Below are 57,671 nucleotides of genomic sequence, written 5' to 3' on the forward strand. Positions count from 1 at the left end.
TCTCAGTCCCAGTGTGGCCGATCACCCTCTCAGGTCGGCTACGCATCGTCGCCTTGGTGAGCCGTTACCTCACCAACTAGCTAATGCGCCGCGGGCCCATCTGTAAGTGATAGCCGAAGCCATCTTTTAGCTTTCCCTCATGAGAAGAAAAGAATTATCCGGTATTAGCTCCGGTTTCCCGAAGTTATCCCAGTCTTACAGGCAGGTTGCCCACGTGTTACTCACCCGTCCGCCGCTAATCTTTGGGAGCAAGCTCCCTCAGATTCGCTCGACTTGCATGTATTAGGCACGCCGCCAGCGTTCGTCCTGAGCCAGGATCAAACTCTCCAATAAAGAGTTGATTAGCTCATAAATAAAAATTTAAAACGTTGACGTTTTTGCTTTGTTTAGTTTTCAAAGAACTAATTTGTGACAGAATGTAAGTCTAACACTTAAAAATTCAACTGTCAAATGTTTTTTTCGAAACTCTTTGTCGCCGAAGCAACAAAATTTATTCTATCAAACTCGTAATCTCTTGTCAATTGTTTTGTGAATACTTGCTGAGTAATTACTCGAAGCAATTGATCCCCTTAACAACATTTACTAGAATAATATAACATCTGAAGGAAGTCAATCTTTATTTATCAAAAGTACGTATTTAATGTTGATAAACAAACTTTGATATTGCCGTTCATTTTGTTTTATTTAAACGAATAACCTAGTAAACGTCTAGCAAACATTAAGATTAAAAGAAGCAGGATCCATTCATTTACGAATTTCCTGCTTCTTTTTAATCTTATTTAAATTCAAGCATTCTACGGAATTCTAAAAAGCAGGACAGACTAACCAGTCCTTAATCTTCCTATCTAGCTACCCCTAGTGCCTGCTTCGCCATTTCTTCATATTCAGCCAAGCCAGATTTCATTGCAAATTCCGCAATCCCAATTGGATATGCTGAAAACAGTTCTAAAATATGATCAAACATTAATGGCCATACATACCCACCTGCTTTTTTGTATTCATCAATCAATTTCTTCAATGCTTCCTCTCCAAAAGCCGCTAAATGAGAAACAAAGTCATTAGCAGGATCATCAATCCGAGCCTCTGTCCAATCTATAAAACCTGTTACACATGCATCCTTATCAATTAAAATATGGCCGGCATGAAGATCTCCATGAATAAGTGCTGTTTGCTTCGGCCAAAGTGCGTCGTTTGCTAACCAATTCTGCCATCGGTTCCAGAGCTCTTCTCCCACACCATATTCTAATTTAACTTTATCCATTCGTCTTTTCATCGTACCCTTTAATTCAGCAGATGTTACCATGGTAAAACCCGCTGAATCCGCTTCATCAAGAGGAATGGAATGCAAAGCCGCCATCGCTTCGCCTAGGGTTTCATGAAAAAGATCTGGCACATTTTTTTCATCAATCTCCCATATATATGCCTTTGCCTCCATATCAATTGTTCCAGCAGGTACACCCTTTAGAAGTTTATAGGCAATTAATTCATCTGAAAAGATCGTCCACTCTGGCGATTGTATAGATAGCTTTCTTCCCACAAAATCAAGAATCCCCTTTTCCTTCCTTGCCGTTTGAATGACATCCTGCCGTCTTGGAAAACGAAGAACCCACTTTTCTTCATCTTTATCTGTTGCGATAACAACTTGGAAATCAAGACCTGATTCATTTCGTTTTAAAGAATCCTCTTTGATCATTAAACCATGCTTTCTTGCTATATCTATTACTTGTTCATTTGATAATGTCATATTTAAACACCCCTGTTTTCTTATTCGTTCGGTTCGCTCATACTTGCATAAAGCGAAACTTCCATTAGTTGAGGTTTTCCTGCCCCTTAATCTGTGATCAATCTTATATATTGTTTGTATTTTTCTGCTTCAGCCTTTTGACATTTCACAATAAGTTTTGTTCCATTTTCCTCATATTCACTAAATAATATCTGACTCTTTTCATTAAAGTACGCAACAACCTCTCCTTCAGTAAAAGGAATAAATAATTCACACTGTATATAGTCATTAAAAACTTCTTGACTGATCAGCTCGATTAATTCATCTAGCCCTATTCCTTTTCTCGCAGATAAATACACTCGATTATGCTGGGTTGCCGGGAGTATCCCCTCCACCCTATCTACTTTGTTATATGCATAAATTGCGGGTATACCTTCAACCCCCATTTTAGTTAAAATCTCATTTGTAAGTTTTTTCTGCTCTTCATGGTTAGGATTAGTATAGTCCAGAACATGAATGAGTAAATTAGCTTCAGCAGCTTCTTCCAGTGTTGAACGAAAAGCCTTTACTAAGTGATGTGGCAGTTTATTAATAAATCCCACTGTATCAGTTAGTAAAAATGTTTGATTGTTCGTTAGCTTTATCTTTCTTACTGACGTTTCTAAAGTAGCAAAAAGCATATCTTTTTCAAAAACCCGTTTCTCAGCATCTTCATTATACCGCGCCAGCATAGCATTCATAATCGTGGATTTCCCCGCATTTGTGTATCCTACTAATGAAACAACAGGTAATTCATTTTTCCGCCGTAGCTTTCTTTGTGTTTTCCTCTGGTCAATCAACTTTTCTAATTCTTTATTGAGTGCTGTTATTTTTATTTCTATTTTTCGACGGTCTAGCTCTAACTTCGTTTCTCCAGCACCCCTATTTTTCAATCCCGCTCCCCCGCCTTGACGCCCTAAAGATTCTCTCATCCCAATTAAACGTGGAAGCATATACTTCAACCTCGCCACTTCAACTTGAAGCTGAGACTCTCTTGTTTTTGCCCGGTTAGCGAAGATTTCCAATATAAGCATCGTGCGGTCTATCACCTCACATTCTAGTTGAGATTCTAAATTACGTATTTGTGTTGGGGATAGTTCATCATCAAAAATAACCACATTTGCCCCTTGTTCATTTATGATTGCAATTAATTCTTGAATCTTCCCTGACCCAATATAATAAGATTTATTCAGTTGGTTTAAATTCTGCACGATTTCACCAAGCACCTCTACATCGCATGCCGCAGCTAAGTTACCAAGCTCCTGCATCGTATATTCAAAATCCTCTTGGTTATTATTGAGGTTAACACCAACTAATATGGCTTTTCTCTCCATAATCAATTCCCTCCTATTAATAAAAGCACAGGCATGCTGCCTGTGCTTTAAGTAAACGGAAATAGAAAGATGGTTAAATACAAACTAGCTTTTCATTAATGAAAGGCCTTCATATTAAGAAACGAGTATAACCCCCCCTTATAAATGGAGGAAATGTCCAACTTCCGTTTCCAGGTTGAAACATTTTCTCTTCAAAGAGGATAAGCTTCACAACCTAATATGAATTTTTTTATATTGAAGACAACAAAAAGAGAGTGAGTTCATCCCCACCCTCTTCTTACATTTGTCGTAAAATAAGGTTCCCTTAATAAAGGCAGATCAATCCCGTTTACTCTGCACAACAGGCAGAGCCTTGAACTATTCAATTACTTGTTCAAAGTTTGGAAACGCGATCTAATAGTTGCCACAAGGAAACCCTCCGTTCTTTTATAATTATCAACATCTTACCATATCGTTAATAAATTTACAATGATTAACAATCGGGCATATTGTCATCGATCATTGTGCGAACTCCAATATGCCCGTTTTTTTAATATGCCTTACATTTCCGAAAGCTTTATCTGCGAGCTCTTTTTTAGTGCTCGTTTTTGCCAGACAATCGTTGTTAAAAGTGTGACCACTAATAGAATAAGACCTAAAACAAACGGATAAATGATTTTAACATCATAAAGCATTCCTGCTAGCGTAGGTCCCAACACATTCCCTATACTCATATAGGCGTTATTCATCCCCATTGCAAATCCTTGTTCATTACCTGCTAATTTAGAGATCAATGTGTTTAATACAGGACGTAAGATGGAAGTGGCTAGAAAAATAAGAAGGGTAATCCCAAAGAAAAGCGCATAGCTAGAGGCGAACAATGAAAAAAGAAAACCAATAGCAGCTACTCCTATAAAGATATTCAAAACCATTCCCTCGCCAAAACGAGTGACGATTCGGTCTACAACAAAGAGTTGGACAATAACACTGATAATTCCTGTTGATGTTACCATTAGAGCAATTTCCTGTGGCGTTGCTCCAAACTGGTTATCAACAAAAAGACCAAGTACTGACTCATATGCCATTAAACCAAAGCTCAGCACAAGGGTAATAATAAGTGGAATAAAATAAGGCATTTTAACGGATCGCACCATTTTCTTACCCATGGACTCCTCATCAGGTATATCCATCGCTCCTGCAGGTAAATCTGGTTTACTTTCTTTAAGTACAATAATTGAAAATATAACCGCTACAAGCGAGACGATTGCTGAAATTAAAAAAGGCATCTTGAGACCAAAGTCAGCTAAAAAGCCACCAACACCTGGCCCTATAACAATCCCCAACGACATAGCCGCAGAAACGAGACTATTGCCCTTTGCTCGTTGAGCCATCGTTGTAATATCTGCTACATATGCAAAAATAGCTGGTACAAGAAGTGCTGCTCCTATCCCGCCAATCACACGCGAAGCATAAAGCCACCAAATAGAATCAGAAGCATAAAAGACAAACATTGAAATCGTTAAGCCAACTAGGCCAAAAATAATCATCTTTCTACGACCATATTGATCCGTCCATTTTCCCGCAATAGGGGAGAAAATAAGCTGAGCCCCTGCAAAAATGGCAATCATTAAGCCCGCGGCAGTTCCACCTTGATTAATTGACTCTAGATACGCTGGTAAAATAGGAATGATAATTCCAAAGCTTCCAATAGCAATAAACATATTAATCATTAAGATGGTCAGCTTTTTTCTTTGCTCAGTAGTCATATAGAGAGCACCTCTTTCCTTATTATATATTTGAAAAACTGTGTTTTTATCTGATTATCCGTACCTCGTACACCACAATAAAATATACTCCATTACTTTTCAACAGATAAAGAGGATAATTCTATCACGGTTAAAAGCAAGTGTCAATCTTAAAAATCCAGCAAAAAAAGAGGCAGACTTATTCGTCTCCCTCTACTTTTAAATAGGCTCTTTTCGCAAACTTTGTTGCTTTAACATGATTTGGTAGAAGTTGATTTGCGCTTCAGGATGCTCGCTTTCCGCGGGGCGGGCGCTGAGCCTCCTCGTCGCTACCGCTCCTGCGGGGTCTCACCTGTCCCACTCCTCCCGCAGGACGTTGAATAGGCTTCTTGAATTGACACCGCACGAGGAAATGCGGATGCATTTTCGAGGAGTCTCGCACCTTCCGCTCCAATCAACTAGTCTTTTTGGTTAACAGAAAGTTTTTCTAAAAACAACAATCTTTTAAAAAACAGCCTTTAAATAAGAACTTAACTTTATTCTGACTTTTGAACAATAATCGCACTTTGAACTTGGCTAACTGCCGTTTGGGCTTGTGCAATTTCTTCAGCAGCCTGCTTTAGCGCTTGTTCCGCTAAAGTAGGATCGGAAGAGGATTTTTCAATTGCTTGGCTTAATAAGGTTTGCGTCAGCGTGACATTAGCTTTAGCCTGGTTCAGTTGATTTACATCAATTGGTTGACTTGGACACATTCGAATCACTCCTATTCAATTGCAATGAAAATTACCTCTATATCTTTACCCTGATAAGTATTTTTATTATCGGGAAAAAACACCAGTTATTTTATCAGTATTATTTATTCACAATATTATTATATGTTTTAACCGTTAGCACATAATAGCCCAGATAAATAATGACATACGCCGCCATAGAGGTAAGCATTGGCACGGTTAAATCATAATACGAGGCACCATATAATTTTTTAACTGCTTCTAATATCATCATACTATGCACAAGTCCAACTACTAAAGGGAGAGCTAATACAAAAAACGACTGCTTCATAATCGTTGAATACACTTCTCTTTTGCTGACACCAATCTTCCGCAAAACACGATAGCGTTCGATATCTGAATGGGCCTCTGTCAGCTGTTTAAAATAAATCATACTTCCTGTAGCCGCAAGAAACACTAAACCCAAAAAACCTAATAAAAATAAATTCACTCCCGACATTTCTAGTCCTTCTTTATATTCCTTGTAGTACGTATACATCTGTTCTGTTTCAAGGCTTAGCAATTGTTTGGCAGTCATTTCAGTTGTCTTATGATCTTCCACCTTATAAGCATGATAAACAATCGGAGCTTTTAATTGTGCAATCTCATCAAATACTTCATCATTAACAATCAAATAAAAATCTGGATAACTCCAAGGCAGAATACTTCCTACCTTCATGTCTACAAACGAAAATGTTCGTTTTTCTTCAGCAAATTTTAGTGTAATTTCATGCCCTTTATAGTTTGCCATTGTCTGTTCTGTAAGTCTTGGCTTGATTACTGCTGTTTCGTTCCTCGAGAGTTTTACTTCATCCTTCCAATTTAAGATATTAACTGCCTTATTAAAGGTTGTTTCAGCAATCAATCGAACCGGATTCGTTAAGTAATCATCACCAGGTATTTGAAAATTTGTCTCTATTTCTATAATCGGAACCTCCAGCCGTCCTTCAACAGGATGAGCTTTATCCCCTTCAATGATGCTTTCTATCATCTGATTAGATTCTTCATCTTGCGAGAGGTGTACATAACTAAAAGGAAGAAACTCGTTTACTCGCTGCTCATTAAAATAATACATACTATACGCTGTACTAATCACACTAAGCGTAACAGCACTAAGCAAGGAAATCATCGTCAATGTCCGCGCATTCCCTTTTATGCGATAGAGCAGCTGGGATGTTCCAATCAAATTCATTCCTTTAAAATAATGCGTTTTATTCTTCTGTACTGCCCTCAATAAGAAGACAGTGACCGAACGAAATAATAAGTAAGTTCCAATGACAAGTCCAATTGTAATAAGAGTTAAATTAATTAAATACTGAGTGTCAGAAATAATTGGCTGTAATAGAAGCCAATAGCTCACACCGAGTATCCCTATTGCACATGAAGCTGCAATCACTGATGCTTTCGGAATTTGCTCCCCTTCCTTCTCAGCCTGGAACAATTCAATTAATTTAAATCGATAGATCAAGCGATAGCCACGAATCGACGTAATCAAAAAGATCAAACCAAATACAATAATGGTGCTTACGATTGATTCGATCGAAACAGTCATCCCCACATCAATCGTCGATCCCATTAACTTTAGTAAGATCATTGAAAACAGCTTAGAAAGAAAGGTTCCTGCAATAATCCCGATAACAATGGATACAGCTCCCATTATTAAGTTTTCATAAAACAGCATGATGCCAATTGTTTTTTTTCGTAAACCAAGAAGCGAATAAAGCCCAATTTCCCTTTTTCTTTTTCTTGTAAAAAATGAATTGGAATATAATATAAAAACTGCAACAAACAATATTAATATAATTGATGCCTGCAAGAAGATACTGCTTAAATTCTGTGATGATTCTAATCCAATTTGAATCTCCGTACTATATTGCAACGATACAAATGTATAATAAATAACAACACTGAAAATCATTGAAAGAAAATAGAGCAAATAGCTTTTGAAATTCCCTCTAATATTGCTCTTTGCCAAGCTAAATAAGGTCACTTGCCCCACCCCCTAGTGCTGATAATACATCCAACACCTTATTAAAGAATTCTTTGCGGGACAAGCGGCCTTTCACTAGTTCCGTAAAAAGCTTTCCATCCTTAATAAATAAGATTCGTTGACAATAGCTTGCTGCGAAGGCATCATGTGTGACCATTAGGATCGTTGCTTTGTCCTGTTCACTTAGCTGCTTTAAACTTTCCAATAAATCTGTTGCTGATTTGGAATCAAGAGCACCTGTCGGCTCATCAGCAAGGATTAAGCTCGGCTTCGCTACAATTGCACGTGACGCAGCCGTCCGTTGCTTTTGGCCGCCAGAAATTTGATAAGGATATTTTTCTAAAATAGGAAGGATACCAAATTTATCTGCCACCTCATCTACTCTTCGTTCCAATTCCTTCACATTCATTTTGGCCAATGCTAAAGGCAGTAAAATATTTTCTTTCACAGTTAATGTGTCGAGTAAATTATAATCCTGAAAAATAAACCCTAGTTTATCACGGCGGAAAGCTGATAATTGCCTCTCATTCATTTGAAGAATACTTGTTCCATCAATAATAATCTCACCTGATGTCGGCTCATCAATTGTAGCTAATACGTTTAACAGCGTGGATTTCCCAGCACCCGAAGGACCCATAATTCCGACAAATTCACCTTCTTGTACGTTCAAATCGATTTCATCCAATGCGGTAAACACATTTCCTTTTGACCCATATATTTTTTTCACATGTTTTGCTTCTACGATCATTTTCATCTATTATTATTCCTCCAATTAAGAATGGACTTTTCTCTCATGGATTTATTGTATCGAAATTAAACCATATTCAAGCTTACAGTTTCAGCAAGGAACCTTACAATTTTGTCACTACGAATGCATTTAAGGTTTATTTTCGTTAGTATTAGTTTTAGATAGAACACTTATCACCACGTGCCGGAGGGTTACAAATGAAAATAATGATTATAGAAGACGAAGCGACTATAAGGGACATGCTCGGAGAAACGATTGAAAAATGGGGATTTAATGATGTGAAGGTAGAAAACTTTGATGATGTATTGCAAGTATTCCTTGCAGAGAATCCTCATCTTATTCTGCTGGATATTAATTTGCCTTCTTACGATGGTTTTTACTGGTGCAATAAAATTCGCGAGGTTTCAAAAGTGCCTATCATCTTTATCTCCTCCCGCAACACACCAATGGATATGATTATGGCAATGAATATGGGCGGAGATGACTTTATCCAAAAGCCATTTGATACGAATGTACTGATGGCAAAAATTAATGCCCTCTTACGCCGATCTTATTCTTATATCGAGGCAAAATCAAATGTCCTTGAACACGATGGCGTCATCTTAAACCTAAAGGACTGGGACGTATCTTGCGGGGACAAAAAAGCTCATCTAACAAAAACAGAATTTATCATCTTTAGCCTCCTTATGCAGCAGAAAGGATCCATTGTTAGCAGAAATAAAATCATGCGCAGCCTTTGGAAGGATGAAAGCTTTGTCGATGACAATACATTAACCGTTAATATTAATCGTCTGCGCAAGAAGCTCACAGAGCTCGGCAAGGAAAACTTTATTACAACTAAAAAAGGAGAGGGCTATATTATCCAATGAATTTATTAGACTATATAAAGGATAAACGTTATTTCATTGCTTTTTACTTCATTATTATGTCTTTCATCACTTTATTCATAGTCGTTAGTAATGATCAAATTGTACTTAGTAATATTCTCTACATCCATATGAGCTGCCTATTACTCACAAGCCTTTATATAATGATTGGCTATTATTATCGAAGGAAATTGTACTTCGAGTTAAGTGAGTTAGCTAGTTGTGGACAAGAAGAAATATCTGCTTTATTGCCTGAAGCACAAAATAATGAACAAAAGCTATTCCTCACACTTCTAAGAAAAATACTTGATGACCAATTAAACCAATTACAAAAACAAAATGAAGAAAAACGTGATCAGCAGGAATTCATTATGTCATGGATTCATGAAGTAAAACTGCCCATTGCAGCAAGCCGACTGCTTATGGAAAACAGCGAAGGAAAATCTGTGGATATCCTTGTTGATAAGTTCGAGGATGAATTAGGAAAAATTGATGATTATGTCGAGCAGGCACTTTATTATTCTCGCATTGATTCATTTGCAAAGGATTACTTTATTACAGAAGTACATATCAACAAAATTATTAAAAACAGCGTAAAAAAGTATGCCAAACTATTTATTAACAAAGGGATTCGTTTTCAAATGGAGGAAAAGGACTTATTTGTCCAAAGTGATAGCAAGTGGCTCGGATTTGTCATTGATCAACTGATTGCCAACTCCTTAAAGTACACCAACACCCGTGGTGAGGTTACGATACAGTTTGAAGAAGATCAGACAGAAAAACGTGTGCTCATTCAAGATAATGGGATTGGAATTAAACAAGAAGATATTCATAGGGTCTTCGAAAAGGGATTCACTGGATCAACCGGAAGAAGCTATGCTAAATCGACTGGTATGGGACTCTACCTCGCTAAGCAATTGGCAAACAAATTGGGGCATGAGCTAACAATCCAATCAGAAGAAGGAACATTTACAACAGTTTCGATTCATTTCCCTAAAATAAGAAATTACTATCATTTATAAATAGAAAAAAGTCGCAGGAGCATGTTTTGAACAGTTCCTGCGACTTTTCCAGTTGAAATCATTTATTTTTTTGCGACTCTTTTTTTAATAAATAAAACGATGAATAGAATTAACGCTAGTGCTAAGAATGCATAAACAAAGTTGGAGTAAATGTCCATATATTTTACTATCGTTTCCCATGAATCCCCAACAGCTGCACCAACATTGACAAGAATCACATTCCATATTAACGTTCCAAGCGTTGTAAACAAAAGAAACATACCAAAATTCATATGTGACATTCCCGCTGGAATAGAAATCAAGCTTCTAATCAATGGAATCAAGCGACAGAAAAATACCGTCCACACTCCATATTTGTCAAACCACTGATCTGCCTTTCGAATATCCTTTTTCGTCAGGCGCAGAATATGTCCCCATCTATCAATAATCTTTTCCATTCTTTCTACATCTATTAGTCGACCAATCCCATATAGAATGACTGCTCCCGCAACAGAACCAATCGTTGAATAAGCCACAACCCCTACTACCGTTAATTCTGACGTCGTTGTCATAAAGCCGCCAAATGTTAGAATAACCTCTGATGGAATGGGCGGGAAAACATTTTCTAAAGCGATTAATAGAAAAATTCCCCAATATCCAAACTCGTTCATTATTTCTGTAATCCAATTTTCCATTCATTCTACTCCTTATAATTTGATTTTAATCAGAAAAGTCATGATAATTGGTCTTTAAATATTCGATAGATCATTGTATCCAACACTTTGTAAATCAAGAACAATCCAACAAATCCTATGCCATAGGCAAATAGCATTGATTCGATAATCAGCACCATCATCGAAGAAGGCAATAAAGTAACCCAGAAGATCCCTACTAGGATAAATACAAGGAAACCAAGGATTGTCCACCCAAGTAAGTAATAATGTGCATGTAAATTAAATAGTAATGTATTTTTGGATAATGATAAAATCTCTTGAACTTTGAACTCATTAATTGCCTCTCTTGATGCTTCTTCCTTCGTTCTTCCCCGCTTCATCAAGTCCTCAGCAAAGTCCTCTAAATAGGCTTGCAATTCTATTTTATCCTCTTGATTCATCGCAAGCTGAGCAACATAGGCATGGATATCATTTTGCTTGTGATACATCACATTTATTCGAATATGCCCAACATAGTTAAGAGCACCCCAAATGACTGCGACAGTAAATGAAAGGAGGTAGCCAATCGTTAGCCAAGCTGAATCAGCCAAATAATCAGAACGATCCACATAAAATATGAAAAAGCATAAAGCCATTGATAGCAATAAGATCCAGCTGTACTTTATATCATGCAAACTAAACATTTTCTTCGTAAAAGGCCCCATATTTATCCCTCCTTTATAAAAAACGATCGACCATTTCCACTGTTTGTTTCCATTCATATACGGACTTCTGCAATAGATTTAACCCATCCTCTGTTACAGCATAGTATTTGCGCCTGCCGCCATGGCTCTCATTTCCCCAGTAGGAAGAGATCGCTTGCTGCTTCTCTAAGCGTTTCAAAGATAAATACAGGGTTGCTTCCTGTATTTCAAAAGTTCCTTCCGTTCTTTCCTTTATTGCCCTTGATATCTCATAGCCATAATTTTCTTTTTCCTTAAGAACAGAAAGAATTAGAAGGTCAATCGTTCCTTTTAGCATCTCTTTATTCAAGATCAAGACCTCCAGAAAAATTACTTAAAATCATTAAGTACTTAATAATCATAAGTTATATTACTTAAAATAACAAGGTAATATAAAAAAATCCACTGTTCTATTTTTGAAAGAACAGTGGATTTTTTATGCTTACTGTTTAATATTGGGGGCAATTACATCAATACGATTGGTCCATATAACACCTGAATAGTTTTTTGGAAGACGTTCTAAATCTTCTATATTATCAAAGCCCTCTGACCAGCCTCCGTCTCCCGCAACTGTAATAACCCTTGTATTAGAAGCATCCATTCGTTTAATCAATTTTTCAGACCAGCCCCATAACCATGGGCCAATTTTTTCAGGAATATGCAGCTGTGTGTTTTCACAGGAAGATGGAACATATCCCGTCCAGCCGACTGCGATATAGGGCAACAAACAACTTTTCATCGTTGCTTTTGACATGACCCGTAATTCTGGCAGCTTTTCTTTTAAAGTGGCGATCGGTCTATCTCCACCATAAACTGTGAACTTTTCCAATTCACTTTCTGTATAATTTGATAGATATTTGGCGAGCTCCTCACCTTCATTCGGGTCATCACTCTTTACATGAATTAAAAAGGAGTGATTAGGGAAGTGAGCAAGCACCTCATCAATGGTAGGTATAAGCCCTACACCTTTCCCGCGAAAAGGATAAGTTTTTCCGCCATCAGCCGTATAGCCATAACCTATATCTAATTTTTTAAGTTCTTCCATGGTGTACTCTCTTGTCACTCCATTGCCATTCGTTCGACATTCAAGCGTCCAATCATGGAATACAGCAAATTGTCCGTCTGCTGTTGGCTGGACATCAAATTCTACAATGTCCGCTCCAGCTTGGAAAGCAGCCTCCATTGATGGAATTGTATTTTCAATAAACGGATGTTCCGGTTCATTAATTCTTTCAGCTGTACATGTATCGTTTTCGATTCCTTCCATATCGAACGTCTGAGCCACTCCCCGATGGGCCAATAATAATGGGGTATCCGTGCTGCTTTTTGTAAACAAAGATGTATTATTTATAAACATGAAGATAAATAGAATTAGGAAGAACAAAGCAAACCTTTTTGCATTTCTTTTAAACCTTTTCATACTGCCTCCGATTGTGTGGTTTAATCCTGTGAACCAAGCACCTCTTGCTTTTGTTCTGTTTTCAGATTATAAATAGGCAAAATGAATAACAAGCCGATCATAAATATGATGGCTGCCGCTTCAAAAATAGCAACCAGTGAAAATTGTGACTTCAGAATACCCGCTGCACTCATTGTTAATACCATAGAACCCGTGAACAAAGGACTTAATATCCCATTGACCCTGCCAATAAATTCAGAATCTGTTCGTTGCAAGATTAATGTATTAATCCCGATTTGTATACATGGGAGCATTAGCCCGTTTAAAAATTCAGCACCTAATGTCAACCAAAGATTTGTTGATAATCCCATGATGGCCAAACCGATGCCATTTGCAAGCATCCCAAATGTTAAAAGTTTCTGTGGAGGAACGGTTTTGGCGAAGATCATGACACCCGCTCCACCAATAATCATTCCGATGCCATTCGCAGTAAATAACCATTGGAGGTTCTCCTTTGGTAAGCCCAATTGTTCTGTAACAAGAAAAATGGAAAGCGGCTGAACGAAACCAAGTCCAAGTCCTGCTGCTAAAAAGCATAAACCTAACAAACTCAATTCCCTCTTATTCAACACATATTTAATTCCACTCTTCATTTCCTGCCATAAGGAAGTTGTACGGCTCTCCTCTTCTAAAACGCGGTCTTTTGGAAGGAAAGCTAAGGCTGCTGCTGAAAGCAAGAAGGCTGTACCTGTAATCGCAATCGAGATATTTATTCCAAAGGCTTGGAAAGCAAATGTTCCAAGTATTGGACCTAACACCATAAACACAGCAAATACCGTTTGATAGACGGACATTCCCGCCTGAATTTGTTCTTCTGGCAAATGCATCTTAAACAGTTTCATCCCAGATGGCTGAGAGAATTGCGACAGAATGGCAGATATTAATGTTGCGAAAAACACAATTTGCCAAGTTCCGAACATAAGTGTAATTAACACAGCAAATACAGATAAAGCACTTAATATATCACACCATACCATCGTTCTTTTCGGACGCCAGCGGTCAGCAAACGTTCCACCAATAAATGAAAAAATAAAAATGGGGGCAAACTCAGCAACAGAGATCATTGAAACTGCAAAAGGATCCCCCTTTGTCTGCTCCATCACAAATAACAGAACAGCAAAGTTCCTCACCCAAATACCGATCTGCAAAAACAAGCCAGACATAATAATTGCTTGGAACATACGATTGCCAAACAAACTTTGTGAATTACCAGCTAATTGATTTGTTTCCAAAATAAAACCTCCTGTCAATATTCTAGACAGGAGGAGAAGGTACAATACAACACCAAAATGGCCTAATACCCCTAATGAAAGGGACACAATGAACAGATCGTTTGTATATATTTGTACAGACTAATCCTATCTAGAAAAAAGAATCGTATTATAAACGAGTTTTTTCTTAACAAATAGGATTAATTGTTCATTGTTTCATGGACACCCTTCCATTTTTTGATATTATTATCTTAATTGATCATTTATGGGAAATCAAGAATTTTCGAAGCTGAAGTTTTGACAATCATTCATCGTAAGTTAATTCTTCCATTCACACTTCATGTACAGCTGATTATCTTTCAGCTCAGCCGTTAGCTTCCCATTCATCTTCAGCATTAGGCTTTTCGCAATGGATAGGCCTAATCCAGTGCTCTTTTCAGTTCTTGTTTGGTCTGCTTTATAGAACCGATCGAAAAGCAGAAGTAAATCTTCTTCTTTTAAATGTGGTGCAGGATTACAGATAATTAGTTGAATACCAGATTGAAGCTGTTCAAGCCGAATGAGCACATTGCCGCTTGAATGCTTAATACTGTTCAGAATTAAATTTTCAATCACTCGTTTCACAGCTGATGGATCAGCCTTAAGACGAATCTCATAAGCTGGAATTTCAATAATCGGCTCAAGACCTTTCTGATTAAATTGTTCATAGAACCCTACCAACGCTTCTAGCACAATGTTATTCAATTTAATTGTTTCTATCTTTAAAGGATAATCAAATGACTCAATAATCGATAATTCAAAGAAATCCTCTAATAGAGCCTTTAATCTTAGTGCCCCTTTCTTCACAATGGCAATGTACTCTGCTCTTTTTTCTGGTGTTAATTCTTCTGACTCCAATAATTGCATATACCCTAATATGGAGGTCATTGGTGTCCGAATATCATGTGAAATGTTAGCAACAGCCAACCTCAGCTCATTTTCCGTTCTCTTTTTTTCCGCATTAGCCCATTTGGTTTTATCAATCTGTTCATTTATTTCCTTTGATAAAACCTCAAGATCTTTATCAAAGAAAGCAAGGTTTATTTTCTTAGCCGTCATTTGATTGTTTAGCTCATTTAACTGACGGGCAGCGTTCCTTATTTCCTTCTTCAAATAATAAAAACGAGTGAGATAAAACAGCGCTACTAGTACAGCCATTATCATCATATAGACCATTCATCTCACCCCATTCCTTCATTATTTAATCTCCTTTTTCCTAAACACATAACTGCCTAGCAACCCAAAAGCTACAAAGGTTACGATTGGTACAAATATTAATTTAAGTAAAACGCCATCCCCTAAGTCAAACTCGCTAATTTCTAGAAACAGCTTAAACGCAGAATAATTAAAGAGTGTTTCGATTAAAGAAAACTTTTGGCTTAGTCCATAAAAAATACTATCAAAAAGAATGAAAAATAAGATTAAAAATCCAATCGTCTTTCCGCTGTCAGTTAAAATGATTGAAACCAAAGCCATAATGGAAGCAAACGCCACTGCATAAAGAATGGTTAATCCAAGAGTCCGAACGATATAATCTAGTGTCGGCATATCGTTAAAACCAGATAAAATAGCTCCTACTACCATAATGACAATTGGAAAAGTTAATGCAATGATCATAGCTCCAATGGAGAAAATGAGTAGCTTAGCGTAATAGATTCGAAATCGGCTATTGCCAGATGCCCCGATACTTTTCATTGTTCCCATCGAATATTCACTGGAAATAAAGAAACCTGCAAGGATACAAGGTACAAGCTTAACAATATAATTATTTCCTCCCAGAGCTGTATAGGTATATAAATCATTCACAGAAATAGCTTGTGTGCTGCCATCAAAAAAGATCAGCATCGGATAAAAAATACCTGATGCAACTAACCCTAAAATCAGCGTCCAAAAAGACCGATCCTTCTTCAACTTAAATAACTCTGCTTTCACTAGATTACCCATGCTGAACACCCCCAATCCGATTGGTAAAGTATGTTTCCAAGTCTTCCCCCATCGGCATGAATTGCTCAATCATCAGCCCTTCATCCGCAAGCAGCTTGGAAACACGGCTAGGAGTATCTAAATACTTAAATAGTCGAATGGTTCCGTCAGGCATGACTTCATATTGGGCGGTCCCAAGCTTCGTTTCAAAGATTGTAGTCGCTTTGTCTGGATTATCCACCTTCACGTGAATATAATGCTGACATTTTTCATTAAGTTCCCTTACTGTTAATTATTCTAATAGCTCCCCTTTATGAATAATTCCATAATGAGTGGCAAGTAAGTGCAGCTCGCTAAGAATATGGCTGGAGATCAGAATGGTGATTCCATATTCTTGATTAAGCTTTTTCAATAACTCTCTAATTTCTACAACACCCATTGGGTCCAATCCATTAATCGGCTCATCGAGAATTAAGAATTCAGGATCTCCCAGTAACGCAATACCAAGACCAAGTCGTTGCTTCATCCCTAAGGAGAAATTCTTGGCTTTTTTCTTCCCTGTTCCTTGTAGCCCCACAAGGGCAAGTGTTTTCTCCACACATTCCCTTCCCGGGATACCTTTTAACAATCTGTGTGCTTCAAGATTCTCTGCAGCAGTCATATGTGGATACAAGGCTGGCCCTTCGATAATTGTCCCAATTCTTTGCCGCGCCTGGACAAGTTCATGTGCATTACTCTGTCCAAATAGTTCAATCGTGCCGCCAGTCGGATAAGCAAGCCCAGTTACTAAACGAATGAGTGTGGATTTACCTGCACCGTTTTGTCCGATAAATCCATAAATTGAGCCCTTTTTAATAGAAAGATTCACTTTATTTAAAGCCAATTGATGTTTATACTGCTTGGATAAACTATTGGTTGTAAGAACATAATCGCTCATTCCATTCCCTCCCTCATGTGATGCTTTTTAGTATAGAAAGGAAAACATAAGAAAGGCTTAAGATGAATCTTAAGAAAACCTTAAGATTTCAATCGGTACCCCATCCCCCAGATTGTTTCGATATATTCTTCTTTCGGATTGGCCTTAGCCAGCTTGCTTCTTAAATTGCTCATATGTACATTCATCGTATTATCGTCACCGTAAAATTCTTCATTCCAAACCGTTTCAAACAGGTTTGCTTTTGTAAAAACCTTCTTAGGGGAGGATAGCAATAGAACTAATATCGCATATTCCCGTGCAGTAAAAGCAACCACTGCTCCATTTACAGTCACTGTCTTAGCTTCCGTATCAACACAGAGATCTTTATGCCTTAACTCGATATGTTTTGGAGGCTCCATCGTGCGCCGGTATCTTCTTAAATGCGAGTCAATCCTTGCTGAGACTTCCTCAATATCGAATGGTTTGGTTATATAATCATCTGCTCCGGATCTTAATGCCTCAATTTTCGTCTGTTGCTCCAATTTTGCTGAGATAATGATGACGGGAACTGGGCTTTGCTCACTAATTTTCGTAAGGATTTCTTCTCCCGTCATTCCAGGCAGCATTAAATCCAGGAGAACCATATCCCATTCCTGCTTGTCTAAATAAATCAACGCTTCTGTACCGGAAAAGGCCGGCTGTGGCATATACCCGTTCCTTTTAATTATGCTGCACAGCAATTGACTAATATCATTATCATCTTCTACTACTAAAATGTTTATCTCTTTATCCATTTGTCTTCACCTTTTTATTGATTTCGTATCACTAGCATAATCTTTTTGGCAGCTATTTTACAATGACTACCTAATGATTAAATTTCCTACTCTTACAAGAATGTAAGATATTTTGTAAGGTATATCGATAGCTATGGCTTCCCGTTTTTTTGTAAGATAATGAAAGGAATACTTACAAGGAGATACGGTATGAAAAAAACGATAACGAATAACCGGATTGATGAACTTGATTATATTCGGGGATTTGCCTTAATGGGAATTATTCTAGTCAATATTCTATCACTGCTTGATATTAAAATCCCTGAACCAAATTCCGTCGATGCGAACTATCAGCGATTCTTATATTTCTTTGTGGAAGGGCGCTTTTACTCGATTTTTTCATTTCTATTTGGGGTAGGGTTCTATCTCTTTATTACGCGGGCCAATGCAAAAGGAAGAAATGGATATGTTCTCTTTTTACGCAGGGTTGTGGCGATGCTAGCTTTCGGTATTCTGCACTCCCTATATCATCCTGGAGAGGCATTGATGGTTTATGCTATTGTTGGATTCATTCTATTGCCTTTTTATAAAGTTAATAGACATATTAATTTAGCAATCAGTGTCATCCTCCTCATTATGTTTGCAATCTTAGGGATAAAGATAGCTTTAACCCTGCCTCTAATATTATTAGGTCTTACATGTGGACAATATCAAGTGTTTGAAAATCTAAAGGAAAAAACAAAACAACTAGTTTTGTTTACAGCATTCATGTTCCTGCTCAGCGGAGTGGGACTGTATATCCAATACTTAAATACTCCAGATCAACCCTTTCAGGCAATGATCCTGTATAGTGAAGAAGGAGCAGTCGATCAGGTAAGTAAATTTCTGCAAATCGGAGTAACGAACGGCCCGATTATATCAGCCTTTTATATTGGATTTCTGCTCCTGCTATTACAATCTAAAATGGTTCAGACCATTTTAAGTCCACTTAAATATTACGGACGAATGGCATTTACAAACTATATTGGACAAACAGTGTTTATATTATTAGCTGGCCAGCTATTCCATTTCACCGCGAATCTAACGTATATACAAACGCTTTATGTATGTATAGCTATATATGCACTTCAAATGATTTTCAGTGTCGTTTGGCTACGTTTCTTTAAGATGGGACCGCTTGAATGGATTTGGCGTATTATTACGTATTGGCAAGCAGTTCCTTTAAGAAAGAATACTACTTAAAATAGCGAAGGAAACTGAACTTAATAGGGCTCATTGGCTACCGAAGATGTGTATGTCTTGTTCAAACTGAACCCAATGGAGCCCATTGGCTACCGTAAATGTGTAAATCTCATTCAAACTGAACTCAATGAGGCTCATTGGCTACCGAAGATGGGTATGTCTCGTTCACACCGAACCCAATGGGACTCATTGGCTACTGTAAATGTGTAAATCTCGTTCAAACTGAACCCAATGGGGCCCATTGGCTACTGAAGATGTGTCAGTTTAGTTTAGCAACAACGAATAGAGATTAGTCGAGTAGCCTAAATTGTTCAAGAACCCTCTATTAGGACAGCCTCTATTTTCATTTAAACGAAAAAATAGGCTATTATAGATAAACAAATAGAAGTAATCCCCATCGCGATTAACGGTTTTAATGCTTTTGTGCGTAGATCGTGAAGGCTGACATTTAATCCAAGTCCGACCATCGCTGCGGTTAAACACCAAGTGGTAAGATTCGTTACTCCGTTCATAAACGTTTCCGAAACAGGAATCGACTTCCCAAGTACATAGCTGCCGATTACGCTCATGATCATAAACCCAATGAGAAACCACGGAAATTCAATTTTCGTATCTGAATTTTTCTCTCCCGCGTTTTTCTTTTTCATGATGTACATAAAAATAAAGCACAATGGAACAAGCAAAAATACCCTACCTAGTTTGGCAAGTAAGCCAATTGCAAGTGCATCCTGTCCTCCCGGTGCAGCTGCTAATGCGACATGAGCAATTTCATGTAAGCTGATCCCCGACCATATGCCATATTCACTGTCAGTTAACGGAAGGATCGGACGTAAAATCGTATAGCCAATCGCAAAAATAGTTCCTACAAGCGCAATAATTCCAACCCCAATAGCAGTATCTTCATCCTTTGATTTAATAATCGGAGCAATGGCAGCAATGGCTGCGGCACCACATACCCCTGTCCCTACCCCAACAAGCAGCGCTATATTCTTATCCGCTTTTAACAGGCGAGCCAACCAAACCGTTAACAAAATGGCAAAGATAATGACACCCACATCTCGAACGAGTAACCCAAGGCCGTCATCCAAAACCGTCCCGATATTAAGCTTCAGGCCATAGAGTATAATCGCAAATCTTAATAGTTTTTTAGACGAAAAAGCAATGCCTGCCCGCAAAAGCTCTGGATACCCAAAAATATTCCGGTATAAAACAGCTAGGATAATAGCCGAAGCCAGCTGACCCACATGGTCAAACCCAGGAAGCTTTGCTAATAAGTAGCCTAATAAAGCGATTAAAAATGTAAATGCAATCCCACCGATCCATCTCCCGAAAGAAACAGGTCTTTTCTCTGGCTGGAGTGGTTCTTTACCCGATGAATATACTTTAGCAGCTTGTGCTAACATTTTATCCCCTCCATAATTGATTGTAATCCTAGCATAATGTTTTCCTTACTATAAGAAAAATAATAATTTATAATGCTTATAATAAGTAAAACATATACAAAAGTGGAGGTGAGGATTTGGATCAACAATTGGCTGTCTTTGTTACGGTAGCGGAAAAACAGAACTTTTCACGTGCTGCTGAAGAATTGCATATGACCCAGCCTGCCGTCAGTCAGTATATTCAAGCATTGGAACGTGCGGTGGGCACAAAATTATTAGAACGAAGCAATAAATATGTACACCTAAATAAAGCAGGTGAAATCGTTTACCATCATGCAAAAGAAATATTGGGGCTTTACGGTAAAATGCACTATTTGATCGATGACCTTACAAACAATCCAAATGGACTTTTATCGATCGGAGCAAGCTATTCGTTCGGAGAATATGTTCTGCCACACTTAATTGCTGACATGCAAGAAAAATATCCACTAATAAAACCTGCCATCACCATTGGAAATACGAAGGAAATAGCCGAACTCGTACTTGGACATCAATTAGATGTCGGTATTGTGGAGGGACAATACCAGGAAAAAAACTTAAAGATCGAGCCTTTTGCGATTGATAAGATGAGTATTATTGCCTCACCAAAAAATCGATTGTCTCACATTGAAGGCGAGATATCTATTGCTGATATAGAGAATGAAACGTGGATTGTGAGAGAAAACGGCTCAGGAACAAGAGAAGCGACTGAGAAACTTTTTAAACAATGTAACATCTCACCTCAAAAAATATTAGAATTTGGCAGCACACAACTAATTAAAGAATCTGTCGAAGCTGGAATTGGCATTAGCCTATTATCTGATTGGGTGATTCGGAAGGAAAGCGAGAACGGATCATTGGTGGTTATTAATGCGAAGGGAGTTTCTATTAAGAGGGAATTTTCCGTTGTCTTGCGTTCTCCCTTTCAAACGAAGGCGTTGTCTGTATTTTTGGAGCTATTAAAAAGATGAAAAGGTAAAAAGCTGATAAACTGCTCCAAAGGCAACATTTTATCAGCTTTATTAATAATTTTATATATTATAGCTAACTAAAATCAGGCGACTTATACATGATTGATTTTCCAAAACGGAAATCAGGCTCATCCATTTTTTCACTTGCCTGATGCGGATAGTGATTAAGCTTTCCTTTATAGATTAATTCAAGCTTGTGAACTGCCAAGATATCTTGTGGCGTACATTGACTTGGGGCTTTTTCAAGCAGCCCTATTTTTTCATTTAATATAGTTGCAACAAATTGAGAGCAAAAGTAAGCATTTTTTCTTTTAAGATTATATTTAAGCATAATGGCAATAAGTCCTAAGAAGTTATATTTATATAACTCTTTCTTTGCTTCTATTTGTCTAACCTTTGTTTGCATTTGTTCATATTCCCTTTCTGATAGGGAATAGCTGTATATCTCACATCTCGCTTTTTTAAATAATCCTTCTGCAATTCTTTCCCTTACAAATCCGCCGATAAAGGGATTATAAGGTTTTTTGCGCCCGAAGCTGAATATATCGGTTAATTGTTTATCAAACGAAATCGATACATGGTTTAACGGCTTCTTCGTATATAGTTTGATTAATTTCGTAAAAAGTGTTCCCGTATCTGTAAAAATGATATAGACCTTTTTCTCCTCCATAATCTACCTTCACTTTCCTCTAGAATTCAAATCAATTGACTCTTCTCTTTTTATAGACGAAATAATACATAGAAAGGGGCCACCATAAGACACAAAAAATTGGGTATACTGCCCAAATTGTGTTTGGAGAGGAAACGGCATTTACAGTAATGAAAAAGAAAATGATTAGTAAACTAGCATGTACCGAGTAAGCAAAAAAGGTCTTTTTCAATGCATGATATAAAGATAGCGGCCACCATAACACGACAAATGCAGGATAGATTGCCCAAGGATATCCGGGAGAGATCAATATATTCAAGATTAAATAATATAGAATTATACTTATGCTCCCTACCCATGCAACGGACATGGTCTTAGCCCTTTTTCCTAAAATAATTAGGATTGGCCACCATAAAATCGGAAAAATAGCATACATCGACCATGGATGGACCGGAGAATGAATTATATTTTCCGAAATAAGAAAAAGAATAATAAGTCCACTGCATAATATAGAAAATAACTTATGTTTCTCCTGTTTCGCACAGTACAGACCAATTGGCCACAGCAGCAAGGCTAATGAAGGGTAGATAAACCATAAATACTCAGTGCTTGTTACATAATTGACGATCATAAAAAAGAGAATACTCATTATGCTGCCAGCTACCGCAAAACCAACATCAAATTTTCTCATTTATTCTCACTCCTCATTTAGAACGCTGCCACTTAAAATACATTGTTAAAGGCCACCATAATACCGCAAATGTCGGATAGACAAACCAAATGACATTAGGAGAATAATAAATGTTTATAAAAAGAAATAATGCAATGATCAGAACGCTTCCCCAAATGGAATAGCCTAAATTTAACTTTGTCATATTCTTTTTTATTGGCTGTTTGACACCTAATTCCTTTTTCAAATCTTCAATATCACCGAACTCAACAATCGCTTTATTAATCGCATCTTCCTCTTCTTTCCCGTTCGCCACTAAATCCCAGACCTTTTCTTCAAGATTTTCCAAAACCTCTTGCTTAATTGCCCTTTTTTGCTCACTTTCAGGAATTTCCTGAAATAGTTCATCTACATGATTTTTTAGCTTCTTCACTTTAACCCCTCCATAAATAAATCAATGATTGCTCTTACTTCCTTCCACTCTTTTACCATTTCCCGCAAGTAGGCTTTTCCAAGCATGGTGATTCTGTAATATTTCCTCTTTCCGCCTTGAGAAACTCCGCCTACGTAAGATTCGATTAATTCCTTTTTTTCAAGCCTTTGAAATACCGCATATAATGTTGCTTCTTTTATCTGAAATCGATTGTCTGTGCGTGAACTGATCTCCTTAGAAATTTCATATCCATACCGATCCTCTTCACAAATCAAGCGCAAAATAATCGAATCCAAATGTCCGCGTATAATATCACTTCTAATCATGCTGACACATCCTTGTTCATCCACTATTCTATCTGATAGAGTAATATTAAACGAAATTGCTCTACCTGTCAAAGTAATTTTTATTTCTTTTTTAGGTTTATATTTGAAGTTTTTGTAAAATAAAAAACACCTCCTATTATTAGAAGATGTTTCTTATCAATATTAGATTAAACGAACAATCTGCTTTTTCTTCCACACCCAGCGGTAATACGTATACACAAATACCAAGGTCACGATGAACGCCGCTGGATAGCCAATCCATATCCCTTTGATTCCAAGCGTTGTATAGGTAGACAGCCAATATGCAATTGGAACCTCAATAAGCCAGATCGGTATGATACTTAAAACGGTCGGCCATAGGACGGTGCCGCTTGCCCGCATCGTTGAATTCAGAATATGTGCATGCCCGATAATGACATAGCTCCATAATGTAATCATGAGCAGGCTATTCGCAATTTCAATTGTCTCTTTACTTGTAATAAACAGTGAAAGAATGTTTTCTGAGAAAATATAGATTAGAATAATCAGCACCCCGCTGATTACATAATTAAATAAAATCCCTGTCCGAATAACTTGTTTTAATCGATCAAATTGGCTGCCACCAATGGCCTGGGCGGCAAATACGGAAACAGCAATGCTTAGACTGATTGCCGGCATCTGTACATAACTTGCCACTTGATTCACGACGCCGTAAGCAGCTGTTGCATCCGATCCATAACGGTTGACAAATGTGATCACTGCTATTTCAGAAAGTGATAGCAGAATCATGCTAATGCTCGATGGGATACCAAGGCGAAGCAGCAGTTTAAGCAATTCTTTATCCATACGGAGATATTTCCGAATCGAAGCATCCAGTTGCAGTGGATGCTTTACTTTGTGTAAATAGAAAAGCATGGCAACAAAAGTTACGATTGTGGATAGTAAAGATGCATAGGCTGCTCCATACACACCAAGCTGCGGAATACCGAACCAGCCGAATACTAATGGCGGCAAGAAAGCCACATTAAGAACAGTGCTGACAATGAGGAAATAAAAAGGGGTTTTTGAATCCCCTGTCCCTCTCATAAATGTCGTATATACTGAATACAAAAACAGTACTGGCAGTGACCAAAACAAAATTTTTGCGTAATGAACACTCATATCAATAATATTGGCTGGTGTGCCAATCAGACGAAGGATATCCATTGCAAAGATTCCTCCGAGAATTGCCAGTACCACACCTAGAATAAACGTGAATGTTAAGGTTGTTCCTACTACTCCCTTAAGCTTTTCTTCATTTCTTGCTCCAAATGCTTGCCCAATCAGGATTGCACTTCCTGATCCAATCCCGATGACAAAAGATATAAGCAGGAAAAATAAAGGGAAGAAGGCTGAGATAGCTGCTAATTCATTCACGCCTAGCCAACGTCCGATAATGACCATACCAAACAATTGACCGACAGATTGCAATATATTGCTAAGAATCAAAGGAATGAGGAACATAAGCATTGGACGCCAGATAGGCATTTCATTTGTTCCTAACCCCTCAGATTTATGATTTTCTTTTTTACTTTGCTGTGATTCCAACTTTCATTTCTCCTTTTAGCGGGTCTTCTCTTGGTGATACCCTCGTTCTCCGTATGGCTGTAGCTGATTCAGCCATTTTTCTTCTAGTTTTTCTAACTCTTCCTTCTCATTGTAATAAGGATTATCTTGCTTTTTCAGAATCTCAAGGACTTCAATATCAAAAGCTTCTTTCCCAAATTGACTCCATTCTGCTTGTAGCATTTTATTTGAGAATGAATCATTTTCCAATGAGAATTTTGTTCCATTTAATGTTTTTAAATTTCGTGTGCTGCCAATAAAAATTTTATCGTTTTTTGTATTCTTTATTTGAAAAACTCCTGCTTCAATCGTAATTTCCTTATATTGCTGTTTCAGTTCCTTTTTTCTATCCATTTTCTCTTTCCCTCCAATTGTTTTTTTGAGCCAATATTGGCTGCCGTCTGCTTCTCGATCTAAAAAGCCGTATTCGATTAAATAGCGTCTTACTAACGCATAATCATCGTAAACTGCATTTAATAGTTGGTTTACTTCTTTTTCCCCGTAGACCTTTTCACTTTCGAAACGATTCGTTATTGCACGAAGAACGACTAGCCTTTGTTTTTCCTTTGTCGGGAAAGATCTTAATTGTCCATCCATCCCCTCAGGGAAAAATTTCTGCAGAATTTCTTCATTTTCTTCCTTCGTCACATTGTAGCGGTCATCAACCATCCTTGCTGTTGTATGAACATCAATGAATGCTGGTTTATGATTGTCCTTCTCTTTTAAAAGCTCCATCATTGTTAAAAACAACTTCGCTTGACGTTCTTTTTCCTTTAAAACAAAACGATGATTCCGGATGGTTGATGCACTGCCAATTCCCATTTCCTTCTGAACTTGGGCATCACTCTTGCCGTCATAAAAAAGACGAAGGAGACGATTTTGATGATCGGTCAATCCTGTCAGCTTTTTATCAAGATCGATCAGGTAATCAAATACAGATTCATGTTCACTTTCAATATGAAAAGACATATACCTTTCTGCTTCATAAAAAACATCCTCTGATTGATAAACAATTCCCTTCTCTGTTGTCTTTCCGCATAGAAGACATATATAATGACGATCCTCTTTAATATAGCCTTGCTTTAACTCCTCAATTGAGGCATTCCAAAAAGATTCTGATATGCTCATTTATAGTCACAACCTTTATTTGTTTGTTTTATAATAGATATTTTACATTTTTGTTTATTGTATGTCAAACAAAATCACAAAGTGTCCATAAATTACGGTTTTTTACACAAAAAAATAATCTGACAAAATGCCAGATTATTTTCTACTATTTCTATTGATAAGCTTTTACATTCAATAAAGTTTCTAAGTCGACAATCTCGAAATTTTCTTTCTGCAATGCCTCAATTAATGCAGGCAGTGCTTTTACGGTCTCCGTTTTCTCTGAATCGGAGTGCATAAGGATAATGTCGCCATTTCTAACATGGTTCATCACATTATTTATGATATTACTCGCCTCTTTTTGTGACCAATCTAATGTATCAATGGACCATAGGACAATTGAATATCCCTCTTGCTTAGCAATTTCCGCCACTTGTTTATTTGTCTCACCATATGGCGTGCGTAGAATAGCAGTTTCTTTTCCGATCACTGATTTAATTGCCTGACCTGCCCGCTTCATTTCCGTTTGGATTTCTGCTTGCGATCGCTTCGTTAATTCAACATGATTATAGCTATGGCTTGCAACTAAGTGACCACTGTCATAGGCCTGTTTCACGACATCCGGATGTGCTTCAACATTGCTTCCTACGAAAAAGAAATTCCCTTTCACATGATGTTCATCTAATATATCAATAATCGCCGGCGTTACTAACTCATCTGGCCCATCGTCAAACGTTAGGGCAACCTGTTTCTTATTGGGACCATTTATATACACATTCTCATGCTCTTTCGCAAATGCAACGATTTGTTGCCGCCAATTTTTCATGCTCTCCCATGCAGATGCAGTTAATTGTTTGGATTGTCCTTTAATATCTAACACATATTCATCACTTATTTTATCTGCATTTGCCCGCTCAGGATTATAAACTGAAATATGGTGCACAGCCTTGCTATTGTTTGGGATAATGAATTTCAGTTCGATCAAATGGTTTAATACGTAAACATAGATTTCTTCACTATTTGTTTTCCTCACTTGATCAGGCTGGCCCAAACTATCGTTAATCAAATCAGGCGTTAATTTAATAAGATCATTCGCATACGAGCGAACATCAAATATTTCACCTGATTCATTGAAGCCAACAGCAAAGTTCTTCTCATCATAGGTTGCATAAGAGCCTTTACCTGATTGATCCAGCTTGTCTGGTTCGCCCCATTCAGCTTTTACTTGTTCCATTTTACTGTCCATCACATTTATTTGACTGCCCACAGTCATTCCATTTTGCGCCTGATCCATGATTTCATTCAGCAGAATGGAAACAGCGTCAACTTCTTTAGGCTGTAGGGAATTCTCCCTCTGCTCAAGCGGCTCTTCTGGAACAGTTTTTTGTGATTGACAAGCTGAAAGAAATAGAATGAAAAAGACAATCATGACTTTCATGCTTCTAATTGGCTTAAGCAAGTACTACACCTCCCTATCTATTGCTCTAATTCATCATCCTTATTTGTAATTATCCGCTTTTTGATAAAAAAATACCTAATCTTAGTATAAAATCATTTCATACTAAGATTAGGAAGAACACATTTTATAAACCCTTCGTTTTTTCTACCCAATTCATGTAGTTATCCATTACCGTATCAAGAAACTGGATTGTTGGTTCGTGAATAAGTGTTCCTGATTCATCCATTTTCTCTTGAATGGTACCGATAAATACCTCATTCCCTGGTAATGTAAGTGCTGCGATTCCTCCTGAGTTCAATATTTGACGGAGATGCATTTGAGCACGTGCAGTCCCTAATACACCTATTGTTGCACCTACGATCATTACAGGTTTATTCACCATTACCTTTTCCACCCGTGAAAACCAATCAATGGCATTCTTTAGCACCGCCGGTATCGAGTGATTATACTCAGGTGTAGCAATTAACACCCCATCGCTTTCCAGCACTTTACTTTTTATAGATTTCACAATAGCTGGGGGATCTAGCTCGTCATCCTGGTTGTACATCGGAAGATCCTCAATAGGCAATATTTCAATCTCTACCTTTTCCTGATAACGTTTTTGCATAAACTCAATTAGTTTTTTATTATAAGAATCCTTTCGGTTACTCCCGACTAAAGCTGTAATTTTCATCGAATCATCCTTTCATACATTATAAAGCTGTCTAACAGCTATCAATAAAAACTTTATCTTAAAAAAATTATATTTTCCACCTTCACGACTTGCCTATGGGAATCACTTGTCAGGAAAGAGCTTTTAATCCTGTTACTCCGATCACTATAAGTGCTACACTTGCAAGTCTAAGCATATTCTTAGACTCCCCAAAAAGCACCATATTTAAAAGGACTGCACCAGCTGTTCCAATTCCTATCCAGACAGAATAGGCAATACTTATTTGCAAATAATGAAAGGAAGCATATAAAAAGGCAAAGGAAGCACTGAATCCCCCTAGATAAATAACCCCATGCTTGATTGATTTTTTCTGACTGTATAATTTAAGACCTAACACACCAATGATCTCACTTAATGCTGCAAGGAGTACAAATACCCACCCCATACTTATGCGACCCCTTTCGAAACATTTCCCTCTGCTTTATTATCTGCAAGATTCAAACCAATCACACCTGTAATTAAAATACCTATGAATAGAAGCTTTCCCATACTAAAGCTCCCTCCGAAAAGAAGAATATCCATTAATGCTGTCCCTATTGTTCCTACTCCTGCAAACACAGCATAAACGGTACCAGTCGGCAGGCTTTCACATGCTTTAGGCAAAAAGTGAAAATCCACTAGAATAATGACAATAACTATTCCCCATTGCCACCATGTCTCGGCTTCATTAAACCCATACACCCAGATTAATTCAAACAGACAAGTTAAAAAAACATAAATCCATGCTTTATTCATCCGCATTTCTCCCCCAACTAATGACTGACTGTCATTCATATTTGAGTACAAATAAATGTATTGCTCCATTCTAGCTATTCTCGAATACCTAATCCATGCTTTAAAAAGCTTAAAACCTCTTCCTTCTGTATCGAAGCCTGATCATCCTGTTTTGCATCATATAAATAGACTTGTTCAGCTGACGATTCAACAAGGCCTATCACTAATTTCGCAGTTCGTTCAACATGAATGGAGTCGCGGATATTTCCAGCAACTTTAGCTTCATGTAAGAATTGGCTGATCCACGAATAGAAGGGTTCATATACGGTCTCCCATTCTTTAATATGTTCTGTCGACCCCATTCCTGCATAAATAAGCGCAAGGATCTCTCGATAATCACAAGTTATTTTAAAGATGGCATCAACTACTTGAGCAAGTTTCGTTGTAAATGACGCATCCTCCTGAACTTCATTCCTTACCGCTGCAATCGTCTTCTCAACCATAACTTCTGCGATCGCTGGCATGACGGAGAGCTTGGATGGAAAATACAAATAAAATGTACCTTGTGCAATATTTGCTAACTTTACGATATCAGCGATTTTCGTTTTTTCAATGCCCTTCTCTCGAAACACTTCAATCGCTGCATGAACAATCTTTTCTTTTTTATTCATTATTCGTAGCCCCTTCATAAATAATGACTGACTTTCATTCATTTTATAAGTAATTGTATGTTCTGTCAAAAAAATCTGATCAGCCATTTGAAATAAGCCATTCATTCTCCGTTCATATTCACTTCTTAAAATGAAGTCAACATCGAACAGTAAGGAGTTGGATTGGATGCTTAAACCATTTCGTCAATTAGTTAACTATACAAGCAGTCAAAAAGGAGTGAAGGTCACAATCCTTGCATGGATCTTTGCAGTCGTGCTTCTAAGCATATTTGCTCCATCAGCAAAGGAATTTGAGGTTAATAGTAAAGAAGGGAGTATGGATGGAAACAAACCTTCTGAAATTGCCCAGCAAATTTTAATAGAACAGTTTCCTTCTACCGATGGGCTGCCAGCCTTGCTTGTATTCCATCGTGACGGAAAAATCTCTGAGCAAGACATGGATAAAATTAAGGAATTAAGTGAATGGCTCGGATCAGACGAAAAGCCAAAACAGATCATTAGTACACTCCCATTTCATACACTGCCGCCAAATGTTCAAAAACAGATGTATTCTGAAAATGAATCCACACTGCTCATTAATCTATCATTAGAGCCTGATCTAGAGTCCTCCGAGACACTTGCAGTCATGGAAACAATTAAGGAAAAGGTAAAAGCAATCAACATGGAAGGGATGCAATTTGAAATCACTGGTCCTGCTGGAATTTCTGCTGATACTGTTTCTCTCTTCAAGAGTGCAGATTTCGTTCTCATGCTTGCAACTGTGGCGCTAATTTTTATTTTATTGATTATTATTTATCGCTCTCCACTCCTGGCAATCACGCCATTAATTATCGCGGGGATCGTTTACGGGGTTGTCGATCGGATTTTAGGTATAGCAGGTAAAAATGAATGGTTTACCATTGATAGTTCAGCTGTGTCCATTATGCTAATTTTGCTGTTTGCGGTTCTAACAGATTATAGCTTATTTGTTTTCTCACGTTACCGGGAGGAATTAAAGAAACAGGAATCTAAATATGCATCCATGCAAGAAGCCATTTCCCACGTTTCGGAACCAATCGTTTTCAGTGGTGGAACCATCCTGCTTGCGATGTTGACATTATTTGTAACTATCTTTAAACCTTACAACCATTTTGCACCTGTATTTTCAGTAGCGGTCATTGTTATTCTGATTGCTGGCTTAACACTGATTCCTAGTATCTTCGCGCTAATGGGCCGCAAAGCCTTTTGGCCGTTTATTCCTAAGGTTGAAAAAGAAAAGAATACAAAAAGTGGCATTTGGTTTGCCATCAGTAAACAGGTGATGAAAAAGCCTGGTTTATTAAGCGGCATCTTACTAATTATCTTGCTTATTGGCGTGTTCAACTTTACATCCATACAGTATTCTTTTAACCTATTAAAATCTTTTCCAGAGGACATGCCTTCACGACAGGGATTTGAGCTTCTTGAAGAAAATTACCCTGCTGGCCAATTAGCACCTGTGACAGTATTAATTCAGTCGGAAGAAGAATTTCCTATGGATGCAGCGTTTTTTAATAAAGTAAATCAGCTTGTTACCAAACTTAGTGACGAAAGCAATATAGTTTCCGCCACTCCAATCATTCAAGATGAAATGATGAAGGATCAGCAAATGCAGCCGAGAAATTATTTAGCAGAAACACACAAAACGGTTAGACTTCAATTCATTTTAGACAGCAACCCCTATGAAAAAGAAGCACTTGATACCATTCAAAGACTGCGCGATTCAGAAGTATCTTTATTAAAAGATAGCGGTTTTTCTACAGCAGATGTGAAGCTTCACTTTGCTGGCCAATCCGCTCAGCAGTTGGATGTCAATCATATGAACCAGCGTGATATGATCGTTCTATTCTCACTTGTCACTGTTTTACTTACGATTATTCTTGGATTTCAAACAAAATCGTTTTTAATGCCAATTTTGATGATGGCGACCATTCTGCTATCTTTCTTTTCAACAATGGGGTTTGGCTGGTGGATTTTCAAGCATCTTATGGGCTATGACGCAATCAGCTATCGCTTGCCTGTTTACGCTTTTGTCTTCATGGTTGCACTTGGCATCGACTATAACATTATGCTTGTTTCAAGAATTAAAGAGGAAGCGACAAAGCTCCCATGGAAGGAAGCCGTTGGAAAAGGGGTCGCTATTACCGGAGGTGTCATTTCTTCAGCTGGGTTAATCCTGGCTGCCACCTTTGCCGTGTTGATGACACAGCCATTACAGGAACTTTTCTTATTCGGATTTACAATGGCCTTTGGGATCTTGCTCGATACATTTTTAATACGAGGGGTCTTTCTTCCGTCCATTTTGATATTGACAGGTAAAAAGGAAAAGAGAATGAAAACCGACATTCAAAAAACAATATGAAAATGGCCTGATTCCCCTTATCCATGGGAGTCAGGCCTTTTATTCACGAAAGAAATGACTTCATCTCTGTTATTCTGAAAAACCTGTTTTCCTAACTCAATTAGTTCATCCATAAATTTAATTTCATCAAAGGGCATTTCTTCCCCTAGCTCTCCATTTAAGCGAAAATAGTTGTCACCGAGCAAATGCCGACAATGATAGGTCACAGATTCGGATGACAATTGCAAAGCTAAATCAAGTAGCTTTGGGGTCATCTTCAAAGAAGGGAGATGAAACGGCAGCCAATGCTTTGCCCCCCAATATTTGTCCTTCCCTATTGTAAAGTCAATATGCTGCAGACCTGTACCAATAGAAAAGATCTCTAATTCCTTTATCTCTTTTTTGAATTGATGTAGAGCCTCTGTTACACAAACGAGTGATGGATTATTCGCCCAAAGTCCCCCGTCAATGGATAGGTATTGATTATTTATATTATTTGGCGGAAAAAAAACTGGGGCAGAACAGGAGGAAAGAACAGCATCCCACAGCTTAATGGATTGATCATCATTTTCCGTATGTCCGTAGTTCGAACGATGGACAAAGGGCTTTCCATTTGTCACATCTACTGCCGGGATCAGAAGCGGCTTTTTTATTTCAGCGAGTGTGATTTCTCCAAATGCCTTTCGAAAAAAGCGGCGTAAATACTGATCACTATACACACTCTTGAATAAACCCACCTTCGCCTGCCGCACAAAGATCTTCTTTCCATATAATTGATAGCTTTCCATTACTTCGCCCATACTCTTCTTCAATACAACAGATGCAGCAATAATCGAACCTGTACTTGTTCCAGCCACTACATCGAATAAATCTCCAATCGGACAATTATATTCTTCCTCTATCGCTTGTAAAATGGCAACAGCAAAAACCCCTCGAATTCCACCGCCATCGATGCAAAGCATTTTCATCTTTTTCACCTTGAAATTATGTCTTCCATTCTACTATTCCCTAACCTGCAAACCTTTAGCAGAAAAAACTGCCACGATGGAATTTTAAAATGCCTGACCGAAAGTGGTCAGGCACTTTTATTATAATACGTCGAGTGTTACCTCTCCGAAATGATCAAAAACAACACGATATGTACCCGCCTATCAAAACAATTCATATATTAGGGCCATTCTGAATTTTTATGTTACATCTTAACATAGGAATTGGAAATTGGGTACCTTTTATCCTTGTTTAACTTGGGAATATTCCCTTTCACTTTCGGAATCAGAATCTCCCTCCCAGCCTTTGCAAACATCCACCCATTCTTTTGCAGAGGAAAACTCAAATAGCTCATCACAGGTAAGCTCGATTGCTGAATTAGTACTGCCGCAAGCAGGGAATAGTGTCTGGAAGCGTTTCATAGAGACATCTAAATAGACATCAAGATCCTTAGCCAAGCCAAATGGGCATACACCGCCTATTACATGCCCCGTTTGCTCCACTACCTCATCTGCTGAGAGCATTCGGGCCTTCATTTGAAAAGCCTGGCGAAACTTCTTATTATCAATCTTTGCATCACCAGCAGCAACAACAAGTATGGCTTTGTCTCCTTCTTCACGAAATGAAAGAGTCTTTGCAATTCGTGCAGGAACGACACCTATAGCTTCAGCTGCCAACTCGACAGTTGCACTTGATGTATCAAACTCCATAATATCCATTTCTCTGTTCCATTTCTCAAAATGAGCCTTTACACTTGCAAACGACATTTTATTCATCCTTTCTAGCAAATATTATGTAAAATAATAACATTCTTTATCACATTGAAGCAACAGGGAACATTGGGTCGAGATAAAAAATGGAGGAAAATATCCCCTTTTTTTACTTCCTTTTATATTTTTCTGCTATAATACTTTTTTAATAGCACTACTAATCTAAATAGTAGATTATCAATTAATGAAGGAAGTGTGTGAACTATTATGTCTACAGGAACCTACACAATGAATGTAAATCAAGTGAAAAAGACGATTGACATAACAGTTAGTGGAAGCTTTACACCTGAAAAAGCACAGGAATTTATTAACGAATACCAACGTAAAACAAGTGTTATTAAGGCTGATGAATTTACACTTCAATTTGATTGCCGGGATCTAAATCTAGTTACACAAGAAATGGTTCCAGAACTTGAAAACTGTTTTCGCCTTTATCAGAGCTCTGGATTCAAAAAGATTATCATTGAAATTAAAAAAAGTGCAGTGTTAAAAATGCAATTAAGCCGTTTAGCACGTAACACCGGATTAAAAAATGTAGAAGTCACTGAAGTTTTATAGAGGGTAACCTTTGAAGGGGTCTATGAGACATTTTTTCTGGTTTTAATAGATTAATGTCTCAGAGATTCTGTCTATGAGACATTTTTTCTAGTTTTAGCAGATTACTGTCTCATAGATTCAGTCTATGGGACATTTCTTCTGGTTTTAGCAGATTACTGTCTTATAGATTCTGTCTAGGGGACAGTTTCTTCTGGTTCCAATAGATTACCGTCTCATTGAAATTTTCATCAGAATTCCCCTATAAATATATGATTGAAAGCATGAAATGATTTTCAAGGCACCCCAGTCTTACTCATTTTTTAATATAATTTATAATATATTTCCAGGAGACGTTATGGCAAACATTAGAATCAATTCAATTGAAGTTTACCACCCTAATAAAGTTGTTAAGAACGACTACTATATTGATCATTTTAAACAAAGAGGCAGAGATATTACTCATTTTTTAGAAGTAATGGGACGGAAAGAAAGATACCTGTCCGATAATAACAGCGAAAACGGAATCACTATGGCCATTGAAGCATCCAAGCTTGTATTGGAAAAGGCCGGAATGACTGGAATGGATATTGATATGATTATCTTCTCTACTCAAGTTCCAGAAAAAACTGTGCCTACGAATGCCATGTATGTTCACCATGCGATTAATGGTAAAAAAGATACCATTGTGATGGATGCAAATGCAAATTGTGCCGGGATGACGATTTCCATAGAACAGGCCTCACGTTATATGTTATCTAATCCGCATGTGAATACTGCCTTAATTATCGGATCAGATCATTTTTCACTTATTGCCAATCCTGAAGAAGAAATTACATACGCTAATTTTGGCGATGCGGCTTGTGCAGTTATCCTCGAAAAAACAAATGAAAATACTGGATTTATTGATGCAATCTATGAAGTAGATTCTAATTATCGGGATAATATACTTTATCCTGAAAAGGGTCTTTCCCATGCGCTTAACGGAAATGGGTCGATTGATTACATGAAATGGCTTCCTTTTGACGGGAGTGTATCTTTGCCATTTACATACGAAAAAATTGAAAAACTTTTAAAACGAAATCATTTAGACATTGAAGAAATTAATAGTTATTGTCTATCTCAATTTGCCCTATCTAATATACTGAAAATCCAAGAAAGATTTAATATTCCTGATCAAAAAATGATATATGTCGGTGACCGGTATGGCTATACAGGGACAAGCAGTCCATTTATTGCCCTTTATGAAGGAATCGAGTCAGGCCGAATTAAACGAGGAGATCTTATCCTTTTTTGGACAATCGGCGGCGGCCATGAATTTATTACCATGTTATTTAAATACTAATCCCTACATCCATAGGATCCCTTAGCCAATTGACAAATCCAGACGAATTGTTTATTGTAAAATTAATTAAAAACGAAAGGGTGACCCAATTAAATGAAGTTCTAATCCTATTTTTCGAAAGCAATCAATTGAAGACCATATTAGCAAGCAGATATCTGCTCTATTTTGTGTTGTCTTCAATCGAGGTTTTCAGAATAGGATTAGGTTTCATTGGTTGGCCCAACAAGGGATCAGTCTCTTTTGGTGTAACCTTATGCCTCCTATTCTGAATGCAGATAGGAGGCATTTTTTTGTCTCCAGCACATGATGGAAATGGGGATGATTGTATGATGCTGTTAGAAGCTAACAATATAAAATTATATATAAAAGACCGTTTATTATTAGATATAGAAAAATTACAGATTCAAAAAAATGATCGAATTGGACTTGTTGGAAGAAACGGCTGTGGTAAAACAACCTTATTAGAGGTTTTATCAGGAAAAACCACTGCTGACAACGGAACCATTGCAGCAAATGGAATTTGCGAGCTTTTGCCACAGCTAAAAAGAACGGATACGTCAAAAAGCGGTGGTGAAGTGACGCAGGAATACATTAACAAGGCTCTCGCAAAGAACCCTGAAATTCTGCTGGCAGATGAACCAACAACTAATTTGGATACAAATCATATTGAATGGCTGGAAAGGAAATTCAAAAAGTCGCTCAGCGCACTTGTCCTTGTTTCACATGACCGGGCATTTTTAGATGTTTTATGTACGAAAATTTGGGAGCTTGATGAAGGAAAAGTGAAGGTATATAAGGGCAACTACTCCGATTATATGGAGCAGAAGGAGTTGGAGCAGAACCAGCAGAAGCAAGCTTATGAAACATATGAAAGAAAGAAAAAGCAGCTTGAAGAAGCTTTAATTTTAAAAGAGAAAAAAGCAGAAAGAGCGACGAAGACGCCCAAAAATGTAAGTGCCTCTGAAGCGAGCATTACTGGTGCCAAGCCTTACTTTGCCAAAAAGCAAAAGAAGCTGCAAAAAGCTGCAAAGGCGATTGAAACTCGTTTGGAAAAACTTGATAAAGTGGAAAAAGTGAAAGATGCGCCTGTCATAAAAATGAATTTGCCTAATGAGGAAACCTTTAAAGGACGAATCGCTTTGCGTGCAGAAGATCTGCAATGTTCTATTGGTAAAAGGATTCTCTGGAAATCGGCAAGCTTTCATGTGCGTGGAGGAGATAAGCTAGCCATTATCGGACCGAATGGAAGCGGAAAAACAACACTCATTAAAAAAATTATTAATGAAGATGATGGAGTATCTATCTCCCCTTCGATGAAAATTGGCTACTTTAGTCAAAACATCGATATATTAAATACGGAAAAATCAATACTGGAAAATGTCAGTTCAACCTCCATACAGAATGAGACATTCATTCGAACAGTCCTAGCAAGGCTGCATTTTTTCAGAGAGGATGTCTATAAGCCCGTTGGCGTTCTAAGTGGTGGTGAAAGGGTAAAAGTAGCATTTGCCAAATTATTTGTGAGTGAAATTAATACCATTATTTTAGATGAACCAACAAACTTTCTCGATATCTCGTCAGTGGAAGCACTCGAATCCCTCTTACAGGAATATGAAGGTACCGTTATTTTTGTTTCTCATGATCGGCAATTTATCGAAAGCGTCGCTACAAGAATCTTAGCGATCAACAAACAGGAAATCCAATTATTTGATGGGACATATGAGGAATACAAGAACTATAAACCCAAAAAGGCACGCGATACGCAAGAAGAGCAGCGGCTCCTGCTAGAAACACGAATAACAGAAGTACTCAGCCGACTTTGTATCGAACCTTCTGATGAGCTGGAATTAGAATTTCAAAAACTTCTAGCAGATAAACGCAAATTGAATAATCAGTAATAGCAAAACGGCAGAAATCAATCTGCCGTTTTTGCTTTGTTTTAATAAAAAAGCATAAAATCATTTACAAACTCATAGTCTTAATTTAGAATATAAAACGTAATAATTACGATTTAGCATTCTAATAGTATCTTACACTTGTAAAAATAAAACGAAGATTGGAGTTTGCAAATATGAAATTTAAGAAGCCACTTCTCGCTTCCCTATTTACGTTCAGTCTCATTCTCGCAGGCTGCGGAAACACAGAAACAGCAAAAAAGGTTGATGAGGAAAAGGTTAACAAGGATAAGGATAAATTAACGGTTTTAACAACCATTTATCCATTAGAAGATTTCACAAAAAAAATTGGCGGAAACTATGTTGATGTTAAAAGTATTTATCCGCCAAATGTGGATGCTCATTCCTTCGAGCCTTCTACAAAAGATATGATGGCACTCGCAGATTCTGATTTATTCATTTATACAGGAGTTGGAATCGAAGGATTTGCAGATAAGGCAACAGAATCATTGAAGAATGAGGATGTTACCATTCTGAAAGCTGGAGAAGGAATTGATCTATTAAAAACAACTCATGTGCATGATCATGAGGGTGAAGATGGACACAACCATGACGAGGATGCGCACAATCACGACGACGGTGAACATAGCCATGACGAAGATGTGCACAGCCACGAAGAAGGCGAACATAACCATAATGAAGACGGGCTTAGCCACGAAGAAAGCGAACATAGCCATGATGAAGAAAGTACCGAAGAACACAACGAACTTGCAGAGGATGGTCATCACCATGGTGACTTTGACCCTCATGTGTGGCTAGATCCTATTCTATCAATTGAACTTGCTACTAATATTAAAAACTCACTAATCCAATTAATGCCTGAACATAAATCAGATTTCGAGGCTAATTTCGAGCAGCTAAAAGGTGATTTAGAACAGCTTGATGAAGAATTTAAGAATACAATTGAGAATTCAAAAACAAAGTATTTACTCGTTTCTCACGCTGCCTATGGGTATTGGGAAGAAAGATACGGAATAGAACAAATTGCTATTGCAGGATTGTCCCCAACACAGGAGCCTACGCAGAAAGGCTTGCAAAGTATTATTGAAGAATCGAAGGAACACCAAATTCAATACGTGATCTTCGAGCAGAACCTATCAACAAAAGTAGCGGAAATTATTCAGAAAGAGATCGGAGCAGAATCTCTGATTCTTCATAATCTAGAAGCAATTACAGATGAGAATTTGAAGCAAAATGATGATTACTTCAGCATAATGCAAAGGAATCTAGAGACGATTAAGAAAGCATTAAACAATTAAGAAAGTGCACGCGCCTTGTTCAGCCTGGCATAGCACACAATACGAGCTGGCTAGAAGGTTAGTCTTTAACCAATTGAACAGATTGGCTTGTGACCTTGAGTCGATAGACGACTTGCGCTAGACATTCTCTAACTCAAAAATTATACATTTTTATCTTATCCCCCTTCTCTATCAAATTGTACTGTATCCTGATAATTTTAAAATTTTTTATAGACAATGCTTGTTCTTTGTTCTGTAAAGAAGACTTAATAAAACACATTAAATAGCACTTTAATTCACAATGAAAGTCGCATAACTAATTACAAACAAAAATGCTCAGAGAATGATGTCTCTGAGCGTTGATTTTATACTAACAAAAGGATAGGTGACTCATAACGGAACCATGGTCCGCTCAGAAATTTAACGGACTCCACTTCTGCTATTTATATTATTTCCACTATTTTCGCAACGCTAGCGGACACCAGTTCCGTTATTGATCATAATTATATAGAATTTACTCTCTCGAACAATAATAGCGGAACCTGAGTCCGAGGATTCTAAGAAATACATGCTTTTTTATGAAATAACGGAACAACAGTCCGCAAAATCATCGTAAATTCTATCCCATATTATTCATTTAATTAAGAAATAGATTTCTCTTCACCTGTTTTCATCTCAGCTTCTAATTGCGCTACTCTCGCATCAATTGTACTTCTATGGAATGATCTGTTCACTTTATCCTCTAAGCGGTCAAGATAGTTTTCGATTTCTTGAAAGCGAGAATATGGTTTATCAGAATAAGTAGTCGAATCCAGCACTTTGTTTATCTGATGATTCGCTCTAGTAACATTTTCTCGTCCCATTAATTCCATTCGGCGAATATACATATCCTTGAGTTTATGCTTCATTTCTTCATATTTACCTTCTAGCTCTTCTAGCTGACCATGTACATGTTTCAGAGATACTCTTAGGCGTTCAGCACGATCTGAATAGTGCTGGTGCTCGGCTGATGCAAATTGATAGAGTTCTGTTTCTCCTGCTTTTGAGGCAACTCCTGCTTGATGCTTTCTTTTTTCGGCAAGCTCTGCTGCTTCTACTAGCTCTCTTTCAAATTCATCCTTTAGTTGATATTGACGCTCGACAAGCTTTTTTACCTTTTCAGTTTCTTGTTCACATTCACGAAGATATTGATTAAGCAATGCAATTGGGTTTTGATTTTCCTTTTTGTCCATAACCTCATTTAAATCTGCTTTAATTGTGTTTTTAATTCGTGTAAATAAGTTCGTCATGATTATTTCTCTCCTTTGATTTAATTATTTTGGTTGTTTTCGCAAACTTTGTTGCTTTTAACATGAAGTGGTAGAAGTTGATTTCCGCTCCAGGCGTTCGCTTTCCGCGGGGTGGGCGGTGAGCCTCCTCGGAGCACACGCTCCTGCGGGATCTCACCTGTCCCACACGTCCCGCAGGAGTCTCACACCTTCCGCTCCAATCAACTAGTTTTTTATCATTTACACAATCTTTTAGAAAACAACTATTATTTATTAATGTCATTCCATTGCTTTTCAAAATTAACAAATGGATCTGTTTCTTTTACTATCACACGTTTGTTTTCATTCCATTTTTTATAAACCAAGTACAGTACATATGCAGCAACAACACCAATGATTGCAGGTGCATTATGGATGGAAGCCATTAGTATAAAGAACCCAACAATTCCTAGCCCAATTTTCCCTCCTGTTGAATCTGTTTTTAGAAATTGTTTGAAAATGAAATATAGAAGCACTAGGCTAACAAGGAACCCGATCATAGGCCCAATAGTAGAAAGTAAGATCATAGCTGAGATACCGCCGATTAAAAGCAAACCAAATTTTTTCATTTTGTTTTCCCCTTTCGTTATCTTGATTTCATCTTACCTTTATTATTGATTTCTCATAACGAGCTTGCGCTTTATTTTCAACTAAGCCTCAAGACTTAGGAAGGGTCAGCCCCTTTTCACTTCTTTAGCAAAGTATTTATTCCAAACGGCAGATGGCCTGCAAGCACAGATTAGAAAGCTCCTTTTCAAATCAAAAACCTTACCGAGCTGGTAAGGTTTTGATTTGGTATGTTTCCTTATTTAATTGCCCCTCTCATGGCTATATCTATTTGCACTGACAGCTTTACTTTTGAAGCAGCGAATGCCTCTCCCCAATGATCTTCCACCTTTTTGTATTGATCATATTGGAAGGCTCTTGCATAAAGCCCTAATCCAATCGGATCAATTTTATTTGTTTGAAATTTTTTAATAATCCCTTTAAATTGCTTTTCCATTTCCTTTTCTATTATTTTTTCTAACCCCCTCAAATCCTTTTCGAAATTAAAAGGGAATAGTCTTTCTGTCAATGCAATCGGCATTTTAATCTTAATATCAAATTTAAAAGTACCTTGATCGTATGAGGTGTGAATCTTTGTTTTTGCTTTAGCAACAATAAAACTCATTTTATCTTTATGAAAAATACTATCATTTGGCTTATTAGGGTTGCTAATAGCCGCAAAAGTGACCTCCCTGCCTAATTCTTTCTGCAAAATAAGCAATAATGACGTTTCCATTGGATCCAATGAGTCTATGTACATTCCTTTCTTATTCAGTAAGGCAGTCCCATTCATTTGGCGCTCTCCACTACTTTTTATATACGACAATGAGGGTGTTACCCCTTTATCAGATATTTGCCTATGCAATTCTCTAAGTGTGGTCTTTACCGTTAATCCCCTTTTCTCGTTTTGATCAATTAATGTCTTTAAATGCAATGGCAAATCTGGTTTATCTTCAGGCTCATAATTAAAGACTGCTGATAGGGAACCATCAACCATCATTACTCTCGTATTATTACTGAATTGGGGATGGCGGTAAAAGGTATCTAGCAAGGGGAACCAATCTTCATGCTCAAGTACTCTTTTACTTAATAACAACACTTCAATTTTCGAACCAGTAACCTCTCCAGATGTTCTTGTATCAAATAGATTTCTTCCACTTTGAATTGTCTCAGCCTTCACATCAACCACTTCAATCTTTTTCTTCGCATCCTCTGAGAACACTGGACTTGATGCAAAGATTCGCAAATTATTCTCCTCATCAAGATCTACGCCAAGCAATAGAATAATTGTCATATCCTCTAATGGAAGCTCTAATTCACAGCCCGTTTGCGTCATGATAAGAATAATACAAAAGATCAAACGGTTAAAATACTTCATTGATAAGTCCTCCTTTTAAAAAATCCCCGAATCCATATAGCAACCAATAAAAATAGCGGAAGTATGTAATCGACAGTGATAAATACCTTTTCTATTTCTTTTTGAAATTGATCATTTTTTGGGAAGGTAGGAGGATAGACATAAACAGAAATACAGATAACGATAAGAAACCATAATAGATGTCTTCGATGATCTTGTTTACCCAGCAGCTGGCTTGTACAAAATACGGTAAAAAACATTAATGGAATCCATGATGCAGACATTACCAATGTGTAATATGCAAAAAATATGAGGTCAATCCGTTCAAGAAATCGAAATTCAATTAGCTTTAGAACTTCAATCGCAGGCGTATTAAATTGGGTTATTTCATCTGGGCTGAATATAGCAAATACGCCAATCGTTATCAGTAACATAGCTACCATTGTCAACGTGTTGGCAATCAAAATTCCTTTAACAGCCGCTTCCTTTTTTTGAAGAAATGGGTACAAAAAAAGCACGACTTCAAAACCTACGAATGAAAACACAGTGGACTGCACAGTTAAAAGGATTGGTGTCAGCCCTTCCTTGAATAACGGCAAGAAGTGCAGCCAATGGGCATTTTCCTTTAATGGGAGAAAGAAAAGAGTAATCATCCATATGGTCATAAAAAAAATCAATTCTGAATATCTGCCTAAAATTCGGATGTTATTTCGTGCTATTACATAACTAGGAATGGATAATAGAATGATTAACGAATACACTTGAATTTCTGGAAAAACTAATGATTGTAAAAAAAGCAGAGACCGAATAAATGTAAGGAATGTAATTGCGGCAAAATACAGAGCAAATAAAATCGTAACAACCTTTCCAATCCATTTTCCAAAGAAATGGGTGAATAGTTCTAAAATTGTCCCCTCAGGGTATCTTTTCATTACTTTAACCATTAATAGACTAAACAACATAGCTAAGAACCATCCCAAGATGATGGAAATCCACCCGTCTGTTCCAGCCCCTTCTGCCACTACCCTAGGAATCTGCAGGACACCAACCCCAACTTGTACACCATGAATTAGAAAAATATATTGCATTTGCGTTATTCCGCTTTTGGAGTACTTATTCATTTTCTATCACCTTTAGGATCGATAAAGTCTGCCTTTTTCTGTTGAATAGCTCTCGTACTTTCCGGCCGTTTTGTAATTGACCATTGAGGAAATCGAAAGAAGGCGTCCTTCCAATCAGATAAGCGTAATGGTGCAATTGGACTTCCATATGGTGTGCCTAATGATTGCAATGAAATGAAATGGCCAATAAGAACCATTAATCCCGCGATTAATCCGATAAAACCAAACACCGAGGTTACAAACATCATCGGAAAGCGAATGATTCGTATAGCTGCACCCATATCATAATTAGGAATGATAAATGAAGCTACCGCTGTCAGAGAGACAATTATCACCATGATATTACTGACAATCCCCGCTTCGACAGCTGCTTGACCAATAACTATTCCACCTACAATTCCAACAGTTTGTCCAATTTTTGTAGGTAAACGCACACCTGCTTCACGAAGCATTTCTAATGTAACCTCCATGATTACAGCTTCTATAAATGGTTGAAATGGAACCCGGTCTCTTGATGTACCGATCGAGATAAGCAGCTTAAGCGGGATAACCTCTAAGTGAAAGGTAATGATTGAGATATAAATAGAAGGCAAAAAGATTGCAACAAAAAAGGCAAAGTAACGAATAAGGCGAATAAAAGAGGCAACAAACCACCGTGTCCCATAATCATCCATCGTTTTAAAAAATGAAATAAATGAAGTGGGACCAATTAATACACTGGGGGATTTATCAACAACCGTAACAATTCTGCCTTCTAATATTTCTAATGCTGCCATATCTGGCCGTTCAGTAATTAAAAGTTGTGGAAAGGGTGAATAGGGATTGTCCTCAATATATTCAGCCAACACACCCGTATTAATAATTTCATCTACCTTTATTCGATTAATCCGATCTTCAAGCTCCTTCAATAATTCTGGTTGGACAACGTCTGCTAAGAACAAAATTGAAATTTTTGTCCTTCCTCTTTCACCAATCGTAAACTCTTTAATTTTCAACTCACGGTTAGGTATATGTTTACGAATTAAGGCAATATTTTGGCTCCCTGTCTCTGTAAATCCGATATGTGCACCCATCAATGCAGATTCAATTGCCGTATCTTCTATCGATCGTTTTGGGAAGTCTGAAGTATTAAATACGGATGCAACCGCATGTTTATCTATAAACAAAAGACAGCTGCCTTGTAAAATGGCACTTTCTATTTCCTCCCATGTATTCTTCTCCTCTAATTTTCCAAGTGATATCTTTGAACCTATATCACTATCCCCGCCCCCATCTACATATAAAAGCGGGCTTAATATTTGATCATTAATTAACTTACTATCCGTCACACTACTAAGATATACTAAAGCCGCTTGGCTCTGTGTTTGTTTAATAACTAACAATCTAACAATTAAATCCGGGGCATCACAAAAGATAGACTGAACCTTCGCTATATTATCCAATAACTCCGAACTAATTAAGGTTTCATGAGAGGTTTCTATATGTTGTTGCTTCAAATTAGTGCCTCTCTTACCTTTTGTGTGCCTTGAAAATATCATGAAAATTCCCACCTAAATTTGATAATTTAGTTTATATCTTTAGCTATAAAACCATACATTGCATTTTTAGGGTTTTTAAAATAAATGGAGTCCTTATGAAAATAAAAAACACCTGTAGATAAAACACTCTTTTGCCGGTGTCTTAGCTACAGGTATCATTTGATGTAGACCATCTTTGTTTTTTTATGCTGTCATACTATTATTACTTTGAATCAGTTCAATTATCTCGTGATCTGGGCCTTCATAAAATACAGTAACCCAGCCATTTCCTACGTTATAAGGCCCTTCCGACGGATAAAGTCCTTTTCCCATCAGCTTTCTAATCCAATCGTCTACATCCTCCACTTGCCATGCAATATGAGTAGAATTGAATGGCACTAAGTTTTCCTCTGACTCAATCAATTCAATTCGGACATCCCCATTTTGAAGGAAAGCAATTTTTTCATCCTGAAACGTTATATATTGCTCACAAGAAAAACGAAACATCTGCTTATAGAACTGAATGGAATCATTTAAATTACGAACTAGAATTCCTGCATGATGCCATTTCATGTTCTCTCACTCATCGGCAGAATCAAATTCATATCACCGAATTCATGCCATAAATACCCATCTGCTAATGCCTCTTTGTAGGCCTTCATCAATAGCCCTTTATTGATAAAAGCAGAAAGCAAATCCAAATGGCTGGCTTCTGGCTCATGAAGGCCGGTGATTAGACCGTTAACAGCTTTCAAAGGATAACCCTTTTGAATGTACAGATTGGTCAATCCCTTCTGTGGTTCAATCTTTCCTTCTGCATTGACCGCTGTTTCAAGTGCCCTTACAACTGTTGTTCCAACCGCAATCACTCTTCCGTTATTTTTCTTTGTTTTGTTAATCAATCCTGCTGTTTCTGCTGATATACTAAACTCTTCAAGATGTTTATTCGGATGAGGCCAACGGTCATTTCCGTAATAACTCAAGCCTGCATGAAGCTGCAAATAAGCGATATTCACTCCTTTTTCCTTAAGCCTATTAAGCAGTCTCCATGTAAATGCTCTGCCTGCTGACGGCATTTCCACAGATCCCGGAACAGAAGCATAGACGGTTTGATACATCTCTATCGGCCAAGGTGTTTCAATATATTCGTAATGTAAGGGCTCCCCATATCGATAGAAGATTTCTAATAAATCTAATCCGCTCTTTGAAAAGGAAAGGACGATTAAAGGTGCCTCTGCTCCTAGCCCAGTAATAGTTGCCGTTAATCCTCCTTGCAAATCAATCTTTTCACCGACAGTGACTACTCCTCCAACGATAAGGGCTTCCCATTCTTTATCCGATAATTTTCGGGATAAGCGAATTTCAATGATCTGCCTTCCCCTTTTCCCTTTTAATACTGCCGGTATTGTTCGGCTATTGTTTAAGACTAGCAAATCTCCCGCAACCAGATAAGAATCCAGCCTGTTAAAAAAATTATGGGTACACTCTCCTGTAACTGTATCAAGTGTCATTAAACGAACATGATCCCGCTGGATTCCCCTATATTCTGCAGGAGTACGTGCATTTAAATATTCTGGTACTTGGAATGAACGTGCACTACTCATCATTGTTCATCCCTCTTTTCTTGTAAAAAGGATTGAGCCTCAAATCGCTTTCCATTTAATTCGATTGATTCATCTAATGCAAGGCTAACAAATATTCTTGCCACTTCTTTTGGATCCTCTAGCTCATAATCACATGCAGGAACCGCAACCCTATGCATTTCCGTATCCATTTCTCCTGGGTCCACCATGCTGATGCTTACCCCTGTGCCTTGCAGCTCATCTGCCCAGGTTTGTGTTAAACCTTCCACTGCAAATTTAGAAATGCCATATGCCCCCCACTCTGCAAAGCCTGTTTTTCCTGCCTCAGAAGTTATATTGAAAATTCTTCCTTTGTTTCGAGTTAACATGCCCGCCACTACACGCTTTGTAACAAGAAAAGGGTTTATGACATTGACCCGAAGTACTTCGATGAACTCATGGTCTGGATAGTCAGATAACAGCGATGGCCCTGGTCCAAATATAGATGCATTATTAATTAATACATCTACGTGTCCAAACCCCTCCTCCACAATGGATACGAAACGATTTACATCCCTTACATCAGAAACATCCGCCTGAACGGCAATTACTTCTGCCCCAATCGCTAGTGCCTCTTTCTCAATTTTGCGAAGCTGCATCTCGCCTCTTGCACAAATAGCTAGCCGTACCCCTTCTTTAGCCAACGCCAATGTTAACGCTCTTCCAAGACCTTTAGATGCTCCGGTAATCATCACAACTTTTTGTTGGTTCATAAGAATCTCCCGCTTTCTTTATTGTTCTTACCATTATTCTAGAAGGAAAGCACATCTTTGCCATCGGAGAGTGGATGGGGAGCCGCTGCTAAAATATACGGAGAAACATCTACAACTTTAGAATGAGAAACCTTAAAAAAGTAAAAAACGGAGATAGTCAATTGACCGTCTCCGTTCTTTCCTCTTGCTTCAAATCATCTATATTAAACTTATAGCCGAGTCCTCGGATGGAAGAAATATAAGGATAATTAGTAAACTCCGCTATTTTTCCCCGTAGATGTCTGATATGCACATCTACTGTCCTTTCGTTTACAACTCGCTCATTTTTCTTATATATTTCATTGATAATCTGTTCTCTTGATAAGATCTGATCTGGATGGGTCATAAAAAGAAACAGAAGCCTATATTCAAAATGGGTTAATTTTATTTCTTTATCATGGAATTTAACCATTCCCTTTAACGGCTTAATTGTCAGCCCTTTAAAGCTTAATTTACTGCAGCGATTAACCGTTCTTCTTAAGACTGTTTCAATTCTTATCAATAACTCTTCAGGATTTAAAGGCTTCACAACATAATCATCTGCGCCCCTCTTTAAACCTTCAATTTTGTCATGATCATTCCCTTTTTCTGATTGTATGATAATAGGAACATTATTAGAAAGTTGGTTCCGTACCCATGTACAAATATCCAATCCATTCATATCCGAGAGGTTTGTCTCAAGCAATACGAAACAAGGATCATATTTCAGGAATTTCATCTTAGCTATTTGTCCATTCTCAGCCTCAATTATTTCAAAGCCATTTTTAGATAAATACCAGTTAAGCTCCACCCTATTTTCCTCATCGCTATCAATTAGAAGGATTGTTTTTCCTTTCAGCTTCCCATCATTCATGACAATCACCACTTTTCTCTAATACCGTACAACTTACACAATCTAGAAATGGACGCTATTTACCTATATTATATGCTAGAATCATAGAATTGACTAAATAGACTTTAAGAGTACTTATCATTACTGCCCATCCGTTTTCTTCTTACCTGCTAATGTTTCATATGCTGCATCATCAGGTGCATCTCCATTTGGCCAATCCTTAATCTTGTTAAGGAAATCTGGACGATCCATCGAATTAATGAAAGCAGCTATATTCAATGCCTCTTCATCAGTAAAAGAGCCTGCTTCGTAACCGCCCATTGGTGCCTTTGGCATATACTTTTGGATATATCCCGCAGCTGTTCTATTCCTGGCCATGCCAGCACCAATATTGTATGAGTTATCTCCCCATAGGGCAAGTCCTGTGGCACCGCCTGCTCCATCCTGGCCATGACATGTGATGCATGATTGATTATAAAGCTCTCTTCCTGCTTCAACATTAATCTTTGATAAGTCACCCTCAGCCCTTTGAAGCTTTGCCCAAGGACGATCCGTTATACCGTCTGGAACATTCTCTGAAATATACGTATAATAGGCAACCATCGCCTTTAATTCTTGACCTTCTTTAGGTAGAGGCTTTCCATTCATACTTCTAATAAAGCACCCATTAATTCGATCCTCCAAACTCACTTCTCTGCCTGCCCGAGGATTATACTGAGGGTAGGTTTTCGAGATTCCAACTAGATCAAGTGAGTCACCCACTCCTCCATTCGCATGGCAGCTTGCACAACTTAATGTGTTTCCTACATAACCATCTAACACACTGCTTGTTTCATTATGATATTTTTCACCCAGTTTAATCAATTCTCCTTCTTCCCCATCTGGTACCGCATCCATACTTGGAGGTGCGTACGGATGACTCGGTTCTTCTGCTTTCGGCTCTGTACTTGCCAATTCTGTTTTCGCTGGCTTTTGCTGTACATAGAAATACAGACAGGTAAAGCCTACTATCATCGTAACAATAATCGCCATGACAGGTAAGAGCAACGTGTTTCTCTCTTTCATATTCATTCTCCTTTCAAATTTGGTTCCTTAACTTTTACATTTTCTTTGCGAGATTTTCCTACATTTAAATTGTCTAAAAGAAGTGTTAAGGGTTGGTTAATTTATATTGAGCGTTTAGTGAACTTTGATGTCTAATAAATCAATTTCATATAGATGTCATATTCCGCCACAAAAAAAGTGAAGATAGTCAATGACCACCTTCACTTTTCATAATTAATTTCCATTCAATACTCTGAATCCATTTATAGTAGCCTAATAATGATAATAATAAAAGCGGGTTTATTAATGCTGAATACCATAGTTCCCACCAGCCATATTCAAAATATCCCCATGGCGCTGGAAGTTGAACAATACTTTCATAAATTAATAAAGCCGCTTCCCAAATAGCTATGTACATTACCTTTTTCGTAAATGAACTTTTAAAAGGAAACCAATTTAAAAACATAATATTAACTGGAGGGATTAATATCGTATATGCAGGAAGGGCCTCCCAATCAATCCCCTTTGTTACATACCAGTAGCCATGATACTTCAGATCGATAAAGACATCAAAAATCAATTGGAATGATATTGTAAAGAACCATATATGGACCATTTGATTAACTGTTAGGTTTTTTTTTATGAAAAAAGCGATCACATTAACTACTATAACAGACAGGATTAACCCAATCATTCAAACTCTCCTTAGTCATCTTTTTTAATAAGTTTTCTAATATATTTTAATTGCAAATAAAGAATGGCAAAAACGATAGGATATACTAAGGCAGAATGAAAAAGATTCCATTCACTATAATTAAAGAATTCCGTTTTTTCAATGATCCACTCGATAATAACAGAACAAAGTGACCAGCTAAAAATGTAAATTAGCAATTTTTTTTTGCTATCTCCAATTGGTAAATAATTATGGTACAAAATACTTATAGGAATAAAATATAGGAATTCACCTATGAAGCCCATCCACTGAAACCCTTTTCCAAAGTAGCCATATAGCTCATATTTTAAATTTAGGATTAAATCCACACAGATGCCAAATAGCAATGAAAAAAGGGTTGTGGCGTAATTTTCTATTTTTGATAACCTTTTTGGTATGAAATAAGCAATAATATTAAGGACTATAAAAAAGGCAAAGACCCAAAATAACATATTTTTATTTCTCCATTCCCTTACAAACTTAAAGCTTAAGCAGTTGTTCATCTTTGCTCTTAATTCTATGGATAAAGGTCACCAAACCTTATTTATACTATTTCCTTTTTATATCCAAATTATTTATTTTCGATACTTGATCATAGATCCTGCCCCTGTCTGTTTTTAAGAACAAATGCGCAAGCGCCTTGATCACCCCCGACAAGCACAAGACGAGCCTCACGGAAAGGTGTCCTTTACCTTTCTGGGAGGATTGGCTTGTGACCTCGAGGGGGTAGGCGCTGGAGCTGGAGGCAGACAAACTAGTCGCAAAGTTATCCACAACATCCAAATTTATAATTTCGTAGACAACAAAGAAAAATCGCCTGAATCTCCCGATCCAAGCGATTTCTATTCCTTCTATATCTTATTATAATAATCTTGGGCATGATAAGCTTTGAATCCACATGACTCATAAAGCCCTAAGGCATTCGCGTTCTTAGCTTCTACTTCCAAAAAGATAGAATATCCTTTCTTATGCTCACGTTGGATAACCTTAGTTAATGCCTTGCGCCCAATTCCTCTTCCTTGATACTCTGGGAGAATAGCAAACCCGTAGATCCATGCTTCGCCATCTAAATGCCCAACACGCATTTTCCCTACTGTATTCCCTTCAAATTCAATCATATAGAATTGTTCCGTATTTTCTTTTTTGATTCTAGCATTATAGTCTCGGGCATCGTCTTCTTGGAAATTAAAACATTGCACATCTAATTGGATTTCTATATCTAAGTCATTAGGAGTGGAATGCCTGATAACAACATCATCGTTGCATAATAGCTCTTTTTCTTCCCATTTCATCTGATATTCTGTAAATGAATAAGAACAAGAAATTGTTTGCAAAAAGGCTTTTCCTGATTCTGAATGGGATGGAGCATTGAGGAGGATTTGCTTCGTTCCCCGATCCATCCATACCTTTTCAGCTTGATGAAGAAGCTTCGTAAAGATCCCTTTTCTTCGATAACTTGGTGCGACCATTCCACAGACTTCCACTTTATTGCCGAACCCATATAGTCCGAGGAACCCTACTAGCTTCTCTTTCTCATAATAAAGAAAGTCATTCAATTCATTTTCTTTACGGGATTGAAGCATATCCCAATTTAATTTTAATTGATAGGGCTCATCCTTCTCACATATACGCTGGAGCTCCTTGATTTCCATTAACTGTTCAGTCGTTAGCAAATGTATTCCTCCCCTTACAAGCAAATTCATTCAATATATTCTCTCTTTTCGATCCAATTCCTCTGTTTAGGAAAGGTTACTCTCATCCTGACTTGACCTGGTTTGAACAATTGCAGAAATGACAGAGCCAACAGCCTGTATCCAGCTTCCGGTTATATCCAAAGGATCACCTTCCTTATCCTCTTGTTTTTTTTCAGAAGAATTCTTTCGAAAATAATTTATTTGTTCCATTGATTCTTGTTTAGATTCATTATCTGATTCTTGTTTATCTTCACCATCATCTTTTTCCGTGTCTCTCTGTAATTCATTAATGCCGGCAATTACTTGCAATGAATTGCCTATAACCTGCAGCAGATCCCCAATCACATTTAATGCTTTCTCAAGTGATGGTTCCTCTTCTAGTGTATCGGCAATAGCCATGCCTCCTCCTACAGCCTGCAGCAAATTCCCTTTAATAATCAATGACTTTTTCGTCTTTTCCTGAAAATCAAGCAGTATACCGCCAACCACCGTAGTATTTCCAATTGCTTGAACTTCATTGCCAAGTTTATTCAAGGAAATCATTTCAGTTCCATCCGCAATTAGAGCATTCCCTACCGCCTGAAGCACATTTCCCCACAAATTTAAATCATCTTGCTGCTCCTCATTGATCTTATCTGATGGTGTGCTCCCTACTGCATTCATAACTGTTCCAACTGCCTGTATCCATGAACCAAACAATTGCTTTTCCTGATTATTCATTTGATTGATCCGCCCATCCAGATTCTCTTCATACAATGTATTCAATCTGTTGAATGGGTGTTAGCAAAAACCAGGATCTTATTTTACTTGAACACAATTTCTGCCGTTTCTCTTTGCTGCATAAATAATTCCTGCACCATTTCTATCTACTCCATATTTTGAACTACCCCCACTTAATTTCTTACAAAATTTGAAGTGGGAGATTCCTAAGAACACTAGTGTATCCACCAGTTATTGATTAGGCGATCCCTGTCGTTCCAACAGTTAGAAGTCTTAAGGCTTCATTTTTAAGATTTATACTTGCGTTACCATCTCGATTGTGGAATGTTTGGCATACTGGGCATTGCCATTTACGCAGTCCGAGACTTTTAACGTCTTTATTTTTATAGCCACAACAAGAACATAATTGACTTGAAGCGAAGTTTTTTGCAACAGTAACCACTTGTTTCCCGTACCATTTCGCCTTATATTCAATCATTGTCTTGAATTGTGACCAAGATACCTCACTGATTGCTTTAGAAAGATTCCCATTTTTAAGCATATGAGATACCGACAAATTTTCCATTCCGATGATGTCGTGGTTTTTGACGATTTCGGTTGATATTTTGTCGAGATAATCTTTTCTTGCATTTGAAATTCTTTCATGGATACGTGCAACTTTTATTTTAGCCTTGTACCAATTCGAGCCACCTATAGCTCGCCTGCTCATGATTCGTTGTGCTCTTGTTAATTTTTCTTCTAGGGTGCGGAAAAACTTTGGGTTAGAGTAGATGGTTCCATTGGAGAGGATAGCGAAGTCTTTTAAGCCGACATCGATGCCAACAGTGGAATTTGTTTTCGGCCATTCTGATACTTCCACTTCAGTTGTTAAGGATACAAAATATTTACCAGTCAGATTTCGCCTAATGGTCGCACGAATGATTCTACCTTTTACATCACGACTTTTCGCAAAGCGAATGTTGCCTAGTTTCGGTAACTTAATTTTATTTTCAACAACAGCAATGTTTCCGTTTGTGTGCTTCGTGGTATAAGACTGCAATTTGTTCTTTTTGGACTTAAAACGTGGCTGCTTATTTTGCCTTTTGTAGTAGCGCTCATAGGAATCAGCTAAGTTTTCAACGGATTTTTGTAAGGCGATACTATCTACTTCTTTCAAGAAAGGGTAATTTTTTTTTAATTCAGGCAGAGATTTTACCGTTTCGTATTTGTTTAGGTAGTTTCCTTTCCAATTATTTGTTGGAAGTTGACCATTCTGCTTCATTTCTTCGCAAATATGCCAGTAAGCATCTATATCCCTTTGCTTACCAAGAAAGAAATTGAATACAAATCTCGAACAACCTATGGTTTTATTAATGAGTTCAATCTGTTTTTCATTCGGATAGAGACGAAACTTATAGGATTTGTTCACAAGCATATATTTCACCTCACTTCAAGGAACATTTGTTCTTATCGTATCATATTAAGATAGTGTTTGGCTACCGCCAACCGACATTCATCCCCCACTTACTCATTGGGCTACGCCCTTCTCATTCCTTGAAGGGGGAGTCTTCTGTCGGGAAATGATAAAAAAACTGTCATTTTATTTATTATATAGCAGATAATTACTATATGACTAGTTTTAATATTGAAATTATTGGGATCAATCTATCTTCAAAAAAATGAGAAAAAGCTTGAAGTGGCCTCCAAGCTTTCAGTTCATATTCAACATGATTTAATCAGTACTCTTTAATCATTCTTTTCTTCCGACTCTAAATCTTGCTTCGGATCGGGCTGTTTTCCCTTTTCTTTTAATGCTTTATTCGTCTCCATGCTTTCCATGATCTTCCCGTTCTTTTTCATCTCTTCGAAGTTCTGAACCATCGTGCCGTTCAATGGATCCATTTCCTCTTTCATATCTCTCTTCATCACATTCACCTCTTTTTAGATTGGCTGATTAAAGGGATTTCATTAGAGTCTTCATGGATACTTACTAGAGTTATTGCAGTTTTTCATTGTAAAACTTTACAGAGTATACAGCCCCTTCACTAACCATATTATTATCTTCTATATCGCTTGGATGGGGGTTTCCACCCTTTTCAATTGGCAGACTCTCCGTTTTATCGAAAGGAGAGGGTTTTATCTTTCTTTTCCATTCTCTTAATAAGTCCTTCGCCCTTATTCTGTTTGGTTTTGAGGACAACCAGATCGCTGTAGAGGCTCCAACCCCAACACCTAAGGCTGTTAGTGATTTGACAAGTGACACTTGCTTCATAAAGAGTCCTCCTTTTAATAGTATTAAGTGAATCTATTAGAAGTAATACCCTTTCTCTATCAAATTAAACATTTTTTATATGATTCCAGCTGGCACCCAGCCGACAAGACCATTTGATTTTTTTACTAGTATATAATCTGGTTGGTTCGCATCAAGCACCATTACAGCCTCATCTTCCTTCACTGACAGAAAGGTTGTACTTAAATCATCTTTACAATACACACCTTTATCATTTTCAACTAAGTATTCATTTTTCACCCATTGTTTATATCCGAGTTTACTATTTTCACAGAGTGTAAAAGCTGACTCTCTCTGAATGATTCTCATTTCATAATTAGGCCAGGTCACTGTACCGACCCGATGTGTCAGATCTGTGTAATCCTTTTTCACTTTTCGCTCATCTGTCAGCTCATCAACAAACTGAAATGTATATTCGTTATTTTCGATAATCAGAGCGTTGAGCTGGCCATCTCTCTTAATCTGATTTCCACCATCAATGGCAACTATTCTCTTCTTGCTATCTATGAACGGATTATTGGAACATTCGTTATCAAAGCGATAGTTAACTGCTGGCCAATGTCCAACAATGACATTTTTCTCTGCCTGATGTTCTTTGTCTAGAAAAGAATCCACAGACAATGCGCAATCTTCGTCTGTTTCCTGCCAATCAGGGCGATTCTCAATTCCCGCATGGATCATAATGAAAGATTCTGTCTCAAATGCGACAGGCAATGACTCCAGCCATTCGATTTCTTCCTTATAATGCTGTTTGTAGAAACTCGCAAGCTGTTGAATATTACTAAAGTCTTCTAATGATTGATGTTTTTCCTCAAGCATTTCATTTAAAATTGAATGCTTTTGCTTCTTCATATAGGAAAGTATGGCTTCATTTTCTTCAAAAACATACCGATACAAAATATCGCAATTTCCTTTTGTGACGAATACATCGTCAGATTGCTCCGTCATCTTTTTCACATAACGAACAACTGCTAAGCTATTCTTCCCCTTCTCACAAAGATCTCCATTGATAAATAAATAATCATTCGGTGTGTAATGGACTTTTTCTAAGAGTCTTGTAAATAAAGCCAAGCTTGCATGGATATCTGAAATGATAATGACTCGTCTGTTTGGGTTTAGTTTTAGTTCGCGAACATTTAACATGATTGTCTCCTATTTGTATAATTTTTGGATAATTCGTTATTTTATCATATCATTTTTCTACTATTTTGTTTTTATCTAATATAGAAGATTCGATAATTGTTGAATTTGTTATTCTAAATATGTAGAATATAAAATATAAAGGCTGTTTTTGCAAAGTTTGTTGCGTTTAACTTGGTTTGGGTAGAGGTTGATTTCCGCTCCAATCAACTAGTCAATTGGTAAACAGAAAACTTGTTCAAAAACAACAATCTATTAGAAATGAGCCAATATAAATAAGAGAGAGGTGTTATTTTTGGATGTTTTAAATTTGACAAGCAGGAAGAGAGAAACTTATCAAATTCAACTGGAATACTCTTTGTTATGGGAATGTGCGTTAGGGATCGCCGCGATTACAAATACTCCGCTCATTCAAACATTGGAGAAACCGCTAGACTATTGGACAGACATCAGAAATTCTGCACCAAAGGATTTATTGCAGCAATTAGACTTTGTCGAAAAGAACAATACGTGGAAGGCATTGCTCCAGCTACTGCACAACAAGCCCTTCATTCATCTTTCAGAATTCACATCCTATGTACAAGAGCTCCCGCCAGCTGATTTAAAAGTTAAATGTTTGCCTTATCTAGGCTCTACTTTTCAACAAATAAGACATAATGCAGCACATGGAGATGAATCTGCCATGAAAGAAATGCAAAGCTTAACTAGCAATCATCCTTATCTGCCTCACTATATTGCTTTTATTTGTCAAACAGATGCAACGATTCTAAAAGAGCATCTAGTTCAAGTCATGACAAGGTGGTATGAAGCTGTTCTAAAAGAAAATGCCCAGAAGCTTGAAACCATTTTACAAACAGATTATGAAGCGAAAAAAAAGATGGCAGAAAAAATGACATCAGAAGAGCTTGTTGAATGGTCAACTGGCGGAATGACATACTTGCCCGAGCCAAGTGTACATAGAGTCATATTAATTCCACAATACATTTACCGCCCATGGAATATAGAAGCGGATATAGAGGGCGCAAAGGTTTTCTATTATCCTATAGCTAATGAAAGCATCTTGCCAAATGATAAATATACACCTAATCACTTTTTCATCCTTAAGCATAAAGCATTAGGAGACGAGGTCCGTCTGCGAATCATTAAATTACTGTTTGAGGAAGACCGTACATTACAAGATCTAACTGAACAATTAGACATTGGCAAATCGACGATCCACCACCACCTTAAGATTCTTAGAGCAGCAAAATTAGTAGAAATCGTTCAATCTAAATATTCATTAAAAAGAAAAGCACTCGAGGGCTTATCGAAAGAATTAGATTTTTATTTAAAACAATGATGTATAGGTGGGGGTTCAATGAAGAAAAGTATATTACAAAATCGATCATTTCTATTTGTCTGGATAGGAAATGCCATTTCTGAATTAGGCGGAGCTTTCGGCACCTTTTGCAATTCCATTCTTATTTATCAGCTGACCGGTTCCCCGATGGCCCTCGGGAGTATGTGGCTTTTATATTTCCTTCCTTCTCTTATCCTCCAGCTGTTCATTGGTCCATTTATTGATCGCTGGAGCCGCAAATGGATTATGATCTTTTCGCAATGGACAAGAGGGCTTATTTTTCTTATTCCTCTTGTTTCATTGTTAACAGGAACTCTGCTCCCATGGCATATTTTTGCCGTCCAAATCATCATTGGATTGATCACACCTGTTTATACACCAGCTAACCAAGCGATTACCCCTTCGATTGTAGCTAAAGAGCAGTTGCCTGCAGCGAATGCGTATTTGGATGGAACTGTTCGATTAATGACTTTTATGGCTCCTATTTTAGGAGGGGTGGTGGTGGAGTACATTGGTGTAAAGCCAACATTAGTCTTTGTAAGTGGATTTCTTATCGTGAGCGGTACGCTTTTACTTTTTATAAAAGAGGAAAAGATAACTCAGCCTGTGCGAAAATCCTGGCTGCAGCAATTTACGGAAG

The 57,671-nt window shown here is 37.5% G+C and carries 57 protein-coding genes, 1 rRNA gene and 1 pseudogene (1 of these 59 running past the window's edge); 11 read left to right on the plus strand and 48 right to left on the minus strand.

The annotated features are described in order from the left end of the window. The 7 genes from ACFYKT_RS18485 to ACFYKT_RS18515 form a co-directional block, all read right to left on the minus strand. Nucleotides 1–333, minus strand: a 16S ribosomal RNA gene (locus ACFYKT_RS18485); the annotation flags it as partial. A gap of 508 nt (nucleotides 334–841) precedes the next feature. After that, nucleotides 842–1,744, minus strand: coding sequence for a macrolide 2'-phosphotransferase (locus ACFYKT_RS18490; protein ID WP_389222584.1), 903 nt, complete (start codon nucleotides 1,742–1,744; stop codon nucleotides 842–844). An 86-nt stretch (nucleotides 1,745–1,830) separates the two neighbouring features. After that, nucleotides 1,831–3,096 (minus strand): GTPase HflX, encoded by a 1,266-nt coding sequence (gene hflX, locus ACFYKT_RS18495; RefSeq protein ID WP_389222586.1) that lies wholly within the window; start codon nucleotides 3,094–3,096, stop codon nucleotides 1,831–1,833. Nucleotides 3,097–3,635: 539 nt separating this feature from the next. Continuing rightward, complete coding sequence (locus ACFYKT_RS18500) at nucleotides 3,636–4,841, minus strand: MFS transporter (RefSeq protein ID WP_389222588.1); 1,206 nt, start codon at nucleotides 4,839–4,841, stop codon at nucleotides 3,636–3,638. Nucleotides 4,842–5,356: 515 nt separating this feature from the next. Further along, entirely contained in the window at nucleotides 5,357–5,572 is a 216-nt protein-coding gene (locus ACFYKT_RS18505) for a hypothetical protein (protein WP_389222590.1), read from the minus strand. A 100-nt stretch (nucleotides 5,573–5,672) separates the two neighbouring features. After that, a complete protein-coding gene (locus ACFYKT_RS18510) occupies nucleotides 5,673–7,580 on the minus strand; it encodes an ABC transporter permease (protein ID WP_389222591.1) in 1,908 nt (635 codons plus the stop codon). Then, nucleotides 7,567–8,334 (minus strand): ABC transporter ATP-binding protein, encoded by a 768-nt coding sequence (locus ACFYKT_RS18515; protein WP_389222593.1) that lies wholly within the window; start codon nucleotides 8,332–8,334, stop codon nucleotides 7,567–7,569. The genes ACFYKT_RS18510 and ACFYKT_RS18515 overlap by 14 nt, the downstream gene beginning before the upstream one ends. A 191-nt stretch (nucleotides 8,335–8,525) precedes the next feature. Between ACFYKT_RS18515 and ACFYKT_RS18520 the strand changes: the two genes are divergently transcribed. Both ACFYKT_RS18520 and ACFYKT_RS18525 read left to right on the plus strand, forming a co-directional pair. Beyond that, complete coding sequence (locus tag ACFYKT_RS18520) at nucleotides 8,526–9,197, plus strand: response regulator transcription factor (RefSeq protein WP_389222595.1); 672 nt, start codon at nucleotides 8,526–8,528, stop codon at nucleotides 9,195–9,197. After that, nucleotides 9,194–10,216 (plus strand): sensor histidine kinase, encoded by a 1,023-nt coding sequence (locus ACFYKT_RS18525; RefSeq protein WP_389222597.1) that lies wholly within the window; start codon nucleotides 9,194–9,196, stop codon nucleotides 10,214–10,216. The genes ACFYKT_RS18520 and ACFYKT_RS18525 overlap by 4 nt, the downstream gene beginning before the upstream one ends. 62 nt (nucleotides 10,217–10,278) lie before the next feature. Here the strand turns inward: ACFYKT_RS18525 and ACFYKT_RS18530 are convergent, their stop codons facing one another. The 9 genes and pseudogenes from ACFYKT_RS18530 to ACFYKT_RS18570 form a co-directional block, all read right to left on the minus strand. Further along, entirely contained in the window at nucleotides 10,279–10,890 is a 612-nt protein-coding gene (locus tag ACFYKT_RS18530; RefSeq protein WP_389222599.1) for a DedA family protein, read from the minus strand. A gap of 38 nt (nucleotides 10,891–10,928) precedes the next feature. Then, nucleotides 10,929–11,573, minus strand: a complete 645-nt coding sequence (locus tag ACFYKT_RS18535; RefSeq protein ID WP_389222601.1) for a hypothetical protein — start codon at nucleotides 11,571–11,573, stop codon at nucleotides 10,929–10,931. 13 nt (nucleotides 11,574–11,586) lie between these two features. Then, nucleotides 11,587–11,901: a PadR family transcriptional regulator gene (locus tag ACFYKT_RS18540; RefSeq protein WP_389222603.1), complete on the minus strand. Its 315-nt coding sequence runs from the start codon at nucleotides 11,899–11,901 to the stop codon at nucleotides 11,587–11,589. Between the two features lie 132 nt (nucleotides 11,902–12,033). Beyond that, nucleotides 12,034–13,011: a glycerophosphodiester phosphodiesterase family protein gene (locus tag ACFYKT_RS18545; protein WP_389222605.1), complete on the minus strand. Its 978-nt coding sequence runs from the start codon at nucleotides 13,009–13,011 to the stop codon at nucleotides 12,034–12,036. A gap of 20 nt (nucleotides 13,012–13,031) precedes the next feature. Then, nucleotides 13,032–14,285, minus strand: a complete 1,254-nt coding sequence (locus ACFYKT_RS18550; protein ID WP_389222714.1) for an MFS transporter — start codon at nucleotides 14,283–14,285, stop codon at nucleotides 13,032–13,034. A 294-nt stretch (nucleotides 14,286–14,579) separates the two neighbouring features. Then, entirely contained in the window at nucleotides 14,580–15,476 is an 897-nt protein-coding gene (locus ACFYKT_RS18555) for a sensor histidine kinase (RefSeq protein ID WP_389222607.1), read from the minus strand. Between the two features lie 21 nt (nucleotides 15,477–15,497). Then, the gene (locus tag ACFYKT_RS18560) at nucleotides 15,498–16,244 is read right to left on the minus strand and encodes an ABC transporter permease (protein WP_389222609.1); all 747 of its coding nucleotides are present in this window, start codon (nucleotides 16,242–16,244) and stop codon (nucleotides 15,498–15,500) included. Further along, nucleotides 16,237–17,160: pseudogene (locus ACFYKT_RS18565) on the minus strand (ABC transporter ATP-binding protein). The gene ACFYKT_RS18560 and the pseudogene ACFYKT_RS18565 overlap by 8 nt, the downstream one beginning before the upstream one ends. 80 nt (nucleotides 17,161–17,240) lie before the next feature. Then, complete coding sequence (locus tag ACFYKT_RS18570) at nucleotides 17,241–17,933, minus strand: response regulator transcription factor (protein ID WP_389222611.1); 693 nt, start codon at nucleotides 17,931–17,933, stop codon at nucleotides 17,241–17,243. Nucleotides 17,934–18,122: 189 nt separating this feature from the next. Here ACFYKT_RS18570 and ACFYKT_RS18575 point away from each other — a divergent pair, with 189 nt between their 5' ends. Then, on the plus strand, nucleotides 18,123–19,154 hold the full coding sequence (locus tag ACFYKT_RS18575; protein ID WP_389222613.1) for a DUF418 domain-containing protein: 1,032 nt from the start codon (nucleotides 18,123–18,125) through the stop codon (nucleotides 19,152–19,154). Nucleotides 19,155–19,501: 347 nt separating this feature from the next. Here the strand turns inward: ACFYKT_RS18575 and ACFYKT_RS18580 are convergent, their stop codons facing one another. Beyond that, nucleotides 19,502–20,557, minus strand: a complete 1,056-nt coding sequence (locus ACFYKT_RS18580) for a YeiH family protein (protein WP_389222615.1) — start codon at nucleotides 20,555–20,557, stop codon at nucleotides 19,502–19,504. A 116-nt stretch (nucleotides 20,558–20,673) separates the two neighbouring features. Here ACFYKT_RS18580 and ACFYKT_RS18585 point away from each other — a divergent pair, with 116 nt between their 5' ends. Next, entirely contained in the window at nucleotides 20,674–21,546 is an 873-nt protein-coding gene (locus tag ACFYKT_RS18585; protein WP_389222617.1) for a LysR family transcriptional regulator, read from the plus strand. A gap of 73 nt (nucleotides 21,547–21,619) precedes the next feature. On the opposite strand, the gene ACFYKT_RS18590 is transcribed toward ACFYKT_RS18585, so the two are convergent. The 11 genes from ACFYKT_RS18590 to ACFYKT_RS18640 form a co-directional block, all read right to left on the minus strand. Then, complete coding sequence (locus tag ACFYKT_RS18590) at nucleotides 21,620–22,216, minus strand: hypothetical protein (RefSeq protein ID WP_389222619.1); 597 nt, start codon at nucleotides 22,214–22,216, stop codon at nucleotides 21,620–21,622. Nucleotides 22,217–22,247: 31 nt separating this feature from the next. After that, nucleotides 22,248–22,886, minus strand: a complete 639-nt coding sequence (locus ACFYKT_RS18595) for a hypothetical protein (RefSeq protein ID WP_389222620.1) — start codon at nucleotides 22,884–22,886, stop codon at nucleotides 22,248–22,250. Between the two features lie 13 nt (nucleotides 22,887–22,899). Continuing rightward, complete coding sequence (locus ACFYKT_RS18600; protein WP_389222622.1) at nucleotides 22,900–23,298, minus strand: permease prefix domain 1-containing protein; 399 nt, start codon at nucleotides 23,296–23,298, stop codon at nucleotides 22,900–22,902. After that, nucleotides 23,295–23,624, minus strand: a complete 330-nt coding sequence (locus tag ACFYKT_RS18605) for a PadR family transcriptional regulator (protein ID WP_389222624.1) — start codon at nucleotides 23,622–23,624, stop codon at nucleotides 23,295–23,297. The genes ACFYKT_RS18600 and ACFYKT_RS18605 overlap by 4 nt, the downstream gene beginning before the upstream one ends. 162 nt (nucleotides 23,625–23,786) lie before the next feature. Then, a complete protein-coding gene (locus ACFYKT_RS18610; protein WP_389222716.1) occupies nucleotides 23,787–25,130 on the minus strand; it encodes an MATE family efflux transporter in 1,344 nt (447 codons plus the stop codon). Between the two features lie 75 nt (nucleotides 25,131–25,205). Further along, nucleotides 25,206–26,336, minus strand: coding sequence for a DUF2087 domain-containing protein (locus tag ACFYKT_RS18615; protein ID WP_389222626.1), 1,131 nt, complete (start codon nucleotides 26,334–26,336; stop codon nucleotides 25,206–25,208). 151 nt (nucleotides 26,337–26,487) lie between these two features. Then, the gene (locus ACFYKT_RS18620; protein WP_389222628.1) at nucleotides 26,488–27,774 is read right to left on the minus strand and encodes a polysaccharide deacetylase family protein; all 1,287 of its coding nucleotides are present in this window, start codon (nucleotides 27,772–27,774) and stop codon (nucleotides 26,488–26,490) included. Between the two features lie 124 nt (nucleotides 27,775–27,898). Next, a complete protein-coding gene (locus ACFYKT_RS18625) occupies nucleotides 27,899–28,447 on the minus strand; it encodes an NADPH-dependent FMN reductase (RefSeq protein ID WP_389222630.1) in 549 nt (182 codons plus the stop codon). Between the two features lie 109 nt (nucleotides 28,448–28,556). After that, entirely contained in the window at nucleotides 28,557–28,871 is a 315-nt protein-coding gene (locus ACFYKT_RS18630) for a DMT family transporter (protein ID WP_389222632.1), read from the minus strand. A 2-nt stretch (nucleotides 28,872–28,873) separates the two neighbouring features. Continuing rightward, entirely contained in the window at nucleotides 28,874–29,221 is a 348-nt protein-coding gene (locus ACFYKT_RS18635) for a DMT family transporter (protein ID WP_389222634.1), read from the minus strand. 74 nt (nucleotides 29,222–29,295) lie between these two features. After that, nucleotides 29,296–29,874, minus strand: coding sequence for a TetR family transcriptional regulator (locus tag ACFYKT_RS18640; RefSeq protein WP_389222718.1), 579 nt, complete (start codon nucleotides 29,872–29,874; stop codon nucleotides 29,296–29,298). A 163-nt stretch (nucleotides 29,875–30,037) separates the two neighbouring features. Between ACFYKT_RS18640 and ACFYKT_RS18645 the strand changes: the two genes are divergently transcribed. Continuing rightward, entirely contained in the window at nucleotides 30,038–32,251 is a 2,214-nt protein-coding gene (locus ACFYKT_RS18645; RefSeq protein ID WP_389222636.1) for an MMPL family transporter, read from the plus strand. Between the two features lie 17 nt (nucleotides 32,252–32,268). Here ACFYKT_RS18645 and ACFYKT_RS18650 read toward each other — a convergent pair whose 3' ends face one another. Both ACFYKT_RS18650 and ACFYKT_RS18655 read right to left on the minus strand, forming a co-directional pair. Further along, a complete protein-coding gene (locus ACFYKT_RS18650; RefSeq protein ID WP_389222638.1) occupies nucleotides 32,269–33,198 on the minus strand; it encodes a CBASS cGAMP-activated phospholipase in 930 nt (309 codons plus the stop codon). 261 nt (nucleotides 33,199–33,459) lie between these two features. Beyond that, the gene (locus tag ACFYKT_RS18655; protein WP_389222640.1) at nucleotides 33,460–33,984 is read right to left on the minus strand and encodes a YbaK/EbsC family protein; all 525 of its coding nucleotides are present in this window, start codon (nucleotides 33,982–33,984) and stop codon (nucleotides 33,460–33,462) included. 231 nt (nucleotides 33,985–34,215) lie between these two features. On the opposite strand from ACFYKT_RS18655, the gene ACFYKT_RS18660 reads away from it, so the two are divergent. The 4 genes from ACFYKT_RS18660 (at nucleotide 34,216) to ACFYKT_RS18675 (ending at nucleotide 39,080) form a co-directional block, all read left to right on the plus strand. Continuing rightward, nucleotides 34,216–34,545 (plus strand): hypothetical protein, encoded by a 330-nt coding sequence (locus ACFYKT_RS18660; RefSeq protein ID WP_389222642.1) that lies wholly within the window; start codon nucleotides 34,216–34,218, stop codon nucleotides 34,543–34,545. Nucleotides 34,546–34,879: 334 nt separating this feature from the next. Beyond that, complete coding sequence (locus tag ACFYKT_RS18665) at nucleotides 34,880–35,866, plus strand: ketoacyl-ACP synthase III (RefSeq protein ID WP_389222644.1); 987 nt, start codon at nucleotides 34,880–34,882, stop codon at nucleotides 35,864–35,866. Between the two features lie 326 nt (nucleotides 35,867–36,192). Then, on the plus strand, nucleotides 36,193–37,764 hold the full coding sequence (locus ACFYKT_RS18670) for a Vga family ABC-F type ribosomal protection protein (RefSeq protein ID WP_389222720.1): 1,572 nt from the start codon (nucleotides 36,193–36,195) through the stop codon (nucleotides 37,762–37,764). Nucleotides 37,765–37,937: 173 nt separating this feature from the next. Further along, a complete protein-coding gene (locus ACFYKT_RS18675; RefSeq protein WP_389222646.1) occupies nucleotides 37,938–39,080 on the plus strand; it encodes a metal ABC transporter substrate-binding protein in 1,143 nt (380 codons plus the stop codon). A 620-nt stretch (nucleotides 39,081–39,700) separates the two neighbouring features. On the opposite strand, the gene ACFYKT_RS18680 is transcribed toward ACFYKT_RS18675, so the two are convergent. From ACFYKT_RS18680 to ACFYKT_RS18765, 18 genes are all read right to left on the minus strand, one after another. After that, nucleotides 39,701–40,348 carry a PspA/IM30 family protein gene (locus ACFYKT_RS18680; protein WP_389222648.1) on the minus strand — a complete coding sequence of 216 codons (648 nt, stop codon included), beginning with the start codon at nucleotides 40,346–40,348 and terminating at the stop codon, nucleotides 39,701–39,703. A 245-nt stretch (nucleotides 40,349–40,593) separates the two neighbouring features. Continuing rightward, entirely contained in the window at nucleotides 40,594–40,935 is a 342-nt protein-coding gene (locus tag ACFYKT_RS18685) for a lmo0954 family membrane protein (RefSeq protein WP_389222650.1), read from the minus strand. Nucleotides 40,936–41,171: 236 nt separating this feature from the next. Then, a complete protein-coding gene (locus ACFYKT_RS18690) occupies nucleotides 41,172–42,290 on the minus strand; it encodes a Ger(x)C family spore germination protein (RefSeq protein WP_389222652.1) in 1,119 nt (372 codons plus the stop codon). Then, nucleotides 42,287–43,390 carry a GerAB/ArcD/ProY family transporter gene (locus ACFYKT_RS18695; RefSeq protein ID WP_389222654.1) on the minus strand — a complete coding sequence of 368 codons (1,104 nt, stop codon included), beginning with the start codon at nucleotides 43,388–43,390 and terminating at the stop codon, nucleotides 42,287–42,289. Before ACFYKT_RS18695 ends, ACFYKT_RS18690 begins: the two co-directional genes overlap by 4 nt. Continuing rightward, the gene (locus tag ACFYKT_RS18700; protein WP_389222656.1) at nucleotides 43,387–44,928 is read right to left on the minus strand and encodes a spore germination protein; all 1,542 of its coding nucleotides are present in this window, start codon (nucleotides 44,926–44,928) and stop codon (nucleotides 43,387–43,389) included. The genes ACFYKT_RS18695 and ACFYKT_RS18700 overlap by 4 nt, the downstream gene beginning before the upstream one ends. Nucleotides 44,929–45,111: 183 nt before the next feature. After that, nucleotides 45,112–45,480, minus strand: coding sequence for a VOC family protein (locus ACFYKT_RS18705; protein WP_389222658.1), 369 nt, complete (start codon nucleotides 45,478–45,480; stop codon nucleotides 45,112–45,114). Next, entirely contained in the window at nucleotides 45,477–46,514 is a 1,038-nt protein-coding gene (locus tag ACFYKT_RS18710) for an S-adenosylmethionine:tRNA ribosyltransferase-isomerase (RefSeq protein ID WP_389222660.1), read from the minus strand. The genes ACFYKT_RS18705 and ACFYKT_RS18710 overlap by 4 nt, the downstream gene beginning before the upstream one ends. Continuing rightward, a complete protein-coding gene (locus ACFYKT_RS18715; protein WP_389222662.1) occupies nucleotides 46,511–47,242 on the minus strand; it encodes an SDR family oxidoreductase in 732 nt (243 codons plus the stop codon). Before ACFYKT_RS18715 ends, ACFYKT_RS18710 begins: the two co-directional genes overlap by 4 nt. Before the next feature lie 157 nt (nucleotides 47,243–47,399). Next, nucleotides 47,400–48,134 (minus strand): response regulator transcription factor, encoded by a 735-nt coding sequence (locus tag ACFYKT_RS18720; protein WP_389222664.1) that lies wholly within the window; start codon nucleotides 48,132–48,134, stop codon nucleotides 47,400–47,402. A gap of 120 nt (nucleotides 48,135–48,254) precedes the next feature. Beyond that, the gene (locus ACFYKT_RS18725; RefSeq protein ID WP_389222666.1) at nucleotides 48,255–49,178 is read right to left on the minus strand and encodes a c-type cytochrome; all 924 of its coding nucleotides are present in this window, start codon (nucleotides 49,176–49,178) and stop codon (nucleotides 48,255–48,257) included. A 187-nt stretch (nucleotides 49,179–49,365) separates the two neighbouring features. After that, nucleotides 49,366–49,851 carry a hypothetical protein gene (locus ACFYKT_RS18730; protein WP_389222668.1) on the minus strand — a complete coding sequence of 162 codons (486 nt, stop codon included), beginning with the start codon at nucleotides 49,849–49,851 and terminating at the stop codon, nucleotides 49,366–49,368. 11 nt (nucleotides 49,852–49,862) lie between these two features. Continuing rightward, nucleotides 49,863–50,372, minus strand: a complete 510-nt coding sequence (locus ACFYKT_RS18735) for a CBO0543 family protein (protein ID WP_389222670.1) — start codon at nucleotides 50,370–50,372, stop codon at nucleotides 49,863–49,865. A 348-nt stretch (nucleotides 50,373–50,720) separates the two neighbouring features. Continuing rightward, nucleotides 50,721–51,542, minus strand: a complete 822-nt coding sequence (locus tag ACFYKT_RS18740) for a GNAT family N-acetyltransferase (protein ID WP_389222672.1) — start codon at nucleotides 51,540–51,542, stop codon at nucleotides 50,721–50,723. Nucleotides 51,543–51,608: 66 nt separating this feature from the next. Then, a complete protein-coding gene (locus ACFYKT_RS18745; protein WP_389222674.1) occupies nucleotides 51,609–52,283 on the minus strand; it encodes a DUF6944 family repetitive protein in 675 nt (224 codons plus the stop codon). Nucleotides 52,284–52,521: 238 nt separating this feature from the next. Beyond that, on the minus strand, nucleotides 52,522–53,697 hold the full coding sequence (gene tnpB / locus ACFYKT_RS18750; RefSeq protein ID WP_389222676.1) for an IS200/IS605 family element RNA-guided endonuclease TnpB: 1,176 nt from the start codon (nucleotides 53,695–53,697) through the stop codon (nucleotides 52,522–52,524). A 311-nt stretch (nucleotides 53,698–54,008) separates the two neighbouring features. Next, entirely contained in the window at nucleotides 54,009–54,188 is a 180-nt protein-coding gene (locus ACFYKT_RS18755) for a hypothetical protein (protein WP_389222678.1), read from the minus strand. 70 nt (nucleotides 54,189–54,258) lie between these two features. Continuing rightward, complete coding sequence (locus tag ACFYKT_RS18760) at nucleotides 54,259–54,534, minus strand: hypothetical protein (protein WP_389222680.1); 276 nt, start codon at nucleotides 54,532–54,534, stop codon at nucleotides 54,259–54,261. Between the two features lie 75 nt (nucleotides 54,535–54,609). Continuing rightward, a complete protein-coding gene (locus tag ACFYKT_RS18765; protein WP_389222682.1) occupies nucleotides 54,610–55,695 on the minus strand; it encodes a metallophosphoesterase in 1,086 nt (361 codons plus the stop codon). Nucleotides 55,696–55,987: 292 nt separating this feature from the next. Here ACFYKT_RS18765 and ACFYKT_RS18770 point away from each other — a divergent pair, with 292 nt between their 5' ends. Both ACFYKT_RS18770 and ACFYKT_RS18775 read left to right on the plus strand, forming a co-directional pair. Next, nucleotides 55,988–57,031 (plus strand): ArsR/SmtB family transcription factor, encoded by a 1,044-nt coding sequence (locus tag ACFYKT_RS18770; protein ID WP_389222684.1) that lies wholly within the window; start codon nucleotides 55,988–55,990, stop codon nucleotides 57,029–57,031. 18 nt (nucleotides 57,032–57,049) lie between these two features. Beyond that, nucleotides 57,050–57,671: the 5' portion of an MFS transporter gene (locus ACFYKT_RS18775; RefSeq protein WP_389222686.1), read on the plus strand. It continues 599 nt past the right edge of the window; 622 of the gene's 1,221 nt are visible here — the first part of the coding sequence; it begins with the start codon at nucleotides 57,050–57,052; the stop codon falls past the right edge of the window.

The sequence above is a fragment of the Cytobacillus mangrovibacter genome, from assembly GCF_042865275.1.
GTDB classification, from domain to species: domain Bacteria; phylum Bacillota; class Bacilli; order Bacillales; family Cytobacillaceae; genus Cytobacillus; species Cytobacillus mangrovibacter.

Coding starts and splice junctions, on each gene's coding strand:
- ACFYKT_RS18490 (WP_389222584.1), bottom strand. CDS start 1,744: ATGACATTATCAAATGAACAAGTAATAGATATAGCAAGAAAGCATGGT.
- hflX (WP_389222586.1), bottom strand. CDS start 3,096: ATGGAGAGAAAAGCCATATTAGTTGGTGTTAACCTCAATAATAACCAA.
- ACFYKT_RS18500 (WP_389222588.1), bottom strand. CDS start 4,841: ATGACTACTGAGCAAAGAAAAAAGCTGACCATCTTAATGATTAATATG.
- ACFYKT_RS18505 (WP_389222590.1), bottom strand. CDS start 5,572: ATGTGTCCAAGTCAACCAATTGATGTAAATCAACTGAACCAGGCTAAA.
- ACFYKT_RS18515 (WP_389222593.1), bottom strand. CDS start 8,334: ATGAAAATGATCGTAGAAGCAAAACATGTGAAAAAAATATATGGGTCA.
- ACFYKT_RS18520 (WP_389222595.1), top strand. CDS start 8,526: ATGAAAATAATGATTATAGAAGACGAAGCGACTATAAGGGACATGCTC.
- ACFYKT_RS18525 (WP_389222597.1), top strand. CDS start 9,194: ATGAATTTATTAGACTATATAAAGGATAAACGTTATTTCATTGCTTTT.
- ACFYKT_RS18530 (WP_389222599.1), bottom strand. CDS start 10,890: ATGGAAAATTGGATTACAGAAATAATGAACGAGTTTGGATATTGGGGA.
- ACFYKT_RS18535 (WP_389222601.1), bottom strand. CDS start 11,573: ATGGGGCCTTTTACGAAGAAAATGTTTAGTTTGCATGATATAAAGTAC.
- ACFYKT_RS18545 (WP_389222605.1), bottom strand. CDS start 13,011: ATGAAAAGGTTTAAAAGAAATGCAAAAAGGTTTGCTTTGTTCTTCCTA.
- ACFYKT_RS18555 (WP_389222607.1), bottom strand. CDS start 15,476: ATGGTCTATATGATGATAATGGCTGTACTAGTAGCGCTGTTTTATCTC.
- ACFYKT_RS18560 (WP_389222609.1), bottom strand. CDS start 16,244: ATGGGTAATCTAGTGAAAGCAGAGTTATTTAAGTTGAAGAAGGATCGG.
- ACFYKT_RS18570 (WP_389222611.1), bottom strand. CDS start 17,933: ATGGATAAAGAGATAAACATTTTAGTAGTAGAAGATGATAATGATATT.
- ACFYKT_RS18575 (WP_389222613.1), top strand. CDS start 18,123: ATGAAAAAAACGATAACGAATAACCGGATTGATGAACTTGATTATATT.
- ACFYKT_RS18580 (WP_389222615.1), bottom strand. CDS start 20,557: ATGTTAGCACAAGCTGCTAAAGTATATTCATCGGGTAAAGAACCACTC.
- ACFYKT_RS18590 (WP_389222619.1), bottom strand. CDS start 22,216: ATGGAGGAGAAAAAGGTCTATATCATTTTTACAGATACGGGAACACTT.
- ACFYKT_RS18595 (WP_389222620.1), bottom strand. CDS start 22,886: ATGAGAAAATTTGATGTTGGTTTTGCGGTAGCTGGCAGCATAATGAGT.
- ACFYKT_RS18605 (WP_389222624.1), bottom strand. CDS start 23,624: ATGATTAGAAGTGATATTATACGCGGACATTTGGATTCGATTATTTTG.
- ACFYKT_RS18610 (WP_389222716.1), bottom strand. CDS start 25,130: ATGCCTATCTGGCGTCCAATGCTTATGTTCCTCATTCCTTTGATTCTT.
- ACFYKT_RS18615 (WP_389222626.1), bottom strand. CDS start 26,336: ATGAGCATATCAGAATCTTTTTGGAATGCCTCAATTGAGGAGTTAAAG.
- ACFYKT_RS18625 (WP_389222630.1), bottom strand. CDS start 28,447: ATGAAAATTACAGCTTTAGTCGGGAGTAACCGAAAGGATTCTTATAAT.
- ACFYKT_RS18630 (WP_389222632.1), bottom strand. CDS start 28,871: ATGGGGTGGGTATTTGTACTCCTTGCAGCATTAAGTGAGATCATTGGT.
- ACFYKT_RS18635 (WP_389222634.1), bottom strand. CDS start 29,221: ATGAATAAAGCATGGATTTATGTTTTTTTAACTTGTCTGTTTGAATTA.
- ACFYKT_RS18645 (WP_389222636.1), top strand. CDS start 30,038: ATGCTTAAACCATTTCGTCAATTAGTTAACTATACAAGCAGTCAAAAA.
- ACFYKT_RS18650 (WP_389222638.1), bottom strand. CDS start 33,198: ATGAAAATGCTTTGCATCGATGGCGGTGGAATTCGAGGGGTTTTTGCT.
- ACFYKT_RS18655 (WP_389222640.1), bottom strand. CDS start 33,984: ATGTCGTTTGCAAGTGTAAAGGCTCATTTTGAGAAATGGAACAGAGAA.
- ACFYKT_RS18660 (WP_389222642.1), top strand. CDS start 34,216: ATGAATGTAAATCAAGTGAAAAAGACGATTGACATAACAGTTAGTGGA.
- ACFYKT_RS18665 (WP_389222644.1), top strand. CDS start 34,880: ATGGCAAACATTAGAATCAATTCAATTGAAGTTTACCACCCTAATAAA.
- ACFYKT_RS18670 (WP_389222720.1), top strand. CDS start 36,193: ATGATGCTGTTAGAAGCTAACAATATAAAATTATATATAAAAGACCGT.
- ACFYKT_RS18675 (WP_389222646.1), top strand. CDS start 37,938: ATGAAATTTAAGAAGCCACTTCTCGCTTCCCTATTTACGTTCAGTCTC.
- ACFYKT_RS18680 (WP_389222648.1), bottom strand. CDS start 40,348: ATGACGAACTTATTTACACGAATTAAAAACACAATTAAAGCAGATTTA.
- ACFYKT_RS18685 (WP_389222650.1), bottom strand. CDS start 40,935: ATGAAAAAATTTGGTTTGCTTTTAATCGGCGGTATCTCAGCTATGATC.
- ACFYKT_RS18690 (WP_389222652.1), bottom strand. CDS start 42,290: ATGAAGTATTTTAACCGTTTGATCTTTTGTATTATTCTTATCATGACG.
- ACFYKT_RS18695 (WP_389222654.1), bottom strand. CDS start 43,390: ATGAATAAGTACTCCAAAAGCGGAATAACGCAAATGCAATATATTTTT.
- ACFYKT_RS18700 (WP_389222656.1), bottom strand. CDS start 44,928: ATGATATTTTCAAGGCACACAAAAGGTAAGAGAGGCACTAATTTGAAG.
- ACFYKT_RS18705 (WP_389222658.1), bottom strand. CDS start 45,480: ATGAAATGGCATCATGCAGGAATTCTAGTTCGTAATTTAAATGATTCC.
- ACFYKT_RS18710 (WP_389222660.1), bottom strand. CDS start 46,514: ATGATGAGTAGTGCACGTTCATTCCAAGTACCAGAATATTTAAATGCA.
- ACFYKT_RS18715 (WP_389222662.1), bottom strand. CDS start 47,242: ATGAACCAACAAAAAGTTGTGATGATTACCGGAGCATCTAAAGGTCTT.
- ACFYKT_RS18720 (WP_389222664.1), bottom strand. CDS start 48,134: ATGAATGATGGGAAGCTGAAAGGAAAAACAATCCTTCTAATTGATAGC.
- ACFYKT_RS18725 (WP_389222666.1), bottom strand. CDS start 49,178: ATGAAAGAGAGAAACACGTTGCTCTTACCTGTCATGGCGATTATTGTT.
- ACFYKT_RS18730 (WP_389222668.1), bottom strand. CDS start 49,851: ATGATTGGGTTAATCCTGTCTGTTATAGTAGTTAATGTGATCGCTTTT.
- ACFYKT_RS18735 (WP_389222670.1), bottom strand. CDS start 50,372: ATGAACAACTGCTTAAGCTTTAAGTTTGTAAGGGAATGGAGAAATAAA.
- ACFYKT_RS18745 (WP_389222674.1), bottom strand. CDS start 52,283: ATGAATAATCAGGAAAAGCAATTGTTTGGTTCATGGATACAGGCAGTT.
- tnpB (WP_389222676.1), bottom strand. CDS start 53,697: ATGCTTGTGAACAAATCCTATAAGTTTCGTCTCTATCCGAATGAAAAA.
- ACFYKT_RS18755 (WP_389222678.1), bottom strand. CDS start 54,188: ATGAAGAGAGATATGAAAGAGGAAATGGATCCATTGAACGGCACGATG.
- ACFYKT_RS18760 (WP_389222680.1), bottom strand. CDS start 54,534: ATGAAGCAAGTGTCACTTGTCAAATCACTAACAGCCTTAGGTGTTGGG.
- ACFYKT_RS18765 (WP_389222682.1), bottom strand. CDS start 55,695: ATGTTAAATGTTCGCGAACTAAAACTAAACCCAAACAGACGAGTCATT.